52 protein-coding genes (2 of these 52 only partly in view) are annotated in these 56859 nt (G+C 63.1%); 22 read left to right on the forward strand and 30 right to left on the reverse strand.

From position 1 onward, the window contains the following. Positions 1-220 carry the final stretch of a DUF4159 domain-containing protein gene (locus NGR_RS22850; protein WP_012708854.1) on the forward strand. The gene continues 2594 nt to the left of window position 1, outside the view, so 220 of the gene's 2814 nt are visible here — the last part of the coding sequence; its start codon lies beyond the left edge, outside the window; the stop codon is at positions 218-220. Between the two features lie 7 nt (positions 221-227). Continuing rightward, positions 228-2297, forward strand: coding sequence for a membrane protein (locus NGR_RS22855; protein ID WP_012708855.1), 2070 nt, complete (start codon positions 228-230; stop codon positions 2295-2297). Between the two features lie 307 nt (positions 2298-2604). Here the strand turns inward: NGR_RS22855 and NGR_RS22860 are convergent, their stop codons facing one another. Continuing rightward, on the reverse strand, positions 2605-3159 hold the full coding sequence (locus NGR_RS22860) for a GNAT family N-acetyltransferase (RefSeq protein WP_012708856.1): 555 nt from the start codon (positions 3157-3159) through the stop codon (positions 2605-2607). Between the two features lie 254 nt (positions 3160-3413). Between NGR_RS22860 and NGR_RS22865 the strand changes: the two genes are divergently transcribed. Continuing rightward, positions 3414-4391 (forward strand): glutathione S-transferase family protein, encoded by a 978-nt coding sequence (locus NGR_RS22865; RefSeq protein ID WP_012708857.1) that lies wholly within the window; start codon positions 3414-3416, stop codon positions 4389-4391. A 1-nt stretch (position 4392) separates the two neighbouring features. Here NGR_RS22865 and NGR_RS22870 read toward each other — a convergent pair whose 3' ends face one another. Continuing rightward, positions 4393-4881, reverse strand: coding sequence for an NUDIX domain-containing protein (locus tag NGR_RS22870; protein WP_164924423.1), 489 nt, complete (start codon positions 4879-4881; stop codon positions 4393-4395). Positions 4882-4995: 114 nt separating this feature from the next. Between NGR_RS22870 and NGR_RS22875 the strand changes: the two genes are divergently transcribed. From NGR_RS22875 to NGR_RS22890, 4 genes are all read left to right on the forward strand, one after another. Beyond that, a complete protein-coding gene (locus tag NGR_RS22875; protein ID WP_012708859.1) occupies positions 4996-5904 on the forward strand; it encodes a metallophosphoesterase family protein in 909 nt (302 codons plus the stop codon). A 158-nt stretch (positions 5905-6062) separates the two neighbouring features. Further along, positions 6063-6608 (forward strand): tetratricopeptide repeat protein, encoded by a 546-nt coding sequence (locus tag NGR_RS22880; RefSeq protein WP_012708860.1) that lies wholly within the window; start codon positions 6063-6065, stop codon positions 6606-6608. A 177-nt stretch (positions 6609-6785) separates the two neighbouring features. Next, positions 6786-7304, forward strand: a complete 519-nt coding sequence (locus NGR_RS22885) for an RNA polymerase sigma factor (protein ID WP_012708861.1) — start codon at positions 6786-6788, stop codon at positions 7302-7304. Between the two features lie 3 nt (positions 7305-7307). Then, complete coding sequence (locus NGR_RS22890) at positions 7308-8135, forward strand: anti-sigma factor family protein (protein WP_012708862.1); 828 nt, start codon at positions 7308-7310, stop codon at positions 8133-8135. Between the two features lie 232 nt (positions 8136-8367). Here the strand turns inward: NGR_RS22890 and leuA are convergent, their stop codons facing one another. After that, complete coding sequence (gene leuA, locus NGR_RS22895) at positions 8368-10077, reverse strand: 2-isopropylmalate synthase (RefSeq protein WP_012708863.1); 1710 nt, start codon at positions 10075-10077, stop codon at positions 8368-8370. A 502-nt stretch (positions 10078-10579) separates the two neighbouring features. Continuing rightward, complete coding sequence (locus NGR_RS22900) at positions 10580-11167, reverse strand: ATP-dependent Clp protease proteolytic subunit (RefSeq protein ID WP_164924659.1); 588 nt, start codon at positions 11165-11167, stop codon at positions 10580-10582. Between the two features lie 230 nt (positions 11168-11397). Here NGR_RS22900 and NGR_RS22905 point away from each other — a divergent pair, with 230 nt between their 5' ends. Continuing rightward, entirely contained in the window at positions 11398-11976 is a 579-nt protein-coding gene (locus NGR_RS22905; protein ID WP_012708865.1) for a HupE/UreJ family protein, read from the forward strand. 43 nt (positions 11977-12019) lie between these two features. Here NGR_RS22905 and queF read toward each other — a convergent pair whose 3' ends face one another. From queF to NGR_RS22925, 5 genes are all read right to left on the reverse strand, one after another. After that, a complete protein-coding gene (queF, locus tag NGR_RS22910) occupies positions 12020-12484 on the reverse strand; it encodes a preQ(1) synthase (RefSeq protein ID WP_012708866.1) in 465 nt (154 codons plus the stop codon). A gap of 28 nt (positions 12485-12512) precedes the next feature. Then, complete coding sequence (locus NGR_RS22915) at positions 12513-13430, reverse strand: cation diffusion facilitator family transporter (protein ID WP_012708867.1); 918 nt, start codon at positions 13428-13430, stop codon at positions 12513-12515. Positions 13431-13609: 179 nt separating this feature from the next. Next, positions 13610-15799: an anthranilate synthase gene (locus NGR_RS22920; RefSeq protein WP_012708868.1), complete on the reverse strand. Its 2190-nt coding sequence runs from the start codon at positions 15797-15799 to the stop codon at positions 13610-13612. Positions 15800-15913: 114 nt separating this feature from the next. Then, positions 15914-16069 carry a trpE operon leader peptide TrpLE gene (trpLE, locus tag NGR_RS33685; protein ID WP_348774930.1) on the reverse strand — a complete coding sequence of 52 codons (156 nt, stop codon included), beginning with the start codon at positions 16067-16069 and terminating at the stop codon, positions 15914-15916. A gap of 16 nt (positions 16070-16085) precedes the next feature. Further along, on the reverse strand, positions 16086-18191 hold the full coding sequence (locus NGR_RS22925; RefSeq protein WP_164924424.1) for a TonB-dependent receptor domain-containing protein: 2106 nt from the start codon (positions 18189-18191) through the stop codon (positions 16086-16088). 258 nt (positions 18192-18449) lie between these two features. Between NGR_RS22925 and NGR_RS22930 the strand changes: the two genes are divergently transcribed. Further along, positions 18450-19265, forward strand: coding sequence for an extensin-like domain-containing protein (locus tag NGR_RS22930; RefSeq protein ID WP_012708870.1), 816 nt, complete (start codon positions 18450-18452; stop codon positions 19263-19265). Positions 19266-19423: 158 nt separating this feature from the next. Here the strand turns inward: NGR_RS22930 and NGR_RS22935 are convergent, their stop codons facing one another. Then, the gene (locus tag NGR_RS22935; protein WP_164924425.1) at positions 19424-19885 is read right to left on the reverse strand and encodes a YiiD C-terminal domain-containing protein; all 462 of its coding nucleotides are present in this window, start codon (positions 19883-19885) and stop codon (positions 19424-19426) included. 153 nt (positions 19886-20038) lie between these two features. Between NGR_RS22935 and NGR_RS22940 the strand changes: the two genes are divergently transcribed. After that, entirely contained in the window at positions 20039-20548 is a 510-nt protein-coding gene (locus tag NGR_RS22940) for a DUF1993 domain-containing protein (protein ID WP_164924426.1), read from the forward strand. A gap of 21 nt (positions 20549-20569) precedes the next feature. Here the strand turns inward: NGR_RS22940 and NGR_RS22945 are convergent, their stop codons facing one another. The 8 genes from NGR_RS22945 to NGR_RS22980 all read right to left on the reverse strand — a co-directional run bounded on the left by NGR_RS22945 (position 20570) and on the right by NGR_RS22980 (position 30223). After that, the gene (locus NGR_RS22945) at positions 20570-22249 is read right to left on the reverse strand and encodes a formate--tetrahydrofolate ligase (protein ID WP_012708873.1); all 1680 of its coding nucleotides are present in this window, start codon (positions 22247-22249) and stop codon (positions 20570-20572) included. Between the two features lie 86 nt (positions 22250-22335). Beyond that, positions 22336-23556 carry a DUF2333 family protein gene (locus NGR_RS22950; RefSeq protein ID WP_012708874.1) on the reverse strand — a complete coding sequence of 407 codons (1221 nt, stop codon included), beginning with the start codon at positions 23554-23556 and terminating at the stop codon, positions 22336-22338. A gap of 3 nt (positions 23557-23559) precedes the next feature. After that, positions 23560-24849: a DUF6638 family protein gene (locus tag NGR_RS22955; RefSeq protein WP_012708875.1), complete on the reverse strand. Its 1290-nt coding sequence runs from the start codon at positions 24847-24849 to the stop codon at positions 23560-23562. Between the two features lie 19 nt (positions 24850-24868). Next, the gene (locus NGR_RS22960) at positions 24869-26782 is read right to left on the reverse strand and encodes an AAA family ATPase (RefSeq protein WP_012708876.1); all 1914 of its coding nucleotides are present in this window, start codon (positions 26780-26782) and stop codon (positions 24869-24871) included. A gap of 1 nt (position 26783) precedes the next feature. Then, positions 26784-27932, reverse strand: a complete 1149-nt coding sequence (locus NGR_RS22965; RefSeq protein ID WP_012708877.1) for a hypothetical protein — start codon at positions 27930-27932, stop codon at positions 26784-26786. Between the two features lie 61 nt (positions 27933-27993). After that, on the reverse strand, positions 27994-29082 hold the full coding sequence (locus NGR_RS22970; protein WP_012708878.1) for a hypothetical protein: 1089 nt from the start codon (positions 29080-29082) through the stop codon (positions 27994-27996). A 218-nt stretch (positions 29083-29300) separates the two neighbouring features. Continuing rightward, complete coding sequence (locus tag NGR_RS22975) at positions 29301-29603, reverse strand: c-type cytochrome (protein ID WP_012708879.1); 303 nt, start codon at positions 29601-29603, stop codon at positions 29301-29303. A 35-nt stretch (positions 29604-29638) separates the two neighbouring features. Further along, positions 29639-30223: a thymidine kinase gene (locus NGR_RS22980; protein ID WP_012708880.1), complete on the reverse strand. Its 585-nt coding sequence runs from the start codon at positions 30221-30223 to the stop codon at positions 29639-29641. A gap of 283 nt (positions 30224-30506) precedes the next feature. Between NGR_RS22980 and NGR_RS22985 the strand changes: the two genes are divergently transcribed. From NGR_RS22985 to ade, 7 genes are all read left to right on the forward strand, one after another. Continuing rightward, positions 30507-31463 carry a choline ABC transporter substrate-binding protein gene (locus NGR_RS22985; protein WP_012708881.1) on the forward strand — a complete coding sequence of 319 codons (957 nt, stop codon included), beginning with the start codon at positions 30507-30509 and terminating at the stop codon, positions 31461-31463. Between the two features lie 185 nt (positions 31464-31648). Continuing rightward, positions 31649-32494, forward strand: coding sequence for a choline ABC transporter permease subunit (gene choW / locus NGR_RS22990; RefSeq protein WP_012708882.1), 846 nt, complete (start codon positions 31649-31651; stop codon positions 32492-32494). Then, positions 32491-33540, forward strand: a complete 1050-nt coding sequence (gene choV / locus NGR_RS22995) for a choline ABC transporter ATP-binding protein (protein WP_012708883.1) — start codon at positions 32491-32493, stop codon at positions 33538-33540. Before choW ends, choV begins: the two co-directional genes overlap by 4 nt. Positions 33541-33622: 82 nt before the next feature. Continuing rightward, entirely contained in the window at positions 33623-34366 is a 744-nt protein-coding gene (locus tag NGR_RS23000; protein ID WP_012708884.1) for a HugZ family protein, read from the forward strand. A gap of 119 nt (positions 34367-34485) precedes the next feature. Then, positions 34486-34830 carry an ArsR/SmtB family transcription factor gene (locus NGR_RS23005; protein ID WP_012708885.1) on the forward strand — a complete coding sequence of 115 codons (345 nt, stop codon included), beginning with the start codon at positions 34486-34488 and terminating at the stop codon, positions 34828-34830. A 202-nt stretch (positions 34831-35032) separates the two neighbouring features. Then, positions 35033-36361, forward strand: a complete 1329-nt coding sequence (locus NGR_RS23010) for an aspartate aminotransferase family protein (RefSeq protein ID WP_012708886.1) — start codon at positions 35033-35035, stop codon at positions 36359-36361. Positions 36362-36449: 88 nt separating this feature from the next. Further along, on the forward strand, positions 36450-38147 hold the full coding sequence (ade, locus tag NGR_RS23015) for an adenine deaminase (RefSeq protein ID WP_012708887.1): 1698 nt from the start codon (positions 36450-36452) through the stop codon (positions 38145-38147). A 297-nt stretch (positions 38148-38444) separates the two neighbouring features. Here the strand turns inward: ade and NGR_RS23020 are convergent, their stop codons facing one another. Continuing rightward, positions 38445-40091: an alpha-glucosidase family protein gene (locus NGR_RS23020; RefSeq protein WP_012708888.1), complete on the reverse strand. Its 1647-nt coding sequence runs from the start codon at positions 40089-40091 to the stop codon at positions 38445-38447. Between the two features lie 141 nt (positions 40092-40232). On the opposite strand from NGR_RS23020, the gene NGR_RS23025 reads away from it, so the two are divergent. Then, positions 40233-41159: a sugar kinase gene (locus tag NGR_RS23025; RefSeq protein ID WP_012708889.1), complete on the forward strand. Its 927-nt coding sequence runs from the start codon at positions 40233-40235 to the stop codon at positions 41157-41159. 150 nt (positions 41160-41309) lie between these two features. On the opposite strand, the gene der is transcribed toward NGR_RS23025, so the two are convergent. The 3 genes from der to NGR_RS23040 form a co-directional block, all read right to left on the reverse strand. Continuing rightward, a complete protein-coding gene (der, locus tag NGR_RS23030; RefSeq protein ID WP_012708890.1) occupies positions 41310-42740 on the reverse strand; it encodes a ribosome biogenesis GTPase Der in 1431 nt (476 codons plus the stop codon). A 10-nt stretch (positions 42741-42750) separates the two neighbouring features. After that, on the reverse strand, positions 42751-43419 hold the full coding sequence (locus tag NGR_RS23035; RefSeq protein WP_012708891.1) for a tetratricopeptide repeat protein: 669 nt from the start codon (positions 43417-43419) through the stop codon (positions 42751-42753). A 187-nt stretch (positions 43420-43606) separates the two neighbouring features. Next, a complete protein-coding gene (locus NGR_RS23040; RefSeq protein ID WP_164924427.1) occupies positions 43607-44194 on the reverse strand; it encodes an NnrU family protein in 588 nt (195 codons plus the stop codon). 248 nt (positions 44195-44442) lie between these two features. Here NGR_RS23040 and NGR_RS23045 point away from each other — a divergent pair, with 248 nt between their 5' ends. After that, positions 44443-45447 (forward strand): polysaccharide deacetylase family protein, encoded by a 1005-nt coding sequence (locus NGR_RS23045; protein ID WP_012708893.1) that lies wholly within the window; start codon positions 44443-44445, stop codon positions 45445-45447. Positions 45448-45456: 9 nt separating this feature from the next. Here the strand turns inward: NGR_RS23045 and sbmA are convergent, their stop codons facing one another. The 8 genes from sbmA to glpK form a co-directional block, all read right to left on the reverse strand. Beyond that, positions 45457-46719: a peptide antibiotic transporter SbmA gene (gene sbmA / locus NGR_RS23050; RefSeq protein ID WP_164924428.1), complete on the reverse strand. Its 1263-nt coding sequence runs from the start codon at positions 46717-46719 to the stop codon at positions 45457-45459. 166 nt (positions 46720-46885) lie between these two features. After that, positions 46886-48019, reverse strand: coding sequence for an MFS transporter (locus tag NGR_RS23055; RefSeq protein ID WP_432654033.1), 1134 nt, complete (start codon positions 48017-48019; stop codon positions 46886-46888). A gap of 263 nt (positions 48020-48282) precedes the next feature. Further along, positions 48283-49032: a type I methionyl aminopeptidase gene (map, locus tag NGR_RS23060; protein WP_164924430.1), complete on the reverse strand. Its 750-nt coding sequence runs from the start codon at positions 49030-49032 to the stop codon at positions 48283-48285. A 66-nt stretch (positions 49033-49098) separates the two neighbouring features. Beyond that, positions 49099-50139 carry an LLM class flavin-dependent oxidoreductase gene (locus NGR_RS23065; protein ID WP_164924431.1) on the reverse strand — a complete coding sequence of 347 codons (1041 nt, stop codon included), beginning with the start codon at positions 50137-50139 and terminating at the stop codon, positions 49099-49101. Positions 50140-50259: 120 nt separating this feature from the next. Further along, positions 50260-50481, reverse strand: a complete 222-nt coding sequence (locus NGR_RS23070; RefSeq protein WP_012708898.1) for a hypothetical protein — start codon at positions 50479-50481, stop codon at positions 50260-50262. A gap of 44 nt (positions 50482-50525) precedes the next feature. Beyond that, positions 50526-50945: an SRPBCC family protein gene (locus tag NGR_RS23075; RefSeq protein WP_012708899.1), complete on the reverse strand. Its 420-nt coding sequence runs from the start codon at positions 50943-50945 to the stop codon at positions 50526-50528. Next, entirely contained in the window at positions 50942-51265 is a 324-nt protein-coding gene (locus NGR_RS23080) for an ArsR/SmtB family transcription factor (protein WP_012708900.1), read from the reverse strand. The genes NGR_RS23075 and NGR_RS23080 overlap by 4 nt, the downstream gene beginning before the upstream one ends. Before the next feature lie 314 nt (positions 51266-51579). Beyond that, complete coding sequence (glpK, locus tag NGR_RS23085; protein WP_012708901.1) at positions 51580-53073, reverse strand: glycerol kinase GlpK; 1494 nt, start codon at positions 53071-53073, stop codon at positions 51580-51582. 303 nt (positions 53074-53376) lie between these two features. Between glpK and NGR_RS23090 the strand changes: the two genes are divergently transcribed. From NGR_RS23090 to xdhB, 3 genes are all read left to right on the forward strand, one after another. Next, a complete protein-coding gene (locus tag NGR_RS23090; protein ID WP_012708902.1) occupies positions 53377-54153 on the forward strand; it encodes a 3-hydroxybutyrate dehydrogenase in 777 nt (258 codons plus the stop codon). A 21-nt stretch (positions 54154-54174) separates the two neighbouring features. Next, the gene (xdhA, locus tag NGR_RS23095; RefSeq protein WP_012708903.1) at positions 54175-55647 is read left to right on the forward strand and encodes a xanthine dehydrogenase small subunit; all 1473 of its coding nucleotides are present in this window, start codon (positions 54175-54177) and stop codon (positions 55645-55647) included. Between the two features lie 222 nt (positions 55648-55869). Further along, positions 55870-56859 carry the start of a xanthine dehydrogenase molybdopterin binding subunit gene (xdhB, locus tag NGR_RS23100; RefSeq protein WP_012708904.1) on the forward strand. It continues 1347 nt past the right edge of the window, so 990 of the gene's 2337 nt are visible here — the first part of the coding sequence; it begins with the start codon at positions 55870-55872; its stop codon lies beyond the right edge, outside the window.

Consider the following 56859-nt stretch of genomic DNA (forward strand, 5'->3'; position numbering starts at 1 on the left):
CGACGGTGTCACGCCGATCATGATCACCGGCAACGATTTCGCCGGTGCCTGGGCGGTGGACGCCAACGGCGCCGCCCTGCTGCCGACCGTTCCGCCGGACGAGATGCAGCGCGAATTTGCCTTCCGCTCCGGCGTCAACATCATGATGTACATGCTGACCGGCAACTACAAAGCCGACCAGGTACACGTCCCCGCCCTGCTCGAGCGGCTTGGACAATGAGGCAGCGATGACGATCGATTTTGCAACGCTGCTTCCCTGGCCATACCTTGCCGCACTGGCGCTCGTTGCGTTGGTTCTGGCGGCGTTCGGCATCTGGCGGGGCGTTCGCGGCGCCTGGCTGAGGGCCGCGGCGCTGGCGGCATTCTGCCTGGCGCTTGCCAATCCGGTACTTTTCCAGGAGGAGCGCGAGCCCCTTTCGACCATCGTTGCGGTCGTCGTCGACCGCAGCCAGAGCCAGGACCATGCCGGCCGGCGGGAACAGACCGACAAGGCGCTTGCCGACCTCAAGGAGCGGCTCGCCCGTTTCCCCCAGATCGAGACACGCGTCGTCGAGGCAAAGGATGGCGAGGAGACCGAGGCACCCTCGACCAAGCTCTTCGGCGCTCTCGCGACGGCCATAGCCGACGTGCCGCCCGCCCGCGTCGGCGGCGCCATCTTCATCACCGACGGCCAAGTCCATGACGTGCCGGACGTCAACCAGAAGCTCGGTTTCGAGGCGCCGATCCACGGATTGATCACCGGCAAACCGGACGAGGTCGACCGACGCATCGAGATCGTCAATGCACCGCGCTTCGGGATTGTCGGCGAGCAACAGAGGCTGACCTTCCGCGTCGTGGACGACGGGGCCGCCAACGGCGGCAGTGCAGAGGTGACCATTCGCCTCAACGGCAACGAGATCGCGACGGAACATGTTGAACCGGGAACGGATGTGCCGTTCAGCTTCACGGTGCCGCGCGGCGGCAACAACATTCTCGAGTTCGCGGTCAACCCGATCCAGGGCGAAGTGACGGAGGTCAACAATCGCGCCGTTCACGTTCTGGATGGCATCCGCGAGAACCTGCGCGTCCTCCTCGTCTCCGGCGAGCCGCATGCCGGCGAGCGCGCCTGGCGCAATCTTCTGAAATCCGATGCCGCCGTCGATCTCGTGCACTTCACCATTCTGCGTCCGCCGGAAAAGCAGGACGGCACGCCGATCAACGAACTCTCGCTCATCGCCTTTCCGACGCGCGAGCTCTTCGTCGACAAGATCAGCGAGTTCGACCTGATCATCTTCGACCGCTACCAGCACCGCGGCGTGCTGCCCATTCTCTACTACGACAACATCGCCCAGTATGTGCAGAACGGCGGCGCGCTGCTGATCGCAGCAGGACCGGAACATGCCGGCGACGATTCGATTGCGGCAACGCCGCTTTCGACTGTCCTGCCGGCGAACCCCACCGGCGTCATGAACGAGAAGGCCTTCTTTCCGCGGCTGTCGGAGGAAGGGAAGAAACACCCGGTGACCCGCGGCCTCGAAGGCGCCTCGAGCGAGCCGCCTGGCTGGGGGCGCTGGTTCCGCACCGTCGACGTCGACAGGCCGCTCGGTCAGACGGTCATGGAGGCGGCCGACGGCAAGCCGCTCCTGGTCCTCAACCGTGTCGGCAAGGGCCGCGTTGCCATGCTGCTGTCCGACCAGGGCTGGCTCTGGGCGCGCGGCTTTGAGGGCGGCGGGCCCCACATCTCGCTCTACCGGCGCACCGCCCATTGGCTGATGCAGGAGCCGGCGCTCGAGGAAGAGGCCCTGACCGCACGCGCCTTGGGACGGACGCTGGAAATCACCCGGCAGACGATCGAAGGCGACCCGGGCCAGGCGACGCTCACCTACCCCTCCGGCCGAACGCAGGAGATTGGGCTCACCGAACGCGAACCGGGGCTTTACAGGGCGGAAGTGAAGACAGGCGAGATCGGGCTCTTCGAGGTCGCCAATGACGAGCTGACCACGCTCGTCCATGTCGGCAATGTCGATGCGCCGGAGTTCAAGGCGGCGATCTCGACGGAGGAGAAACTGGAGCCCTGGGCGGAAAAGACCAGGGGCATCGTCCGCAGGCTCGCGGATGCGGATGGCCCTGTCGATCTTCCCTCCATCCTGCCGGTCCGGGGCGCGGTGCGCGTCGCCGACGACCAGCGCCTGTCGCTGCGCATGACCGATGAGACGGTGCTGAAGGGCGTCAACTCGCTGTCGCTGTTCGCCGGCCTCTTCGGCCTTGCCGCCCTGCTCATGTTGATCTCGGCAATGTGGTACCGCGAGGGGCGGTAAGACGCGGCATTCACAGTGTCGGATGTGCGCCGTTTCGTAGTCTCCTACGGAATTTTGATCGCGCTGGACCTTCGCTTAGGCAGCCCCACCTGGGGCCGCCAACCTCTACGGCCGTCATCCTCGGGCCTGACCCGAGGATCCATTCGCAGGCGCGACTTGGAGGGACTCAATGCTTGCGCGACACCACCAGAGACCCGGCACTTTCGGGTGACGCGATGCTTGTATTTGGATCCTCGGGTCAAGCCCGAGGATGACGGGCGGGAGAGGCCTGCTGATGCTTGACCGAGCACGGCCGAGCACCCGTGGCTCAGGCGGCGGCGCCCTCAGCGGGTGGCTGCACACCGACAGCCGGCACCGCACTGTCGTCCCGCCAGGCAATCACGCCCTCTAGCCGCGCGTGAATATCGGCCCCGATCGGCACGACAAGCACCCGGGCGGGATCGACCGGACCGGGGAATTCGAGCGCCGCATAGCGGACCTTCTCGAAACCGAGCGGCTGGTAGTAGGGCGGATCGCCGACCAGGATGACCGCTTGGGAACCTTTGCGCCGCGCCGCCTCGACGGCAATCCGTACCAGTTCCCGGCCGATTCCCATGTTCTTGTGCGAGGGCCGAACAGCGAGCGGCCCGAGCAAGTGCCCTTTGACGGAGCCGGCATTCACCGGGGTCATCCGCACCGATGCGATCGTCTCACCGTCATCTGTGCAGATGAAGGACAGCGACCGGTCGTGCGGGCCTTGCTCGCGGATCCGAGCGGCCGCGCGGGCAAACCGGCCGGGGCCGAAGGCTTCCTCATTGATGATTTCGATGGCTGCGTCGTGGGAGGCGTCTTCGGTCAGATAGACGAGATCGTGCTTTTTCATGGATGTCGAGAACCGGCATGCGAACGGACAATAGGGATGGCGCGCCTCGAGGGCGTTTGCAGCATCAGCGTCGTCGCAGGCTTCCCGACAGGATCATGGGTAGGATCGTTTCCAGAGTGAAAAAGCTTCGGATCGCCGATAGCAGAAAATTGCCGCCTGTCAAAGCCCAAAACGCACTGTTCGGAATTTCGCACCTATCGGCGCGGCGATCGCGCGCTATCTATCGTCAGCGAAGAACAGCAAGGAGCGCGCTCATGGGCAGGCTGGTGGACGGCGTCTGGCAGGACGTCTGGTACGATACCGTCGAGACGAACGGGCACTTCAAGCGCAGCGTATCGCAATTTCGCAACTGGGTAACCGCCGACGGTTCGTCCGGCGCCTCGGGCGAAGGCGGCTTCGCGGCCGAAGCGGATCGCTACCATCTCTATGTGTCGCTTGCCTGTCCGTGGGCGCACCGCACACTGATCTTCCGCAAGCTCAAGAAGCTCGAGAATTTGATCCCGCTCTCCGTCGTCGATCCGCTGATGCTGGAAAACGGCTGGGAATTCAAAGGCGAGAACGGCGGCACCGTCGATCACCTCTTCGGCTCCAAGGCGCTTTGGCAGGTTTATGCACGCGCCGATCCCAACTATTCGGGACGCGTCACCGTCCCGGTGCTCTGGGACAAGAAGAAGAACACGATCGTTTCCAACGAATCCGCCGAAATCATTCGCATGTTCAATTCCGCCTTCAACCAGCTCACCGGCTCGACGGCGGATTTCTATCCGGAAGACCTGCGGGAAGACATCGATGCGCTGAATGCCCGCATCTACGACAAGGTCAACAACGGTGTCTACAAGGCCGGGTTCGCGACGCGCCAGGAGGCCTATGCGGAGAGCGTCGCGGCTTTGTTCGCCATGCTGGACGAACTGGAGAGCCGCCTTGCCTCGCAACGCTATCTCTTCGGCGATCGCCTGACCGAGGCGGACTGGCGCCTGTTCACGACATTGCTGCGCTTCGACCCGGTCTATGTCGGCCATTTCAAGTGCAACATCCGCCGCATCGCCGACCATCCGAAGCTAAGCGGTTATCTGCGCGATCTCTATCAGGTGCCGGGCGTCGCGGAGACGGTCAACATGCGCCACATCAAGGAGCATTATTACCGCAGCCACAGGATGATCAATCCGACCGGTATCGTGCCCGTCGGACCGGAACTCGACCTCGAGGCGCCGCACGGCCGCGACGAGCTGTAGGCTACCAAACCGTATCCGGTTTGGCGGTTCCGGCGAGCTCGGCAAGCCTGCGGCGCGTCGCCGGCGTCGCGTCGGCGGGCAGATCGTCGAGCGGGAAGAAGCGGGCCGCAGCGATTTCCAGGTCTGCAACTTTCGGCCGCTCCTGGCGGACCTTGTCACAGCGGAAAAAGACGACATGATCGCGTTTGCTGGTTCCCGGATTGTAATAGACCTGCACGAGCAGCGGCGGTGCCGTCAGCTCCAGATTGCCTTCCTCCCGAAGCTCGCGGACAAGCCCGTCGACGGCGGTCTCGCGCCTGTCGACGCCCCCGCCCGGGAGATGCCATCCGGGCAGGTAGGAGTGCCGGACGAGAAACACCCGGCCCTGGTCATCGAAGCAGGCTGCCCGAACCCCGAGCGTCATGCCGCGCGACACGGCGAAATAGATGTGAGCCAGCCGCGTCAGAGGGTAGAGCCAGTTGCGCGCCTCCCGAGGGCGGTCCTGGTCCATTGGCTTCTCCTCCCCGGCAATCCCTACCGCGCGGCACTGTAGGCGGCTGGCGGCACGTCGGGATAACCCATACAAGTGATTCCCCTGCCGCGGAATATGCGCTAGACCGAGTCGATGTTCAAACTTGCGCATATTTCCGACGTCCATCTCGGCCCGCTGCCCGACCTGTCGTTTCGCGAACTCGCCTCCAAGCGCATCACCGGTTTCGTCAACTGGCACAGGAACAGGGCGCGCCACCTCTTTCCCGGAACGCTCGAATCTCTGATGGACGACATCGAAAAGCGCGATCCGGACCACCTGGCGATCACCGGCGACCTCGTCAATCTTGCCTCCTCCCTGGAGATCCAGGCCGTCACCGAATGGCTCACCGAGGCGGGCGACCCTGAGGACATCTCCGTCGTGCCGGGCAATCACGACGCCTATGTGCCCGGCGCCTACGAGAAGACCGCGCGCGCCTGGTTTCCTTTCATGCGCGGCGACAGCGGCCCCGCCGGATGGATGAAGGATCATCACTGCTTTCCCTATATCCGGGTGCGCGGTTCCGTCGCCCTCATCGGCTGCTCGACGGCGGTCGCCACGCCCCCCTTTGCGGCGAGCGGCTATTTCGGTCCGCGGCAGGCGCGCGCCACGGTCAACCTCTTGCGCGCGGCCGGTGAAGCCGGCCTGTTCCGCGTCGTCATGATCCATCATCCGCCGATCCGCGGCGCGACATCCATGCACAAGCGCATGATCGGCATCCGCCGCTTCGCCGCGACCATCTCGTCGGGAGGTGCCGAATTGGTGATCCACGGCCACACCCATCTCAATACGGTCTATTGGCTGAGGGGGCACGCGGCGCCGGTGCCGGTCGTCGGCATCGCCTCCGCTTCGCAGGGGCCGGGCGGCAGCAAGCCGGTCGCGGCCTACAACCTTTTCTCGATCGACGGCGAACCGGGAGCCTGGAGACTGACGCGAGAGCGCTTCGCCCTCGGCGCGGACGCCAAGACCGTCAGCCTTGCCGAGACAACCCAATTCCATGCTTGACGGAGTGCCTGGAAGGTAGCTTCCGGAATTTTTTCGCCGACCGCCGAATAATCGGCTAGGCTCCGGCGTCTATTTCGCGTTGGAGGTCGAGCGCCGCCGGAGCGACATTTGCGTCGACCGGTCACCGGCCGCCGCATTGTCCACAGGAGAATGGCATCATGAACCGCAAGATCATCCTCTTCACCCTTGGAGCCTTCGCGGCGTCGATGGCGGGCTCCACGGCCTGGGCCGTCGGCGACAACAACAACGAGCCGCCAAAGAAGACGAAGACGACCACCCAGTGCAAGGACGGCAAGATCTGGGATGCCAAGAGGAGCAGATGCGTCGAAGCAAAGCGGAGCGATCTCGGCGACGATATCCTGTTCGACGCGGCACGCGAGCTCGCCTATGCCGGCCAATACGAGAATGCGATCAAGGTTCTGGATGCCATGAAAGAGCAGCGGAGCGCCCGCGTCCTGAACTATCGGGGCTTCGCCAACCGCAAGGCCGGGCGCATGGAACTCGGCATGCAATACTACAGGCGCGCCATTCAGGCGGACGAGAATTACATTCTCGCGCGCTCCTATATGGGCCAAGCCCTTGTCGAGCAAGGACGCGTCGAGGAAGCGAGAGCGCAGCTCGTCGAGATTCGCGACCGCGGCGGCGAAGACAGCTGGGCATACAAGGCCTTGCTCCAGTCGCTCGGCGGCATTCGTCAATACTGACGAGAGTGATCTCCTTTCTGCGCGCTGCCGGCGCCAATCGCCTGCGAAATCCGGAACGGAAAAAACGCTTTGCGCTCCGGCTCTTCCCTTGCAGACTTCGGATCAAGTTTCATATCATGAGCCGTGCGTTCGCACGGCGAATAGACGGATGATCCGGCACGTCTCACTGGAAGAGAAATGCGCCCAGCGGCAGAGATGAAGGACTTCAGACGGGATTTGGTCAGCCTGCTGCCCAAATTGCGCCGCTTCGCGATGACGCTGACGCGCAATGCCAACGATGCCGACGACCTCGTCCAGGAAGTTTGCGAGCGGGCGATCAGCCGCAGCCACCTGTGGAACGGCGAGGGGCGGCTGGAGAGCTGGATCTATACGATGACCCGCAATCTCTGGGTGGACGAAGTCCGCAAGCGCAAGGTTCGCGGCACCGGCAGCATGGTGGACATATTCGATCAGGACGATTTGAATGTCGAAGCCACGGCCGAGAAGGCAGTTTATGCCAACCAGTTGCAGAAGATGATCCTTTCCATGCCGGAAGGACTGGCAAGCGTCTTCCTGTTGGTCAACGTCGAAGGTCACAGCTACCGGGAAACCGCGACGATCCTCGGCATCCCGATCGGCACGGTGATGAGCAGGCTCTCGACAGCGCGCCTGCGGCTCGCGGCGATGTTGTCCGAGGATACGGAAAGGAGGGCCTGACCGTTGCAGCAGACGAAGGGGCTGGCGCTCGAAGTGCGGTTGTCCGCCTATATCGACGGCGAACTTGGCGAGGCGGAAAGGTCCGAACTCGACGCCCTTCTGGCGCGCGATGACGACGCCAGGGCGCTGCTGGATAAGCTGAAGGCAGGCAGCGCATTCGGAAACAGGGCCTTCGAGGATTTCCTTCACGACCCGGTGCCCCTGGCACTGGTGCGCCACATCAAGCAGGGAGGCGGCATCAGCCCGAAGCTGGAGCGGGTGACGACGTCGAACCTTCCGAAACAACGCGCCCGCGTTTTGCCACGCCTGCTGGCCGCATCGGTGGGACTGGTGCTCGCGGGAGGCGTGGCCGGGTTCATTCTCGGCAGCACGGCCAATTTCGTCGAGCCGGCCGGCGAGACTGCCGCAAGTCCGTGGATCAACGAGATTGCCGACTACCATCGCATCTATTCGCGCCAAAAGGCGCATCTCGTCGAGGTGCCGGCCACGCAAGCGGCCCATATCGAAACCTGGCTGACCTCGAGCGTCGGCGTTCCCTTCAAGGTTCCCGATCTCACACCCAAGGGCCTCGCCTTCGAAGGCGCAAGGCTGCTGGTCGCCAACGGCAAGCCGGTGGCGCAACTCGTCTATCGCGACCAGGAGGGCGAGATTTTCGCCATCTGCTTCTTAAGAGGCGGCGATGAGGCGCAGGCTGATGAGTTCAGCGAGACCATCCGCGGTGACCTGGGATTTGTCTCCTGGCAGAAGGAGGGCTCCTCCTTCGTCGTCGTCGGACCGTCATCGGCCGCCGGACTGCAGGACCTCGCCCATACGGTGGCGGCGGTCATCTGATCTCGGGCCGACATCGCGGTTTCAGCCCCTCATCCGGCCTGCCGGCCACCTTCTCCCCGCACGCGGGGCGAAGGAGACGCGCGGCACGATCCCGCTTCCATCGTAAATGGGACCGCAAATGAAATGAGGGAAATGGAGGGCGCGGCATGCCCCTTCTCCCCGCCTGCGGGGAGAAGGTCGCGGCAGCGGGATGAGGGGCAACCACAAACGCGCAAAGTCGCCCCGGTCAGCGCTATTTCCCTATCAGCTCCAACACACGATTGGCGGCCGAAACGATCGCCTCCAGCGAGGCCGCGACGATGTTGGTGTTGATGCCGGCGCCGAACAGCGTGCCGCCCGGATGCTCAACCTCCACATAGGCGATCGCGGCGGCGTTCGAACCGTGCTGCAGCGAGTGCTCCGAATAGTCCGCGACCGAGAGCTCGACGCCGAGATAGATCGACAGCGCATTGATGAAGCCGTCGATCGGACCGGTGCCCTTGCCTTCGATCCGCTTCGTCTCGCCCCGGTCGGTGATCTCGGCCGCTACCACGCGCAGGCTCTTGTGGTCGCTAACCGGATAGGTGTGGTGGTCGACGAACTTGATGCGTGCGCCCGGCTGCTCGACATAGCGCTCGACGAAACGCTGATGGATGCGCTTCGACGGCAATTCCTTGCCTTCCTCGTCGGTGATCCGCTGGATGTCCTCGCGGAACTCGATCTGCAGGTTGCGCGGCAGGTTGATGCCGTAGTCCTCCTGCATGATATAGGCGATGCCGCCCTTGCCCGACTGCGAGTTGATGCGGATGATCGCCTCGTAGCTGCGGCCGACGTCGCGCGGGTCGATCGGCAGATACGGCACCTCCCAAGTGGGCTTGTTGGCTTGCTTCAACGCCTTCATGCCCTTGTTGATCGCGTCCTGATGAGAGCCGGAGAAGGCGGTGTAGACCAGTTCGCCGACATAGGGGTGGCGCTCCGGAATGACCATCTGGTTGGAATATTCGTAGACTTCCTTGATCCGCTCGATGTCCGAGCAATCCAGCTTCGGGTCGACGCCCTGCGTGAACATGTTGAGTGCCAGCGTAACCACGTCGACGTTGCCGGTGCGTTCGCCATTGCCGAACAGTGTGCCTTCGACGCGATCGGCGCCGGCCATCAGTCCCAGTTCCGTGGCGGCGATGCCGGTGCCGCGGTCGTTGTGCGGATGGAGCGAGATGAGCAGGTTCTCGCGGTTGTCGAGGTTGCGGCACATCCACTCGATCTGGTCGGCATAGATGTTGGGCGTCGCCATCTCGACGGTCGACGGCAGGTTGATGATCAGCTTGTTGTCCGGCGTCGGCCTGACGATCTCGGTGACCGCGTTGCAGATCTCCAGCGCCACTTCGAGTTCCGTGCCGGTGAAGCTCTCCGGCGAATATTCGAAACGATAGCCGCCGCCGGCCTTGGCCGCCATGTCGGTGATCATCTTGGCGGCGTCGGTGGCGATCTGCTTGATGCCGGCGACGTCCTTGGCGAAGACGACGCGGCGCTGCAACTCGCTCGTCGAGTTGTAGAAGTGCACGATCGGCTTATGAGCCCCGTCCAGCGCCTCGAAGGTCCGAGTGATCAGCTCCGGGCGGCACTGTACCAGAACCTGCAATGACACGTCGGCCGGGACATCGCCTTCTTCGACGCACCAGCGGGCAAAGTCGAAATCGGTCTGCGACGCCGATGGGAAGCCGATTTCGATTTCCTTGAAGCCCATGTCCACGAGCAGATGAAACATGCGGGCCTTGCGGTCGTGTCCCATCGGATCGACAAGCGACTGATTGCCGTCGCGCAGGTCCACCGAGCACCAGATCGGCGCCTTGTCGATCGACTTGGAAGGCCAGGTGCGATCCGGCAGCGCCACCTGCGGATAGGCCTGATATTTCACCGCCGCCTCTGGCATGCCGGTTTTGATTGGATGCGATCTCACTATCATGTGCAGCTTCTCTTCGTCGCTGGAGCGTGGCTTGCCGGATGCAATAGCCGATCACGGACGATATTGCGAGGCGGATGCCGACGCCATTGTTTCAGTTTTTGGGAGTTCGAGGAGCAATCCGCCGGCAGGGCTTTTCGGCCGCCGGGCGCCCCTCACCGGACCCGGCAACCGCGAGTAAGGCCGAGAAGAAGAAGCGAGGCGAAGGCACGCGACGGGGCACGATCATGATCGTGTCCGGAGAAGATCGCTGCGATCTTATGCGCGTAAGCCTTGTTCATGAAAGTAGCCTATACACGGCTTGGCGAAGCGGAGCAAGGGAGCTGATGCGGTGTGCGGCACGAATGACAACGCACTGAGTTTGCGATTTGCCCCTCACCCTAACCCTCTCCCCGCACGCGGGGAGAGGGGACTGAGGCGGCGCGGCACCCCCTTCTCCCCGCTTGCGGGGAGAAGGTGCCGGCAGGCGGATGAGGGGCGAACCCTCACCGCATGGCCGGCGACATCAAATCTCCGCGACCGAAGTAACGATTCGCGAAACGAGGCCGTAGGACTTCGCCTCGTCGGCGCCGAGCCAGTAGTCGCGGTCGGTGTCCTTGGCGATCTTCTCGACCGGCTGGCCGGTCGCTTCCGAGAAGATCTTGTTCAGCCGCTCGTTCATCTTGATGATTTCGCGTGCCTGGATCTCGATGTCCGAGGCCATGCCGCGCGTGCCGCCGGACGGTTGGTGAAGCAGGAAGCGGGTGTTCGGCAGGCAGAGGCGCTGCTCCTTCGGCGGAGCGACGAAGATGAGCGCGCCGGCCGAGGCGACCCAGCCGGTGCCGATCGTCCGGACCTTCGGCTTCACGAACTTGATCATGTCGTGAATGCTGTCGCCGGATTCGACGTGGCCGCCGGGTGAGTTGACGAAGATGCGAATGTCTTCGTCACTGGCCGAAGCAAGCGCCACAAGCTGCGAGCAGACTTTCTGGGCCAGTTCCTGGGTGATCGTTCCGTAGATGAAAATCGAACGCGACTTGAAAAGGTTCGCCTCGGTTTCCTTGCCCAGCGGCAACTCGGTCTTCTTTTCTTCCTGGTCGTCGTCGTCGTTCATCCGCATCTTCGGACTCCTCGTGAAATGTCTCAAGGTCAGATAATGCGACTCGATGCCGATGACAATGCAAACCGGCTGGCGAAAGAGGGGTCGGGCCACCGGCGCTGCCGCGATGGTAAATGGGAGCACCGTCAAATGCCGTATGGACAGCGGGCGAAAGCCCAATAAGATCAGCGCGTCATCAGACGGGACGGGCCGCCTCCCAAGCCTGTCGACAAGTGGGGATCAGAATGAAGACACGCATGTTCATTGCCACCGCGGCGCTCGGCGCTTCCGCCGCACCCGCCTTCGCGCATCTTGACCCGGCCGAGCACGGCTCACTGGCGGCGGGCCTGTCCCATCCGTTTTTTGGCGCGGATCATGTGCTTGCCATGGTCGCCGTCGGCCTCTGGGCGGCGCAGATCGGCGGCCGTACCCTCTGGGCAGTCCCTGCCGCCTTCGTCTCCATGATGGCTGTCGGCTTCGGGCTCGCGCTTGCCGCCGTCCCCCTGCCCTTCGTCGAGCCGGCAATCCTCGCCTCGGTCGTCGCTCTCGGCCTGATCGTCGCAATGGCCGTGCGTCTTGATGCAGCGCCTGCCGCTGCGATCGTCGGCATCTTCGCGCTCTTCCACGGCCACGCCCATGGCGGTGAGCTGGGGCCGGCCGGCGCCTGGTCTTTCGCCATCGGCTTCATCGCCGCGACCGCATTGCTGCACGCGGCGGGCGTCGGCCTCGGTATCGCGCTCGCGAGGCTTTCGAGCAACGGCACCGTTGCCCGCCTGCTCGGCGGCGTCACCGCGCTGGCCGGAGCCGCGCTGATCTTCGGCTGAGGGGCATTTCTGTTATACAAGGCGGCGGGGAACTCCCGCCGCTTCACCCCCGGCCGCGATAGGTCGGCACGCCCTGATCCGGCAGCCAGACGCCTTCCGGCGGATTGCCGGTCTGCCAGAACACATCGATCGGGATGCCGCCGCGCGGATACCAGTAGGCACCGATCCTCAGCCACTTGGGAGACAGCAGCGACACCAGCCGCTTGGCGATGTCGACCGTGCAGTCCTCGTGGAAGGCGCCGTGGTTGCGGAAGGAATGAAGGAAAAGCTTGAGCGACTTCGATTCGACGAGCCAGCCGTCCGGCACGTAGTCGATGACGATATGGGCAAAGTCCGGCTGTCCGGTCATCGGGCAGAGCGAGGTGAATTCCGGCGCCGTGAAGCGGACGACGAAATCCGTTCCCTCATGGCCGCTCGGCACGCGTTCCAGCACCGCCTCCTCGGGGCTCTGCGGCAGGTCGACCTTTGTTCCGAGTTGTGAAAGTCCTGATACGTCCGTCTTCGGCATTTCCTGATGCTCCACTTTGCGCGTCCGGTCAGAGGCGCGACGCTGTAGTCTTGACGCGCACGCCGTGCGCCTTTTCGCCTTCCGGCTCGACATGAATGGCGATCCTCGCGCCCGGATGAACGGCGCGGATCGCATCCTCGATCCGGTCGCAGATATCATGGGCGTCGCCGACCGGCATCGCCTCCGGCACGACCATGTGGAAATCCACGAAGGTCGCCGGACCCGCCTGCCGTGTCTTCAGGTCATGGACGCCGAGCGATCCGCCGGCAGCGGCGGCGATCGCCTGCTTGATCGCCTCCTCCTCCTCCGCCGGCGCCGCCTTGTCCATCAGCCCGTCGATCGAGCGCGAGATGACCTTCCAGCCCTGGAATAGGATATTGCCGGCCACGACCACCGCAAGCAGGGGATCGAGGATCGCATAGCCGGTGGCAATGGCAAGAACAAGGCCAGCCAGCACCCCCGCCGAGGTGACGACGTCGGAGAGGATGTGGTGCCCGTCGGCGCTCAGCGCCGGCGACCGATGCGCCTTGCCGGCGCGGATCAGGACATAGGCCCAGATCGCGTTGACCCCACCAGCCGCGAAATTGATTGCCAGGCCAAGGGCCGGCGCGTTCAGCGGGGATGGTGCGATCATAGCGGGCACCGCCTCCCAAAGGATCGACAGCGCCGCCACCACGATCAGGACACCCTCGATGACTGCCGAGAAATACTCCGCCTTGTGGTGTCCGAAGGGATGACCGGCGTCGGCGGGTTTCCTCGCGTAGCCGATCATGGCATAGGCGATCACCGCGGCGACGACGTTGACCACGGATTCCAGGCCATCGGACAGCAATGCGACCGACCCGGTCACCCACCAGGCAAGCAGCTTCAGTCCCATGACGCCGAGCGAAAGCGGAATTCCCCAAAAGGCAAGCCTTAGAACCGTTCGGTTGTCGGACGCGGTCATCTTCATTCCTCGTGCAGATGCAAACGAGTTGCAAATGCATGCCCATTGAAACGCAAAACCGCCCGCGCGGGTTTTCGCGCAGGCGGATTTTCATGCATCATATGGGCGATTACGAACCGCTTGTCAAAGGCGCGATCGCAACTTCTCGCTTCTGCTTCCGCCACCCGGCCGCGAAGGCGTCAGGCCGCCTTGATCTTCGCCCTTTTCGCCAGATGCGCCACGACGTTCTCTATCATCCGCATTCCCGCGTCGCCGCCGAGCGTCATGATCGATTCCGGGTGGAACTGCACGGCAGCCACCGGCTCCTTGGCGTGTTCGATGCCCATGATCGTGCCGTCCTCGCTTTCGGCGGTGATCATGAAATCGCGCGGCAGGGACGACGGATCGGCAAAGATCGAGTGATAGCGCCCGACCGTCACTTCCTTGCCAAGACCGGAGAAGACGATGCCCGGTTCCAGCACGCGGATGCGCGACGGCTTGCCGTGCATCGGGATCGCCAGCTGCCTGAGATCGCCGCCATAGGCCTCGGCCAGCGCCTGCAGGCCGAGGCAGACGCCGAAGATCGGCAGGTTGCGCGCCCGCGCCTTCTTGATCGTCGCCTTGCAGTCGAAGTCCTTCGGAGTGCCGGGGCCGGGAGAAAGCACGACGAGGTCTGGTTCGACCCGGTCGAAGATTTCCTCGGCCACCGGCGTGCGCACGGTGGTGACCGTCGCACCCGTCTGGCGGAAATAGTTCGCCAGCGTGTGGACGAAGCTGTCCTCATGGTCGACGAGCAGGATGTTGACGCCGGCGCCGACGGGGGCGACGTCGCGCGCCGCCTTGGCGCTGTTGGCGGATTTCGCGTCGCGGATGGCTGCAATCATGGCGGAGGCCTTCAGTTCGGTTTCGGCTTCTTCCTCTTCCGGGTTGGAATCGTAGAGCAGCGTCGCACCCGCCCGCACCTCGGCAATGCCGTCCTTGATGCGGATCGTGCGCAGCGTCAGACCAGTGTTCATGTCGCCGTTGAAGCCGACCATGCCGATCGCGCCGCCATACCAGGCGCGCGGGCTCTTCTCATGGCTCTCGATGAAGCGCATCGCCCAGAGCTTCGGCGCACCGGTGACGGTGACGGCCCAGGCGTGGCTGAGGAACCCGTCGAAGGCGTCCATGTCGTCGCGCAGCCGGCCCTCGATATGGTCGACCGTGTGGATCAGCCGCGAATACATCTCGATCTGGCGGCGGCCGATCACCTTCACCGAACCCGGCACGCAGACGCGGCTCTTGTCGTTGCGGTCGACGTCCGAGCACATGGTGAGCTCCGACTCGTCCTTCTTGGAATTCAGCAGCTTGAGGATCTGCTCGCTGTCGGCGATCGGATCGTCGCCGCGCTTGATCGTGCCGGAGATCGGGCAGGTCTCGATGCGGCGGCCGGAAACACGCACAAACATCTCCGGCGAGGCGCCGACGAGATATTCCTGGTTGCCGAGATTGATGAAGAAGGAATAGGGCGACGGGTTGATCGCCTTCAGCCGGTTGGAAATCTCCGAGGGGCGGCTTTCGCAGCGCTCGTAGAATTTCTGGCCCGGCACCACTTCGAAGAGATCGCCGCGGCGGAAGCTTTCCTTCGCCTTGACGACGAGCTCGGCATATTCGCCGGGACGATGATCCCCGTGGGGCGGGATGCTGTCGACTGTGCGGAACGGCTCGGAAGCGATATCCGCCGCCTTGCCCTCCGTCGAGATCCCGTCCTTGGCAAAGTCGTAGCGGTCGATCCAGGCCCTTGCCGCGTAGTGGTCGACGACAAGAATTTCGTCCGGCAGGAAGAGGACCATGTCGCGCTGGTCGTCCGGCCGGATGAGCTTCAGGTCGATCGCGTCGAACTGGAAGGCGAGATCGTAGCCGAAGGCGCCGTAGAGGCCGAGGCTCGCGTCCTCCTCCGAATGGAACAGGTTCGTCACGGCGCGAAGCACGGTGAAGACGGTCGGCATCTTCGAGCGCTCTTCCTCGGTGAAGATGCGGTCTGGCTCGTTGATGGTAAGATCGAGGCGGCGGCGGGTCGACGCGCCGAGCGTAATGTCGGCGACGGTTTTCAGGTGATCCGCGATCAGCCCCAGCAGCACCTCTCCGCGCTCGTTATAGGCTTCGATCCAGAGCGAACGACCGAAGGAGGAGATGGCGAGCGGCGGGTCGACGACGGCGGTATCCCAACGGGTATAGCGGCCCGGATACTCGTAGTTCGACGAGAAGACCGCGCCGCGACGCTCGTCGAGCTTGTCGACGTAGGAGGCGATTGCCTCCGCGTAGGAGGCATCGCGCCGCCTGCGCGTCACGACGATGCCCCCGTTTGTCGTGTAACTCTCCGCGCCGTCTTCCAGAATTACCGTTGCCATTCGTCTCGCTCCGTAAAAAGCCCGGTCATTCCGCGCGGCCCGAATACGAAAAAGCCGCCTCGAAATCTCCGGGCGGCTTCATGTCTCAATCACGCATGACTGGTCAAGGCCGCCTCAGCGAGCCCACCACCAGATCGAAATGTTCTGCGTGTTTGCCATGGGCGAAGTGTTAGCGTGGCTTGCGGTCCCACGCAAGCGGGAAAAGCGACATGGATCAGACCGTTTGGCGTCCGAGAGAAAGCGGGGCGGCCCTTGCGAGCCGTCCCGCATCAGTCGTGGGAAACGATCAGAACTTCGCCTTCGCCGTTACGAGGAACGTCCGGCCCCGACCGGTGTCGACCGTGCTGCCGGCGATCGTGCTCGAGGCCGGCGTGTAGGTCTTGTCGAACACGTTCGTGACGCTGCCGGTCAGTTCGAGACCGTTCTCGAACTTGTAGTTGGCGAAGAGGTCTACGAGTCCATAACCGGGGACGGTGGCGGACCCGCTTGCCCCGGCGTTCTCCTCACCGATGAAGGCGTTGGAAACAGCATAGATCCGCGTGCCTACCGTGAGGCGCTGTTCCGCGAGGAACCGCGCCCCGAGGGTTGCACTCACGATGTCGTCCGGAAGGAAGCTCTGTACGCCAAAGCCATTGACCTGTGATGGGAGGTCGCTCTCCGTATGCGTGTAGGCAAGGTCGCCGAAGACGTAGCCCGCATCATATGCTGCCTGCAGTTCAAAGCCCTGAACCGTGGAGATCCCGGGATTGTTGACAAAGAATATTTGCATCCCGCCGCCGGCCAAGGCCGCGGTGATATAGTTGTCCACCCTGTTGTGGAAATAGTTCGCCTTCAGGCGGAAGCTGTCTCCCGTAGCAATGAGGTCGTCGAGATTGATGTTCGCGCCGATTTCCCAGCCCTTGGATATTTCCGGCTGAAGGAACGGGTTGGGGAAGAACATCTGGAATCCACCCGGATGCGAACCGCCCACGAAGATCTCGTTGACCGTCGGAGCGCGCGAGGTCTCGGCATAGGTCACGTAGGGCTGCAGCCATTCGGTGGCGTTGACGGCGATCGTGACGCTCGGGTTGAGGCGGCCGTCCGATTCGTCGACGCTATAGGCCCCCGCCGGCATGCCGAGCGGATTGCCGGCGCTGACCGAACCGGTGCCGTCGATCGTGAAGCGATCATAGCGCAGGCCGGTGGTCAAATCGACGATGCCATAGGTGAAGGTCGTCGAATTGAAAATTCCGGTCGTCGCGTTCTTGCCGCTGCCGTTGACGCCGCCGGTCGGCTGCGCCGCGCTGTTGATGACATCGTAGTCATCCTGGAAATATTCGACTCCGTAATTGGAGCGGACGGCAACCTCGCCCAGGTCGAATGTCGAGGTGTTCGAAATGTCGAATCCGGTGCCGGTATCGGTGATCCGCCGCCCGGCCGCCGTGCCGGCGCCCAGAAGATTGGTACCGTACTTCATCCGCAGCCTGTTCCAGTAGGCGTTGGCGCGCAGATCGATCAGTTCGTTGTCGGGCGTATAGGCATAGTTCGCGCTGACAGTCTGGTTCGTCACGTTCTGGAAATAGGAGTTCGCGAAGAAATCATTGTCATAGGACATCGCGCTGAACTTGAAGGAATGGTCCTTGTCCGGCGTGATCTCGGCCTTGATGAGCCCGGAGAGCAGATCCTCCTCGGTGAACGGCACTTCCATACCGTCGCCATTGTCGTAATTGCCCGGATCGCTCTTGCTGATACCGCCGAGCACCGAGAAGACGTCGTTGAAGCGATAGGCGCCGAGCAGTGATTCCGACCAGCCGGCACCATTGCTGCCATAGGTGGCGACGGCCTGGCCGCCATAGTTCTTGCCGTCCTGTATCAGGTCCTCGATGTTATAGGTCTTGAAATTGACCGAACCGGCCAGCGCGCCGCCGCCAACGCCGGTGACGGCGCCGCGGGTCAGGTCGATCTCGGAAAGGAAGGCGGGATCGACATAGGCGAAGCCCTGGGCCTCGTGGCCGGTGAAGCGGAAGTTCTGACGCACGCCGTCGATCATCATGTTGACGCGGCCGGACCCTTCGAAACCGCGAATATTGACGGCGACACCGGGATTTTGCGGGTTGTTGGCCGTCGAGGTGCCGGGCACGCTGCGCAGGAGATCGTCGGTCTCCTGGCCGGCATGAAGTTCGATTTCGTCGGTGCTGACGACGCTCGAGGGACCGGGCTTCGCATAGGGATCAGCCTCGCGTCCGCCCTTGGCGACGATCGGCGAGAGGTAGGTCTCGCCCTTCTTTTCTGCCTCTTCGGCCTCCGTCTGCGGGGACGCCGACGCGCTTTGTGCGAAGCTGTCGGAGGCGACGGACAACGCGAGTGTCGCCGTGCATGCGAGAAGAGCCAGGCGATGATGCCGGTTGAGCATGGACCAGTCCTTTGAAAATGTTGGCCGGGCTTGCTGTTGAGCGGCACTCAAGGGCTGGCTGGGCAGGTGTCGGAATCGGGCGAGCGGAGATCCCGTCGCCTTATTTAGGCCACATAAAAACATGAGTAAAAAAATCAATATAATTTTAGGGGCTGCATTAGCAAACGCTGTACCATGCCGCCCCTCCTCAGTTTCAGCACAATTTGAAACAGGAATGTCCCCTCGTGCGTTTGGCCATGACAGACGGGAAGGACCTGCATGCGCGCTGTCGGAGCAATCCTGATATCTGCCTTGGTGCTTTCCGGGGCGACTCTTCCGAAGAGAGGCCCACTGCCGGTGCCGAGGCCCGAAGCGGTCCAAGGCGAGCAGCCAACACCGACACCGAAGCCTGCCCCTGAGGGTGGGCGTCAAGCGGGCGATCGCGGAAAGGTGGAGCCCGGGCGAGGCTTGCCGCCCGGCTGGAAAGACGATGTTGTGCGCCCCGAGGAGGCTGTCGTCAAGATCGAAACCGAGGAGCCGAAGGCCTATGCATCCTGTCTCGCGGCGCTCAAGGAGATCGGCGCTACCTTTGCGGAGACCTCTCGGATCGATGACGGGAAAGGCTGCGGGATCGACAAGCCGATCAAGGTCGAATCGGTATTGCCGGGCGTCGCCCTCAAGCCCGAGGGGGTGATGCGCTGCGAGACCGCCTTGGCGCTCGCCCGTTGGACCAAGGAAACCGCCACGCCCGCCGCCCAGACCGCGTTCGGAACCAAGACGAGCGTGACGGCCCTCAACCAGGCCTCCACCTATGTCTGTCGCCTGAGGAACAATGCGGCCACCGGCAAGATTTCCGAGCACGCCCGCGGCAACGCGGTCGACATCGCTTCCTTCAGCCTGTCGGACGGCAAGACCATCGAGATCCAGCCGCGCGACGAGGACGGCACACTGACCGGCGCATTCCAGCGAACCGTCACCGCCTCCGCCTGCCTGTATTTCAAGACCGTGCTCGATCCGGGCAGCGATGCGGCCCATGAGAATCACCTGCATCTCGACGTCATCGAGCGGAAGAACGACTATCGCTATTGTCGCTGATGGGAGATTGCCCCTCATCCGCCTGCCGGCACCTTCTCCCCGCAAGCGGGGCGAAGGGCGATGCCGCGCCATCCCAGTCCCCTCTCCCCGCGGGCGGGGAGAGGGTTAGTCCTCGGGTTAAACCCGAGGAGAGGGGCAAATCGCCGGCCGCTTCGCTGCTATTGGTCCTTCGCCAGCTCATACCCAAGCGCCACAAATTCGCCGGAGAAGAGACCGGCGACCTCACCTTCCGCCATGAGCTCGGCTGTCACGGTGAGGCGTGCCCTGCCGCGCCGTTCGAGCAGGCGCATGAAGCCTGGCCACTGATCGGCGTGTTCGAGGCTCGAGCGGGCCGAAAAGGAACCGTCGATCGGCAACAGATACTCCATGCGGTTGCTCTGGATCACGAGGCGGCTGGCGACCCCGCTCAAGCGGAGCCGGACATGCAGCAGCGACCAGGCAGCGAGTATCGACAGTGCCGAAGCGCTCCCCCCGAAAACCGTTTCGCGATGATTGATATTCGGCGCCAGCGGTGCGCGAAGGAGGACATGTTCCCACTCGACCGCCGCCACTTCCACCTGCATGGCAGCGGAGAGAGGAATATGCGCATGAAGGTAAGCCTGAAGTTCCGACGGTGTCATTGTGTTTCCAAGGTAGCGCGCCACCGGGCGCAAATTGAGCGAGCACGAATTCTCTTTCGGATCGGCAAAGATTTCCGCGGCTGGTTGAACCCAACGCCGCTCGATACGATCTATCAGCGGCACCGTCCGCAAAGCCTTAAGCGAGGAAATCCCATGCCTTTGACAATGTACACGCTCTCCATTCCCGTCTTCACGCGCGGCTTTTCTGCGCTCGGCGGGCTCCTCGACAAGGCCGAGGCTTTTGCCGTCGAATCGGGCATGCCGCTCGACGAACTCTTCAACGCGCGGCTCGCGCCGGACATGCTGCCGCTGTCGGGCCAGATCCAGCGAGCGAGCGACACGAGCAAGAACGCCATCGCCCGGCTGACGACCCTCGAGGTGCCGCGTTTCCCGGACGACGAGCAGAGCTTCGCCGATCTGCGCGCGCGGATCGCCAAGACGGTGGCGTTCTTCGAGACCGTGACGCCCGAAAACCTCGATGGCAGCGAGCAGCGCGAAGTGATACTCAACTTTCCGAATTTGAAGGTGAACTTCAGCGGCAGCGACTATCTCCTGAAATTCGCGCTGCCGAACTTCTATTTCCATGTGACCACCGCCTACGACATCCTGCGCCACAAGGGCGTGCCGATCGGCAAGGCAGACTTTATCGGCGGCCTCGACTGAGACCGGAGAGAAGCGCCTCCGTCAGAACAAGCCCTCGATATAGCCCGCTTCATTGAGGCGGATCTTCTCCGAAGACGGTACCTTCGGCAGGCCCGGCATCGTCATGATCTCGCCCGTGATGACGACGACGAAGCCGGCGCCGGCCGCAAGGCGGACTTCGCGGATCGGCACCGCATGGCCGCTCGGGGCGCCGCGCAGGTTGGGGTCGGTGGAGAAGGAATATTGGGTCTTCGCCATGCAGATCGGCAGGTGCCCGTAGCCTTGGTCTTCCCAGGTCCTGAGCTGGTCGCGCACCAGCTTGTCGGCTATGACCTCGCTGGCGTGATAGATGTCCTTGGCGATCGTCTCGATCTTGTGGAAGAGCGGCATGTCGTCCGGATAGAGCGGCGAGAACTGCGAGTGTCCGGCATTGGCGAGATCGACAACCTTGTGCGCCAATTCCTCGATGCCGGCCGACCCCTCGGCCCAGTGCCGGCATAGCACCGCCTCGGAACCGAGCGTCCGGACATAATCCTTGATCGCCTGGATCTCGGCCTCCGTATCGGAAGTGAAGTGGTTGATAGCGACGAGCACCGGCACGCCGAATTTCTTGACGTTCTGCACATGACGCCCGAGATTGGCGCATCCCTTCCTGAGCGCTTCGAGATTTTCCTTGCCGAGGTCGTCCTTCTTCACGCCGCCATTCATCTTGATTGCCCTGACGGTGGCAACGACGACGGCCGCATCCGGCTTCAGGCCGGCCTTGCGGCATTTGATGTCGAAGAATTTTTCCGCGCCGAGATCCGCGCCGAAACCCGCTTCTGTCACGACGTAGTCGGCAAGTTTCAGCGCCGTCGTCGTCGCTACGACTGAATTGCAGCCATGCGCGATGTTGGCGAAGGGCCCGCCGTGGACGAAGGCCGGATTGTTTTCGAGGGTCTGCACCAGGTTCGGCTGCATCGCATCCTTGAGCAGCACGGCCATCGCCCCGTCCGCCTTGATGTCCCGCGCGTAGACCGGGCTCTTGTCGCGCCGGTAGCCGATGATGATGTTGCCGAGACGCTTTTCCAGGTCCCTGATATCGGCGGCCAGGCAGAGGATCGCCATGACCTCGGAGGCGACGGTGATGTCGAAGCCGGTCTCGCGCGGATAGCCGTTTGCGACGCCGCCGAGCGAGCCGATGATCTGGCGCAGTGCCCGGTCGTTCATGTCCATCACCCGCCGCCAGGCGATGCGGCGGATGTCGATCGCCTGTTCGTTGCCCCAGTAGATATGGTTGTCGATCAGCGCGGCGAGCAGGTTGTGCGCCGAGGTGATGGCGTGAAAATCGCCGGTGAAATGGAGGTTGATGTCCTCCATCGGCACCACCTGGGCGTAGCCGCCGCCAGCCGCACCGCCCTTGATTCCGAAGCACGGGCCGAGCGAGGCTTCGCGGATGCAGACGATCGTCTTCTTGCCGATACGGTTGAGGCCGTCGCCAAGGCCGACGGTCGTCGTCGTCTTGCCCTCGCCGGCCGGCGTCGGGTTGATCGCCGTCACCAGGATCAGCCGGCCATTTCCGTTGGTCTTCTGGGCCGCTATGAATTCGGCGCTCACCTTCGCCTTGTCATGTCCGTAGGGCAGCAGGTGCTCCGGCGGGATGCCGAGTTTCGCGCCGATCTCCATGATCGGTTGCTTGCGCGCAGCACGCGCGATCTCGATATCGGACTTGACCTCCGGCATGGCTTCCCCCTCATTGATGCGCGCAGCCCGCCTCCTCTGCGAGATGCACGCTTCGTTTCTTTGCGCTTACGCTGACACGCCGGCCGTCAACGGGCAAGGATATCGCGCATCTCCACGAGATTGGACCTGACGCGCAGAATGTAGAAGCCCATCGTTGCCAGGTGCGTCGGCATGATCCAGCCGTCCTCGCGGCCGTTCGAGATGATCAGCGGCTGGATGCGCAGCGCCGAGCGAAGCTGCTTCATCGTTTCCGTGTAGATCGGCGTCAGCCCGCGCTGCGCAACGACATTCTCGAAATCGGCGCCGGCCGCCGAAAGGATGCCGTAATAGCCGTAGAGTTGGCCGAAGGCGAACCAGAAGCGGTCGTCGGCACGCGTATCGAACCAGCCGCCATTGTGGAATTCCGAGCGCTCGCGGATGATCGCCGACGTGTTGCCGAGATCATTGGCAATGCGGTCAAGGAACTCGACCATATTGTCGGAGCGGCCGTCGAAGATCGCCTCGCACTTGCCGAGTGAAACATTGAATTTCCTGAGATCGCGCATCGCGGCACGATAAAAGCTCGGCGTCGGCGTCTTCGGACCGAACGGGTTGAGGCCGAAATACCAGGTTTCCTCGTCGAACTGGATGTTGCCGCGGGCGCTCTGCAGGTCGTTGTTGACGCCGGACGTGCCACGCACCCGGCCGAGCGAGTCGACCAGTTCGACGGTTGTGCGCCGGACAGCCTGGTTGATGCCGCGCTGGAACGATGCCTTGTTGTCGAGCCAGGGCGTGTCGTCCCAGTCGAGCCCGAACAGCCCGAGCTTGTAGGCCAGCATCGAGGATATCCAGGCGTTCTGGTTGACGTTGAGATCGATGAGATCGGCCGCCACGTCGACCACCGCCGAGGTCTGGCAGACCGTGCCGGCCGGCAACTGCGCCATATCGAGCGCCTCCGTCGTCGACGCGTCCGAGGGAGCCACCGCCGCGGCCTGGCTGGCAGCCGCCGCGCTACCGGATTGCCCCGTCGCAGCGCCCGGGCCGCTGACCGGCGAGCCCGCCGGCACCTTGCGCTGGGACAGCTTGTAGCGATCGACATAGTCCGGATCGAAATTGGTCCAGGACTGTGTCTGCCAGACAAAGTAGCCGTAGAAGAAGATCAGACCGAGCAGGATGAGGCCGATCGGCCCCTTTATGATCCAACTCCGCCCCCGATACCAGTTTGCGAGCGCCATGAAGGGCCAGAGGAGCCAGGAGACGGCCAGTCCTATGCCGCGGCCGATCGCCGTGAACACGCGCTGAAAAAACACAACGATCGGATCGAGCATGTCCTATTCCTCTTTGAGACCGTAAAGCTTGTGGCGGAAGGCGGCCTTGTCTTTCAGATATGTGCCCGTCAACGTTGCCACAACATATTCGCGGAACTTTTCGCCGTAGTGCTCGTAGGCACCATAAAAGCCCTGCTTGTCGAACACGAAGCGCGACACGAAATCGCGCGGCACGAGCTGCGCGATGAGCTGATTGACCAGCCATTTGTCCGGATGATCAGGCGCGGCCCGCACCAGCAGGAAACGGTTTTCCGGCGCGATCTCCTGCATTTTGATCGTGCCCGTCGCGGCGATCGCCCGCGTGATTTCCTGCAGGAACGGATAGGTGCCGTCGCGCGCCACCAGCGCGGCGTTGCGATGGATCCAGGTCTGCAGCCAGATCCGATCGACGTTGAGGAGATCGGCGTCCGGATCGGCTTCGTTGATCAGCCCGCGGACCGCCATGTCGGCCCGGTGCTGGAACAGGCCCGATTCCTGCACCCAGGAGGCCTGCGGCAACTGCAGCCGATTGGTCGACGCCAGGAAATCGTAGATGCGCGCGTGATCGCTGATGGCGATGTAGCTCACCTGCCAGGGCCGCGAGCGCCGGAAGCCTGGCACGGAAGGATCGCAGATCACCGTCGTCGTCTTCTGGTCGAGGAACACGTAGACGCCGCCGAAATGATTGGCCCAGAAGGCCTCGTGACGGAAGACCAGCTCCTCGGGGACGAGTGCATTCTGACGGATGTCGCCGGTCAGCTTGGCAAGTTCCACCATCCGGTTCAGCATCGCGTCGTCGGACCAGGCGGTCGGGACCTTCTTCAGCCGGTCGACAAGCTCCCGTAGCTCCGCCGCCTTGCCCAGCATGTCCTCGGCGGAGAGCACGCGGAAGCGGACCTCGTTGATCGACAGGAGATCGTCGATGTCCTCGACCACCGACACCGAATCCTCGATCTCGCCGTAGAGCGCGTCCTTGATCGTGACCGCGTTGATCGCGCGCATGTTGGCGTTGAAGAACTCGTGCATCAGCGCCGCGGTGTTGGAAAAGCTCGTATGGACGACCGGCAGTTCCGCCTGGGCGGGCGTCAGGACGATGAAGCGCCGGTTGACCCGGTTCGGATCGAGATAGTCGCGGTCTCCCAGCTCCTCAGCGATCTCCGGCGAGAAGCCGGTCATATCGATGCTGAACCGCTCGAGCGCCGTCGGCTTCAGCCCGAGGCCTTCGAGCGCCTTGTTGTAGCGCTGAACGAGGTGCGGCTCCGAAATATCGAGCAGCCGCCCGTAGATCAGTTCGGCTTCGAGAAGGCGCTTCATGCGGGCATGCTCTCTTCACTCATCCCTGCCACCGCCCCTCGCGCTTCATTGTCTCGATCTCGCGGATCGCCTTCTCGCGCTGGCGCTCGCGGCGAATGATCTCGGCGATGGCGGCGTCGTCCGACTTGTCGGTGTAGCGGAATTCGCTGTCGGCGTAGCGGTTGATTTCCTGCAGCACCATGTCGATGGTGATCGGGCCGCGCAGCTCCTCGATCATCGCCTTCTTCTCGTCGTAGGATTTGTGCATGAAGGAGGTCGCATCCTTGAACCAGTCGTCCGGCAGCTCGACGTCCATCGCCCGCATCTTGATCGCGTCGGTGATGTTGCGGATCGCCCGGCCGGTGAAGCGCGGCTCCGCCTCCTTGATCATGTGCAGATAGGCGCCGACGTCGGCGAGCGAGGCGATCTTGCCCTTCTCTTTTTCGTAGCGCTCCCAGACGGCGGCGAGCCCCCCCTCCTGTGGCCGCGCATGCGCCGCGTAGGATTGCGACACGGCGCGCTTGATTTCCTGGCCGGCAAAGAGGTCGTGCTGACCGAGCGGGATCTTGTGGTTCTTGCCGACCAGCAGCGCGAAAATGTCGATATAGTCGCCTTCCGTCTGTGGCCCGTCGACGAGCCAGCGCGCGCCGGCCCGTTGGCGGAGCGCATCGTCGACATTCTCCGGATAGTTGGAGAACATGCCGAAGGTGCAATTGCCGCGCACCACCGTCGAGGCGCCCGCGAAACTCTCCATCAGCACCGCCGTCACCTCGTGCTGGCCGGCCGAGGCGCGGTCGTCGGAACGCTTCGCCGCCACCTGGTCGACGTCGTCGATCGTGCCGAAGCCGATCGCCCGCGGGTTGATGACGTTGTTGACGAACTCCTTGCAGTTCTGGCCCGACTTGCCCTGGTAGGAGGAGATCTGGTCGACGCCGAAATTCTCGTAGTGGAAGGCATAGCCGGCGACGCCGCAATAGTCGTGCAGCATGCCGGCGAGCATCTGGATCAAGATCGTCTTGCCGGTGCCCGGCATGCCGTCGCCGATGAAGGTGAAGAGGAAACCGCCGAGTTCGACGAAGGGATTCATCTGCCGGTCGAAATCATAGGCCATCAGCATCTTGGCAAGCTTCAGCGCCTGATACTTGGCGATGTGATTGCCGATGATCTCATCCGGCTTCTTGAAGGTCATCACCAGGGGTTTACGCTTCTGCCCGGGTGCGACATCGAAGCCGTTGAGCGTGAAATCGTCCTGGTCCAGCCGGATATGGACGTTCTCAAAATTCTGCAGCCCGGTGAATCGCGCCTTGCGGGCAAGCAATCCTTCGATCGCGACGCGGCAGAAGGCGCGAGAACGCGCCGTCAGGGCAAGATCGTCCGGGGCGCCGGCAATGCTGCGATCGAGGGCGGCGACCATGCTTTTCAGCGCGTCCTGCGGCGTGTCGAAGAGAAAATCCGGCTCGGCGGCATCGTCGACCGGCTCCCCCTCGCCCTGCAGCGTCGCACCGAGATAGGCGGCAAGCGTGAAGGCTGCGATATAGGCGGCGGCCGAAAGCAGTGCCTTGAAATGGCTTGCGTCTTCGCCGGAAAGCGGGGTGGCCGCATTGCGCGCCTGCAATTGTTCGAGGTTCGTCTGCCGCGCGAACACGTCCGCCACTGCCAGCGCCACCTGGATGCCGCGCCGCGTGCGGTAGAGAACGGCGTGCTGGGCCGGCGAAAAGAGCGGATCGGCGCCGCGTACCGACTGAATGGTGCGGGTGAGTTCGACCTCGCGGGTGCGCCGCTGGCCGCCGCTCGAGACGGTCGAGACGAAACGGCGGCCGGTGCCCGCAAGCGGCGTACCCGAAGGCTCATCCCGCTCGAGGAGGACAAGCTTGGTCACCAGGCTCTGCGCCACCGCCTGATGCTTGGCGATGTCGTCCTCGTGCAGCGTCGTCAGGCCCGTATTCAGCGTCATCTCAAACCTCGCTCACCACCTGGTTGCCGGAGATCACATGCACCTTGTAGTCGCCGAAGACCTGGGCCGCCTCGCCGGCCGCGTAGAGCGCCTGATAGGCGTCGTGCGGCACCAGCGCATGTTTTTCATAGGCGCTGACGCCCATGCGCGCCGCCTCGAGATTGTCGGTGTCGATGTGAAATTCCTCCTGCGCCGGCGTCGAGGACCAGAAGCCACGCTCGGCGGGCCGCTCGGCCTTGGAGAAGACCTCCTGCACCGTCCAGGTCAAAAGCCAGGCATTCTCCGTCTTGCGGACTTTCGAGAGGATGTCGTTGATCCGCGCATTGTTCTCGGTGATACCGGCCGAATAAAACGGCCCGAGGACGATGCGCCGAAGCTGCTTCGGATGCAGTTCCGGGAAATCCTTGTCGAGATTGGTGGCGATCGTCACCGGGGTGAGCGAATAGGCGCTGTTCTTCGAGGCGAAATCGTCGAAACGGCTGGCAAGCTCCGGATTGAGCAGTCCGCCGACCGGCAGCGGGATGTCGACGTCCGCATTGAGCTTGCCGTCCTCGGTCACCAGCATCTCGACGATATTGTCGGAGGAATCCTCGATCGTCGCCATGTAGATCATCGGAAGCGTCTGCGTGCCGTCGAAGGCGCCCCAGGCGACGACGTAGTAGGGCCGCATCGTCTTCGGATTGACGGCGACACGGATCGTCTCCGGCAGGATCAAGGGCGAGAAGATATCCCCCTTGCCGATCTGCTCGAGATAGAGCCGCTCCGCCATGCGGGCCTGCAACGCTTCCGGAAAGGCCTTCTGCCGCAGAATGAAATCGACCATTTCCTCGCGCAGCGCATCCGCCGTTGGGATGCTTGCCAGCCGCTTCTCGGCGCTCTGCCGGTCGTTCTCGAGCTCCAGCACATTCTGGAACACCGGAAAGCCGCTCTCGGCGCGCGAGATCCGGAAGTTCTCGACGAAGCCGATGCGGTTTTCCCAGCAGGCGACCGATGCCTTCAGCCGGGCGAGATAGGGAACGATGACTTCACCGACGACCGTGTTGCGATAAAGCGGCGAATTGCGGTCACCGAGAAAAAGCTCGAGCCCCGCCAGCGCGGCCCGGATTGAGGTGAAATATTGCCTGACGGCGGGGGAAACCGCGGTATTCATCACACTCCCTCCGGCGATTGCCGAAAGGCGGTCGGAAAGCTGGTCATTGCCGCGTTGCCGATCACTGCTTCACGTAGTTTGCGGCATTGTGCTTGTCCATCACCGTCTGGAAGCGACGGGCAAAGGCGTCGTCGGCCAACTTCTTGCGCCGCTGGATATCCTGTGTCGCAAGCATGTTCTTTTCATGCATTTCGAGCAGGTCGCCGATATGGCGCTGGGCGGCGGCGCCAATTCCCGCCATCGTTTCCTCGGCGGCGGTGTCGACCTGGCTGCCGAGCGTGTTGATCTTGTGCGCCACATCCTGCTGTGCCGCCGTCTTCAACGAGTCTTCGAGTGACTTGTAGAGCACGATGCGCTGCTCGGTATCGATCGTCAGCTTGTTGATCAGCGTGTTCTGCGCGGCGATCTGGTTGTTGAGCGAATCGACGAAGGTCTGGAACATCGCGGTGTAGCGCTCGAGCGTCTGGCTCTCGGCGAGCAGTTCCTGTTCCTTGGCCTGCTTCTCGTTGTATTCGGTGGCGAGACGCGACCGTTCCGACTCGAGGTCGGTACGGGTCGTCTGATCCGTGGAAGCCGCGATCCGGTTCTCGATGTCGAGCAGCAGCGGATTGAGCTCTTCGATGCGCTTCTGGGTTTCTACGAGCGCGGCCATCGTCCCCTTGCGGCGCTCGATCACCTGGATGAGGCTCTGCTCGGACGTCTTGTAGCGCTGGTCGAGGATCGCCTTCTGCTCCTTGAGAATGCCGACGATAGTGTCGGACTTGACGAGCAGTTCCTGGAGATTGCCGGCGAGCGACATATTGCGCACCCGGTCGGTGCGCATGCGCTGCATCGACTGCTTGGAGAAGAACCCGACGAACTTCTCGTAGCCGGTGTAGCTCTTCATGCTCTCGAACTCGGCACCGAAAACGTTCGTCGCGTCTTCGAGGCCGATGATCAGATCGGCGATATTGGCTTCCATCGCCTTCTGCTGCTTGAGGACGTCCTGGATTCGGGCGTTCTCGATGTCGAAATTGACGTCGCCGAGCTTGGTGTCCGCCTTGGCGAACTGATCGAGGACGACGCCCGACTGCTCAAGCTTGCCGCGCATCTCGTCGACGACGCTCCGCGTCTTGGCGATCTCGGCGTCAAAATTCTGAAGAGTAGCCATTTCCTATCCCCTTCGCCCGTCCGGGCCTCGTGCCCGTGAACCAAACTGCTCAGCCCTTGATTGCACTTATATAAAGGGTGTTTAGCAGGTCAGGACAAGAGACGCCGACGGGCTTTTTTCAACCGGCCGGGACGACTCCGTTCACTCGCCGGCAGCGGGGTTTTTGAGGTAGGCGATGACATCGGTGATATCCGCCGGCTTCTTCAATCCCGAGAAGCTCATCTTGTCCCGCTCACCATCCCCCGGGGGCTCAGGAGATATTCCGAGAGCGTCGCCTCGTCCCACACTTTGCCTTCAGCGCCGAATGCCTTCATCGCATCGGAATAGCTATACCCGTCGAACGACGCGGCGGGACGGCCGACGACGCCCATCAGGCTCGGGCCAACCCGGTTCGCCGGCTCCGTGGCCGTATGGCAGGCACTGCATTTCCTGAAGACCGCCGCACCCGCCTTGGCGTCCCCGTCCGCCAGGCTTGGCGCCGCGACGAGGGCAAGACAGGCGGCGAGGATGATGGATCGCAACGTTGCAACTCCTGTCGAGGTTCGGCAAACTGTCGTCAGCCGCGCATCTGGTCTTCCCAATGCCGCCGGCAGTAGGACACGTATTTCTCATTGCCGCCGACATCGACCTGCGCGCCCTCGCGCACGACATGGCCGGCGCCGTCGAGGCGCACCACCATCGTCGCCTTGCGTCCGCAATGGCAGATCGTCCTGACCTCGCGCATTTCGTCGGCAATCGCAAGCAGGGCCATGGAGCCGGGAAAGAGTTTTCCCTGAAAGTCGGTCCTGAGGCCATAGGCCATGACCGGAATGCCGAGCCGGTCGGCGACGCGCGCAAGCTGCCACACCTGGTTCTCGCCGAGGAATTGCGCCTCGTCGACGAAAACGCAGGCGATCTCGCCGGAGCCGTCGCCGTTCAGGCGCTCGACAAGGCCGTAAAGATCGTCGCCGCCATGGAACGGTATCCCGTCCGATTTAAGCCCGATGCGCGACGCGATTCGTCCCGTGCCGGCCCGATCGTCGAAGGCGGCGATCAGCATCACGACGCGCATGCCGCGCTCCTGATAGTTGTAGGCGGCCTGGAGGAGCAGCGTGCTCTTGCCGGCATTCATCGTCGCATAGCTGAAATAGAGCTTGGCCATGGTCACGGTTCCCAGACGTGGTGTCCCCGCTAAATGACGAGGCTTGCGCTCGATGACCAGAGCGCGGCGACGCCACCCACAGATTTTCAGCCGTACGGTCTTCGCTCCACGGCTGCACGATGGGTCCTGACGATCGTCATTTCGTGGCCATTGCGACATTCGGCGTCGCTCTGTGCATCCCCTCGGCGGATTGACGCAATACACTTCGCTTGCGCCAAGGCCTTGAATTCGGGGCGCATTGGTGTTTGGCTAAAAAAAGAACACAGGCAGGGGAACGATAACGATGACAAGGACATTCTCACTCAAATTCATGCTGGCGGGGGCCATCTGCATGGCGGCCTTGACCGCCGGCAACGCGGCCGCGGCCGAGGCGGAAAGCTGCGGCACCGTCCGCTTCTCCGACGTCGGCTGGACGGACATCACCGCGACGACGGCGACGGCAACCACAATCCTCAAGGCGCTCGGCTACGAGACGGACGTCAAGGTGCTTTCGGTCCCCGTTACCTACACGTCCCTGAAGAACAAGGATATCGACGTCTTCCTCGGCAACTGGATGCCGACGATGGAAGCCGACATCGCGCCCTATCGCGACGACAAGTCGGTCGAGACCGTCCGCCAAAACCTCGAAGGCGCCAAATACACGCTGGCGACCAATGCCAAGGGCGCTGAACTCGGCATCAAGGACTTCAAGGACATCGCCGCCCAAAAGGATGCGCTCGAAGGCAAGATCTACGGGATCGAGCCCGGCAATGACGGCAACCGGCTGATCATCGACATGGTCGAGAAGGGCACGTTCGACCTCAAGGGCTTCGAAGTCGTCGAATCCTCCGAGCAGGGCATGCTGGCGCAGGTGGCGCGCGCCGAGAAGGACGACAAGCCGATCGTCTTCCTCGGTTGGGAGCCGCATCCGATGAACGCCAACTTCAAGCTCACCTATCTTTCCGGCGGCGATGACATCTTCGGCCCGAACTTCGGCGGCGCCACCGTGCACACCAATGTGCGTGCCGGCTACACGACCGAATGCCCGAATGTCGGCGCCCTGCTCAAGAACCTGAACTTCTCGCTCCAGATGGAGAACGAGATCATGGGCAAGATCCTGAACGACGGCGAAGATCCGGAAAAGGCGGCTGCCGCCTGGCTCAAGGACAACCCCTCCGCCATCGAGCCCTGGCTTGCCGGCGTGACCACCAAGGATGGTGGTGAGGGACTGGCCGCCGTGAAGACCGAACTTGGTCTCTGATTGCCGTAGCGCCGTGCGTCCATTCAGACGCGCAAAAGGTCGCTGCAGCACTCCGAATTGCTGCATGCCTCTATCCTGAATCGGTCTGATTGAAGGAAACATGCAGTCGGGCGGGGAACCTCCCCCGCCCTTTTCCACCGCTTCATGCGATCCAGTGTTTGACCCTGACAAGAGGGATCCAGTTCGTGGAATTTCTGACAGAAAATCGCATCCCGATCGGCGGCTGGGCCAAGGCGTTCGTCGACTGGCTGACAACCAATTTCGAGCTGTTCTTCGACCAGCTTGCAAATCTGCTCTCGGGCATCATCTCCGTCCTGCTCTACATCCTCCAGACGCCCCACCCGCTTATCGTCATCGCTATCGTGACCGCTCTTGCCTGGTGGTTCCGCCGTTCCATCGGCATCGCCGCCTTTACCTGTCTTGGCCTGCTCCTGATCGTCAATCAGGGCTACTGGCAGGAAACAACGGAGACGCTGGCGCTGGTGCTCGCCGCGAGCTTCGTCAGCATGGCCGTCGGGGTGCCGCTCGGCATCGTGGCAGCGCGCCGTGCCTGGGTCTACTCGATCATGCGCCCGATCCTCGACCTGATGCAGACGATCCCGACCTTCGTCTATCTCATTCCGGCGCTGATCCTTTTCGGCCTCGGCATGGTGCCGGGGCTGATCGCCACCGTCATCTTCGCCATCCCCGCGCCGATCCGCCTGACGCGTCTCGGCATCATCTCGACGCCGCCGTCGCTGGTCGAAGCGGCCGAATCCTTCGGCGCCACGCCATGGCAGGTGCTGCGCAAGGTCGAGATTCCCTTCGCCATGCCGCAGATCATGGCCGGGCTGACGCAGACGATCATGCTGTCGCTGTCGATGGTGGTCATCGCCGCACTCGTCGGTGCCGACGGCCTCGGCGTGCCCGTCCTTCGGGCGCTGAACACGGTCAATATCGCCAGGGGGTTCGAGTCCGGACTCTGTATCGTTATTCTTGCGATCGTTCTTGATCGTCTTTTCCGCACGTCCGACGAAGGAGAAGGCGCATGACCGAAGCCGTCGTTTTCAAGAATGTCGACATCATCTTCGGCAAGAACCCGCAGCCTGCCCTGCAGATGGTCGATCAGGGCAAGACCCGCGACGAGATCGGCGCCGCTACAGGCCACGTGCTCGGCGTTGCCGGCGCCTCGCTGGCGATCCACGAAGGCGAGATCCTCGTGCTGATGGGCTTGTCCGGCTCCGGCAAATCGACGCTGCTGAGGGCCGTCAACGGCCTTGCCCCGGTGGTGCGCGGCGAGGTCGAGGTCAAGACCTCGAGCGGATCGCTGAACCCGTATCGCTGCAACGCCAAGGCCTTGCGGGATTTCCGCATGCACACCGTGTCGATGGTGTTCCAGCAGTTCGCCCTGCTTCCCTGGCGTACCGTGGCCGACAATGTCGGTTTCGGCCTCGAACTGGCCGGCGTTGGCGACGCGGAGCGAAAGAAGCGCGTCGGCGAACAGCTGGAACTCGTCAACCTCACCAAGTGGGCGGACCGCAAGGTGAACGAGCTTTCGGGCGGCATGCAACAGCGGGTCGGTCTTGCGCGGGCTTTCGCCACCGGCGCCCCGATCCTGCTGATGGACGAGCCGTTCTCGGCCCTCGACCCCTTGATCCGGACGCGCCTGCAGGACGAGCTGCTCGAATTCCAGCGGCGGCTGAAGAAGACGATCATCTTCGTCAGCCACGACCTCGACGAGGCCTTCCGCATCGGCAATCGCATCGCCATCATGGAGGGCGGGCGGATCATCCAATGCGGAACGCCGCAGGAGATCGTCAAGAATCCGGCCAACCAATACGTGGCCGACTTCGTCCAGCACATGAACCCGATCACCATGCTGACGGCGAAGGACGTCATGCAGACCGGCGTCGGGCGGACCGCTGCCGGTGCCGGCGTGACGGCAACCGCCAAGCCGACGACGCCGCTCGTCGACATCCTCGACGCCATGTCCCGCCAGCCGGGCAGCATCGGCGTCGTCGACAACGGCGCGGTGGTCGGCACCATCGACGCGCAAAATATCGTCGAAGGCCTGACGCGACACCGCAGCAAAGATTGACGCGCAAAACCGCGGGGTTCAAAACAAGCCTGGAGCACCGCTCCAGGCTTTTTCATTCGGACCCGAGGCGAGGAAGCACGTCATGAGCGACAAACCGAACGTCTTGCGTGAGACCGATGACGAGGCGCGCCAGCTGGCCCGGATGTTGCTCCGTTCGGCGCGCAGCGGCGCGCTCGCTGTGCTCGAACCTGAAGGGAATGGCTTCCCCTTCGTCAGCCGGGCGCTGATCGGCATCGACATTGACGGAGTGCCGGTCATACTCGTCTCGCGGCTTTCGACCCATACCCAGGCGCTGCTTGCCGATCGGCGCGCATCCCTCCTGACGGGCGAACCGGGCAAGGGCGATCCCCTTGCCCATCCGCGCCTCACCGTGCAGTGCGAGGCCGAGGAGGTTCCGCGCGACAGCGCCGCGCATGGCCGCATCCGCGAACGGTTTCTTCGCCGCCACCCCAAGGCCGGGCTCTATGTCGATTTTCCGGATTTCGGCTTTTTCCGCCTTGTGCCGCTGCGCGCCAGCCTCAATGGCGGCTTCGGCCGCGCCTATGTGCTGACCGACAAGGACCTTGTCATTGCATCGCCCGCCCTGGCCGCGCTCGCCGAAATGGAGGAGAGCGCCATCGAGCACATGAATACCGACCACCGGGACGCCGTGAAGCACTATGCGACCGCCGTGTGCCGCGCGGGGGACGGCGAATGGAAGATCGTCGGAATCGATGCGGCCGGTCTCGACCTTTTCGACGGAGAGAGGTTGCGACGTCTCGACTTTGATACTGTCATCGAGGACACGGAGCAGTTGCGACCGATTTTGAAAAAACTTTACGATTAATCGGCACTTAGCTACCCCCAATTCTTGCAGTGGGTGGTTGCCCTTTTATGCATCACGTCTAATTATCGTGCTTCGTGAAACATAACGACGTGTGATGTAATTCGCGCATGGAGCACGCAATGCAGCCTCTTTCGCCTGAAAAACATGAGGAAGCCGAAATAGCAGCCGGTTTCCTCTCGGCCATGGCAAATCCAAAACGCCTGCTCATTCTCGACTCTCTGGTCAAGGAAGAAATGGCGGTAGGCGCATTGGCCAACAAGGTCGGGCTGAGCCAGTCGGCTCTCTCCCAGCACCTCTCGAAGTTGCGTGCCCAGAATCTGGTCAGCACCCGGCGTGACGCTCAGACGATCTACTATTCGAGCTCGTCCGACTCCGTCATGAAGATTTTGGGCGCACTTTCGGAGATTTACGGCGCAGCCACGAGCGTCGTCATAGAAAAAGCCCTTGTGCGCAAGTCGGCCTGACTCCCAAGACGCCGACAAGAGCCGCAAGTCAAAAGCCCCGTCGAGCAATCGCGGGGTTTTTTGCTGAGAAGCGACAAGCCCCACGCCGTCGGCGGGCTTGACGCTCACAGGGGCACTGATAATTTGACCAACGAGTAAAAGAATCCGGATCCGATCGGCCGCTCGCGTTGCCGGTTACAGGCTCCGCCGAGGAGAACAGGACATGTCGAACCGACTGAACACCACCCCAAACGATCTCAGCGCCTTCTGGATGCCGTTCACCGCCAATCGGCAGTTCAAGAAGGAGCCGCGCCTGTTCGTCGGCGCCAAGGACATGTACTACACCACGCATGACGGCCGCACTGTACTTGATGGAACGGCCGGGCTCTGGTGCGTCAATGCCGGTCACTGTCGGCCGAAGATCACCGAGGCGATCCGCGAACAGGCGGGCGAACTCGACTATGCGCCGGCCTTTCAGCTTGGCCATCCGAAGGCGTTCGAACTTGCCAATCGGCTCGTCGATATCGCGCCCGAAGGGCTGAACCATGTCCTCTACACCAATTCCGGTTCGGAATCGGTCGACACGGCGCTCAAGGTGGCGCTTGCCTATCACCGCGCCAAGGGGAATGGCTCGCGCTTCCGCCTCATCGGCCGCGAGCGCGGCTATCACGGCGTCAATTTCGGCGGCATTTCGGTCGGCGGCATCGTCGCCAACCGCAAGATGTTCGGCACGCTGCTGACCGGCGTCGACCACCTGCCGCACACCCACCTGCCCGCCAGGAACGCATTTACCCGGGGCGAGCCCGAGCATGGCGCCGACCTCGCAACCGAGCTGGAGCGGATCGTCACGCTCCACGACGCCTCGACGATCGCCGCCGTCATCGTCGAGCCGGTCGCCGGCTCGACCGGCGTGCTCATCCCGCCGAAGGGCTATCTGCAGAAGCTGCGCGAAATCTGCACCAAGCACGGTATCCTGTTGATCTTCGACGAGGTGATCACTGGCTTTGGCCGCCTCGGCACACCCTTCGCCGCGCAGTATTTCGACGTCAAGCCGGACATCATCACCACCGCCAAGGGCATCACCAACGGCGTCATCCCGATGGGTGCGGTGTTCGTCACCTCGGAAATCCACGATGCCTTCATGAGCGGGCCCGAACACCTCATCGAGTTCTTCCACGGCTATACCTATTCCGGCAACCCGATCGCCTCCGCCGCAGCACTCGGAACGCTCGACACCTACAAAGAGGAAGGGCTGTTGACGCGCGCCGCCGAGCTCGCCTCCTACTGGGAAGAGGGACTGCATTCGTTGAAGGATTGCCCGCAGGTGATCGACATCCGCAATATCGGCCTGATCGGCGCGGTCGAGCTCGAACCGATCGCCGGAGAGCCGACGAAACGCGCCTTCTCCGCCTTCCTGAAAGCCTACGAGAAAGGGCTGCTGATCCGCACGACCGGCGATATCATCGCGCTGTCGCCGCCGCTGATCATCGAGAAAAGCCAGATCGACGAGCTCTTCGACAAGCTGCGCGACGTTCTGAAGAACAATATCTGATAACTCGACCTCAAACTTCCCGAACCCTTTCCCCGCCCGCGGGGAGAGGGTTATTCTCATTGGCAAAGCAGAAGGGGCGAGGTGCAGGATGTCCGAGGCGCTGGAACGGTTTATCGATCAGGGCATCGGCCGCAAGCCGGCCGACATCGTGCTCAAGGGCGGGCGGTTCTTCGATCTCGTCACCGGCGAACTTGTCGCTTCCGACATTGCCATTTCGGGCGACCGGATCGTCGGCACCTGCGGCGACTACGAGGGTCGCGAGGAGATCGACGTTTCCGGCCGCATCGTCGTTCCCGGTTTCATCGACACGCATCTGCACATCGAGTCCTCGCTCGTCACGCCGCACGAGTTCGACCGCTGCGTCCTGCCGCTCGGCATCACCACGGCAATCTGCGACCCGCATGAGATCGCCAATGTGCTCGGCACCGAAGGCATCCAGTTCTTCCTGGATTCGGCGATGGAAACGATCATGGACATTCGCGTCCAGCTTTCCTCCTGCGTGCCGGCAACGCATCTGGAGACCGCCGGTGCCGACCTGCCGATCGAAAGGCTGACGCCCTTTCGCCATCATCCAAAGGTGATCGGTCTTGCCGAGTTCATGAATTTCCCTGGCGTCATCCACAAGGATCCAATCTGCCTCGCCAAGCTCGACGCCTTTCAGGGCGGCCACATCGACGGCCATGCGCCGCTTCTGCGCGGCAAGGAACTGAACGGTTACTTGGCAACCGGCATCCGTACCGACCACGAATGCACCAGTGCCGAGGAAGCGCTTGAGAAGATCCGCAAGGGCATGCACATTCTGGTGCGCGAAGGCTCCGTGTCGAAGGACTTGCAAGCCCTGATGCCGATCATCACCGAGCGGCTGTCGCCCCATCTGGCGCTCTGCACGGACGATCGCAACCCCCTCGACATCGCCGAACAGGGCCATCTCGACCACATGATCCGCACGGCGATCGCCGCGGGCGTCGAACCGCTGGCGATCTATCGCGCCGCCTCGATCTCGGCGGCGCGTGCCTTCGGCCTCAGCGACCGCGGCCTGGTGGCACCGGGTTGGCGGGCCGATCTCGTCGTCCTCGACAGTCTGGAGAACTGCAAGGCGGAGATGGTCTTTTCCGGCGGTAGGCGCGTCACCGACGCGCTGTTTGCGCGGCGCAAGCCGGTCGAGCCGGTGGGACTCGACAGCGTCAAGGCGCGCGAGGTCAAGGCCGCCGATTTCGGCGTGCCCTACAGCGAGGTTGAGACCTCGGTGATCGGCGTGCTGCCCGGCAAGATCATCACCGAGCATCGTCGCTATCGGCTGCCGGCCGTGGGAAACCAGACCGGCCCCGATCTGGGCCGCGATATCATCAAGGTCGCCGTCATCGAACGCCACGGCGTCAACGGCAACCATGCCAACGGCTTCGTCCAGGGCTTCGGCCTGAAGAAGGGCGCAATCGCCTCCACTGTCGGCCATGACAGTCACAATATCTGCGTCGTCGGTGTGAGCGAGGAGGATATGGCGCTTGCCGCCAATCGGCTCGGCGCGATCAAGGGCGGCTTCGTCGTCGTCGAGGATGGGCGGGTGACCGGCGAGATCGCCTTGCCGATCGCCGGCCTGATGAGCCTCGAGCCTTACGAGCGGGTGCGCGACATCCTCCACCACCTGCGCCAGGCCGCCTTTGCGCTGGGCGCGACGCTGGAAGAACCCTTCCTGCAGCTCGCCTTCCTGCCGCTGCCGGTGATCCCGCACCTGAAGATTTCCGACCGCGGTCTGGTGGATGTCGACAAGTTCGCGTTGATCGGGTGAGGTAGCGCGGACCTATCGCTCTGACGGACTTGCGGAATCTTGTGCGCAGCGCTTCTTGCAGAGCGGCGCTTGCGCTTGGATCCTCGGGTCAAGCCCGAGGATGACGAATGGAGTGGCGTCACATTTGTCCAATGGCCGTCGGTATAAGTTTCGACTGAGGTGTACGAAGATGCGTTTCCCTTCTCTCCGTCATCCTCGGGCTTGACCCGAGGATCCACTCACAAGCTACAAGGTCAGGTAAGGAGTGCCAGCAACCGCCTCACTCGCAGTCGACGACGGAGGGAAAGGTCCCTTTCCTCACCCCAACCTTCCGCAGAAGACGTCGTAGCCAGCGAGCGCGAGCGCATTGTCCGCGAAGGCCGGCGCAAAGCCCGGCATCGGCAGCACTTCGGCGACAACCATGTCGCCGGCAAGCTGAACCGCCTGCGGCTCGCCTGTCAGGTTGAAGACGAAAAGCAGCGTCTCGCTGCCCTTCTTTCGGGTGAAGGCCAGCACGTCCTGATTGGTCGCAAGGAACGCCATGTCACCATCGAGGAGGGCCGCATGACCGCGACGGAAAGCGAGTGTCCCGCGATAGTGTTCGAGCACCGACCCCGCCACGCCCTCCTGCACATCGACCGCCAGGATCCGATGGTCGTCGCGCACCGGCAGCCAGGGAGGACCGGAGGAAAAGCCGGCATTTGCCTCGTCCCGTTCCCAGACCATCGGCGTCCGGCATCCGTCACGGCCCTTGAAGGCCGGCCAGAAACGGATGCCATAGGGATCGCGCAACTCCTCATAGGTGAGTTCCGCCTCCGGCAGGCCCAATTCCTCGCCCTGGTAGAGGCAGATCGAGCCGCGCAGGCTGGCAAGCAGCGAGACTGCGAGTTTCGCCACCCGTTCCCGGTCGGCCTCGTTGAGCGCAAAACGGCTGACATGGCGCATGACATCGTGGTTGGAGAAGGCCCAGCAGACCCAGCCATCCGTGACGATCGCCTGGAAGTTCTCGACGCAGCGGCGGATATGGCGTGCCGAGAATTCCGGGCCGAGCAGGTCGAAGGTGTAGCACATATGCAGCTTGTCGCCGCCGCTCGTATAGGCGGCCACGGTCTTCAGCGAACGGGCGCCGTCGCCGACCTCGCCGACCGTTGCGCGGCCGCCATATTCGTCGAGCAGGCCCCGCAGGCGCTGCAAGAACGCGACGTTCTCCGGCTGGGTCTTGTCGTAGTGGTGATCCTGCATCCCATAGGGATTGGCCTCCGGTGCATCATGGCTGGTCGCATCCGGATCCGGGATCAGCGGCGGATTGTCCCGCAAGTGCCGATCGTTGAAATAATAGTTCACCGTATCGAGCCGGAAGCCGTCGACACCGCGGTCCAGCCAGAAGCGCACCGTCGCAAGCAGTGCCTCCTGCACCTCGGGTTCATGAAAATTGAGGTCGGGCTGCGAGCTCAGGAAATTGTGCATGTAGTATTGCTTGCGCACGCCGTCCCATTCCCAGGCGGGGCCGCCGAAGATCGACAGCCAGTTGTTCGGCGCGGTGCCGTCCGGCTTCGGATCGGCCCAAACAAACCAGTCCGCCTTGGCATTGGTCCGGCTCGAGCGACTCTCGACGAACCAGGGGTGTCGGTCGGAGGTGTGCGAAATCACCTGGTCGATGATCACCTTCAGCCCCAGCCGATGCGCTTCCGCCATCATCGCGTCGAAATCGGCAAGCGTGCCGAACATCGGGTCGACATCGCAATAATCCGAGACATCGTAACCCATGTCGGCCTGCGGCGACTTGAAGAAGGGCGACAGCCAGATGGCGTCGACGCCGAGCGAGGCGATATGCGACAGACGCCGGGTGACGCCGCGGAGGTCGCCTATGCCGTCGCCATCGGTATCCTGGAAGGAGCGCGGATAGACCTGGTAGACCACCGCGCCGCGCCACCAATCGTCGCCAGACCCAGATTCAATCGCCATCCGCAAACCCCGCCGTTCCAACTGCTCGATGAGAGATGTATCGCCGCGAATTCACCGAGTAAACGGCGCGCGCAACATTCGCTTGCTGCGAAGCCGACAGATCGCTAACCCATGAACGACGCAAATGGAGGAGAAGCACGAATGGCCGGCAGCATGCTTTCAATCGGCGAATGCATGGTCGAACTGATGCAGGCGGAAGGAGGCATGCTGCGCAAGGGCTATGCGGGCGACACCTTCAACACCGCCTATTACGCCCGTCTGTTCGCACCGGCCGGATGGACCGTGGAGTATCTGACCGCCGTCGGAACCGACGTCGTGTCCGACGAGCTGTTGTCATTCATCGACAGCACCGGGGTCGGCACGGCGCATATCGCCAGGATCGAGGGCCGCATGCCGGGGCTCTACATGATCCACCTGAAGGACGGCGAGCGCAGCTTCTCCTATTGGCGCTCGACCTCGGCCGCCAAGCTGCTCGCCGACGATCCCGAGCGCTTGCGGGCGGCGATCGAAAAGGTCGACGTCGTCTTCTTCTCCGGAATCACGCTCGCAATCCTTGCGCCCGATGCAGTCGAAACATTGCTGGCGGAACTGCGGCGGGCAAAGGCGAGCGGCACGCGCGTCGTCTTCGATCCGAATATCCGCCCTCGCCTTTGGGACGACGCGGCTCGGATGCGGGCGACGCTCGAAGCCGGCGCGCGCTCAGCAACGATGGTGTTGCCGAGCTATGACGACGAGGCAACCCATTTCGGCGATGCGTCCATCGGCGCGACGATCGAACGCTACCGCGGCCTCGGCGTCGCAGACATTGCCGTCAAGGACGGCGCCAACGGCGTCACGCTGCAGTTCGGCGAAGCCGAGCGCCAGCATATTCCGGCCGCGTCTGTTTCTCATGTCGTCGACACCACCAGCGCCGGCGACTGCTTCAACGGTTCCTTCCTGGCGCGCCTCGCCGCCGGCGACAGCCCGGCCGACGCCGCCGCCTTCGCCGCCCGCGTCGCAGCAGCGGTGATCGGCCATCATGGGGCGCTGGTGGAACGCGAGAAGTTGCCGGATCAGTGCGAGAAATAGCCCCTCTCCTCGGGTTTAACCCGAGGACTAACCCTCTCCCCGCAAGCGGGGAGAGGGGATTTCGGCGGTGCGGCATCGTCCTTCGCCCCGCACGCGGGGAGAAGGTGGCCGGCAGGCCGGATGAGGGGCATTCTCGACCTTCGAAATCGACTACCGCCTCTTGCGCGCCTTCGACTCGAAAGGATTGTCCGCAGCGCGGAAATGGACGCGGATCGGCACCCCTGGCATGTCGAAATCGTTGCGCAGGCCGTTGATCAGGTAGCGGACATAGGATTCCGGCACCGCCTCGGGGCGCGTGCAGGAGATCATGAAGCCCGGCGGACGAGCCTTCACCTGTGTCATGTATTTGAGCTTCAGGCGGCGGCCGGAGACGGCCGGCGGCGGGTGCTGCACCTGCTGGGATTCCAGCCAGCGATTGAGCCGCGCCGTCGAGATGCGCCGGTTCCAGACCTTGTCGGTTTCGATGATCGCCTGCATCAGCCGGTCGAGCCCGTAGCCCGTATGGCCGGAAATCGGCACGGCGCGGATGCCGCGGGCCTGCGGCAGCAGCCGTTCGGTCTTTTCGCGGAGATCCGCGAGCACCGCCTGCCAGTCCTCGACCAGATCCCATTTGTTGAAGGCGAGCACCGCCGCGCGCCCTTCGCGCAAGACCAGATCGACGATCTGCAGATCCTGCTTCTCGAAGGGGATCGTCGCGTCGAAGATGATGACCACCGTTTCGGCAAAGCGAATCGCCCGCAGTGCGTCGGCAACCGAAAGCTTTTCCAGTTTCTCCTGCACCTTGGCCTTGCGGCGCATGCCGGCCGTATCGAACATCTTGATCGTGCGGCCGCGCCATTCCCATTCGACCGAGATGGAATCGCGGGTGATGCCGGCTTCGGGGCCGGTCAGCAGCCGGTCTTCGCCGAGAAAGCGGTTGATCAGCGTCGACTTGCCGGCATTCGGCCGGCCGACGATCGCGACGCGCAGCGGCTTGGTCTTGTCATAGGCTGGTTCGGATTCTTCGTCCTCCCCCCCGCCTGCACCGGCCGGGCGGATATCGACATCGGTCTCGGCGACGTCTTCCCTGGGCGGGAAGGCTCTCTCTTCGCCGAGTGCCGCGACGATCGCATCGCGGAGATCGAGCATGCCCTGGCCATGTTCGGCCGAGATCGGGCACGGCTCGCCGAGGCCGAGCGTGAAGGCATCATAGAAGCCACCGTCCGAGCCGCGCGCCTCGGACTTGTTGGCGACGACGATGACCGGCTTGCCGCGCCGACGCAGCATCTCGGCCAGCGTTTCGTCGGCCGGCGTCAGGCCCGCCTTGGCGTCGATGACGAACAGCGACAGGTCCGCCTCGTCGATCGCCTGTTCGGTCTGCGCCCACATCCGCCCCTGCAGGCTGTCAGGCGCCGATTGCTCGAGACCGGCGGTGTCGATGATCCGGAACTTCAGGTCGACGAGCTTCGCGTCGCCGGGGCGGCGGTCGCGCGTCACCCCCGGCGTGTCATCGACTAGCGCCAGCTTCTTGCCAACCAGGCGGTTGAACAAGGTCGACTTGCCGACATTGGGACGCCCGACGATGGCGACGGTGAAACTCATATCAAACGCCTCAAGCCTTGCCGCTCGCCGCAATCACGTCGAGCAGCATCTGTGCCCGGTTGGCGACGCCGCGCGGGCTTTCGGTATCGTCGGCGATCTGCTGGAACCAGCCCTTCGCCTTGGCGTAGTCGCCCGCCTTGAAGGCGGCGAGACCGAGCGCCTCGCGCGCCGAATGGCGCATGGCATTCTGCGGCACCGCCAGTTGTTCGACCTCGGCCGAAACCTGATCGTAGGTGCCGGTATCGATGAGCAGGTAAGCGGCGCGCAGCCTCGCCGCATCGCGAAGTGCCGCGGGAATGCGATTGTCCTTGCCGATCTCGGAGAACGCCGCGAAAGCCGCTTCGGTTTCGCCCTTCTGGGCCTTAAGCGTCGCCGCCCGCAGCCGCGCCAGGACCGGATAGGAGCCGTAACCCTCCTGCTCCAGCTTCGTCAGTGCGCCGAGAGCCTCCTCCGATCTGTTCTCCTTGGCGAGATCGAGCGCTACGAGAAAGGCATCGCCCGACTGCGACGAGGAACTCTCCTGCCAGTAGTCATAGCCGACCTTGCCGACCGTACCGAGGACGATGAGTGCCGCAACCCCGATGATGACACCGCCGAACCGCGTCCAGATCGCCTTCATCTGGTCCGAGCGGAGTTCTTCATTGACCTCGCGGATAAAACTGTCGTCCTGGTTTGCCATCTTTCGCCCCGGCCTTGCCTGCACGCTGGCACGTAGCCCCCGACAATCGTCACCGATGTCCGGAAAGGATACGCGCAATCTCAAATGTTCGAGCACCCGTTGCGCGTCCGGACGGACACGCGTCGCTCTTTGTGGATTTTGCGCCTTCTACCCGATTTTGCGCCGCTTGTAAGGGGGCCGGCGACATTTAGCCCATCACGATGGGCGCAACGCCGATCAGCCAATCATGCAGCTTCCAGATGAAGAGCACATAGGCGACGAGACCGATCACGATCGCCAGAATGTCGTTCTGCGCCGATTTGAACACCGGCAGCACGGTTTCGCCGGCGCGTTCGCGTCGTTTCAGCGAGATGCGCAAGATCACCGCCCAGGCGAGAAAGGACCCGAAAAGCAGCACCGATGACGTCTCGCCATTCGCAAGCAGATGTGCCAGCGCCCAGATCTTGATCGACAGGATCTGCGGATGCTTGACCGCGACGGCGATGCGCCCCGACGGCAGGAAACCCGCGGCAAGAAAGACAAAGGCAAACAACATCAGCAGCAGGGCAATGTGGCGCAGGAACACCGGCGGATCGTAGAGCATCCCCGTTTCGCCGCGCGCCTGGCCGAATCCGTAGATGATAAGACAGAGGCCGACGAGGCTGACGAGCGCATAGAGCCCCATCCAGGCGCCCTTGCCGCGGCTCTTGATGAAGCCGGCGCGAATATCGGGCGCAACCACACGGACGAGGTGCATGCCGAGGAAGATTACGATACCGAGGACCAAAAAAGCCATTACTCACCCGCCGCTAGATTTGCCGCTTCCGGACACCCGGATTTCGAACGCCATCGATCAACAAATCTTGGCGCGATGCAAGCGCTTCCCCGCTTCGAGCCTTGCTGATCCCGCATTATCCCTTTGTTTACCATCGCATAACGATATCCCCTGCAAATTCCAGCGGGATCAAAGGATTGCCGCATTGTTGAAGAAGGGACGGCGAGAACCACTCGTCGCATCCGCTGATTCTCCCAGAAGCCGTCCCTATGCCACGCAAGATCCTCGCGCTCTCCCTTTGTCTTTTTCCCACGGCGACGCTCGCCGATCCGCCGGCGGCACGCCTGCCCGCCAAGGAAAAGCAGCTCGTCATCGTCTCCTTCGATGGCGCGCACGACAACGCTCTGTGGGAAAAGAGCCTTTCCATGGCGAAGCGCACCGGCGCGCATTTCACCTATTTTCTTTCCTGCACCTTCCTGATGACCAAGTCGGACGCAAGGCAGAGCTACAAGGCGCCGGGCCAGAAGGCCGGCCGCTCGAATGTCGGCTTCGCCCAGAGCCGCGGGGAGATCGCCATTCGTGCCGGCCATATCTGGCAGGCGCATCTCGAGGGCCACGACATCGGCAGCCATGCCTGCGGCCATTTCGACGGTAAGGGCTGGAGCGAGGCGGACTGGGAGAACGAATTCGCTTCCTTCCGCACCTCCCTCGTTGACGCCTGGGAAAAGGCTGACAAGCCGGAGGCCGAACCGCAAGGTTGGGCAGACTTCGCCCGCAACGGCATCAAGGGATTCCGCGCGCCCTACCTTTCCTTGAGCGACGGGCTGATGCCGGCACTCGAAGCCTTCAAGTTCACCTATGATGCGAGCCTCGTCACCAAGGGACCGGGCTGGCCGACGACTGCGGACGGAATGCCGCGCTTCGGCCTGCCGCTCATCCCCGAGGGTCCCTCGCACCGCCGGGTGATTGGCATGGACTACAACCTGTTCATCCGCCACTCGATGGGCGTCGAAAACCGGAAGGACAGCGCCCGCTTCGAGGAACGCACGCTCGCCGCCTACCGTGAGGCATTCCGCAAGGAATATGACGGCGCGCGCATTCCGCTGCAGCTCGGCTTTCACTTCGTCGAGATGAATGGCGGCGCCTATTGGCGGGCGCTCGACCGCTTCCTGACGGAAACCTGCGGCAAGCCGGACGTCGCCTGCGTCAGCTATGCGGACGCCTTGCCGCTGATCGAAGACGCAAGAAAGAAGGCGGATCGCTCCGCCTTCTGACTGTTGCTGTTATAGCGCCAGTTCTTCCTGGCCGCCGGCCTTGATGAACTGCTGGTCGATTTCCGGCAGCGGCTGTTCATAGAGAATGGATTCGAAGGCGCGCAGGCGCTTATGGATGGACAGCAATTCAATGATCGTTGTCCACGAGTTGACGAGGTACTGGAATGAACTACTGACCTGCCCGAACGCAGTCAGGATCTGCTGCAAAATACCCATCGTGATCGTTCCGGCAACGAACGTCGGCACCAAGAAGAAGTACACAAAGACGCTGTCAGCCTGGTTATAGATCGATCTAACCATATTGAAATAGAGATAATGGAAGTACATGCGGAAGTAATTCCGACGTACATTGTCGAATAGCTCCGCCACAGTGGGAGGCGTCGCGCGCGACTCGTCATCTTCGCCGTATACCAATTCCTTGCGATACGCAGCCTCTACGCGCTGATTCCTGAAAGCGATACCCGGAAGCTTGACGCCGACGACCGCCAGCAGGACGGTACCGAACATGGACCACACCAGGGCCAGCCAGAACAGCGAATACGGGACTGCACCCAGGATGGGCAGCTCGGGAACATGCTTCGACAGCGAAAGCAGAAGCGGCAAGAACGCAACCAGGGTCATCACCGCATCAATGAGATTGACCCCCAGTCCTTCCGAGATATCGGCAAAGCGCATAGTGTCTTCCTGAACACGCTGCGACGCGCCTTCGATATGCCGAAGCCTGGCCCACTGCGACATGTAAAATTCGTTCATCGCGGTCCGCCAACGGAACACGTAGTGACTGATCAGGAAGCGTGTAACGACAAAAACGAAGACCGCGACCGCTCCGATTTCCGAGAACTTTATCAGGAGAGTGTAAAAGTCACCGGCGGTAACCCCGGGCTTGTGCTCCAGCGCCGCCTGCAAAAGATCGAAGAACGGACGGCGCCAATTGTTGACGGCCAGCGAGACCAAAACGCCGAAGTATGTGGAAAATATTATAAAAATACTTCCCCAAACGGACCAATTGAACCAGCGATGCTCGCGGTCGTAAAATCTCCAGGCTCCGCCAAATATACCGCCGCACAAAAGAAAATAGAGATAGAAATACAACTTGTCCGGCGTCACGAAGTAGGTCGCGCCGATCGGTTCGGTCCCTTCCGCCATTGGCCCGGCACCAAAGGAGACGCCCAAATTGGCTCCGACGGTGTACCAGAATGCGATTGTGACGATCGTCCAGATTATCGCGGACGTAAAGAAGGGCTTAGGTTGCGGGAAGAAGGATTGGAACAAGGGACGGCACTCGCTTTTCTTCGGAGGTCAACGACTTGCCTCCTGATGCGGCCGAAACTAGGGCAAATTGCGCGCGGCAACAATTACGCAATCCCAATGTTACTGTTATTTCATGAAGCTCCGGGCCGGAGAACGCAGTTCGCAGCCCCCGCAAATCGTCAGAATTTCAGCGTGCCAAAGCAGCCCCGATCCTGCGCACTTCCAGCACCGCCACCATACCACAGCAGAACAGCACGGCGGCAGCCACCAAGGTCGGCAGCGCAAAACTTCCGGTCCGCTCCGCCAGCCACCCCGCCACCACCGGCCCGATAATTTGGCCGATGCCGAAAGCGGCGGTCATGAAGGCAAGCGCCCGGCGCGGGCTTTCCGGTGCAAGCTGCCGGCCGATCTGCAGGCCATAGGCGGTGACCATCATGAAGGTGGCGCCGAGCATCAGCCCGCCGACAAGCGGCGCCACGGACACCGGCAGGGAAACGGTCAGAACGAGGCCGACAGCCTCGACCAGCAGCCCCGCGGCATAGACGCCGGCAAGCCCGAGGCGCTGCACGGCGAAACGCCACAGATAGATCGACAGCGCAGCGCTGACGCCGGTGATCAGCCAGGCGAGAAATTCGACGCTGTGACCGCCGCTTGTGTCGCGCGCCATCGCAACGAGGAAGGTCGCGGTGATCACGTAGCCGAAGCCGAAGAAGCCATAGGTGAGCGTCACGACGGTCAGCGGCCGCGTCCAGGTGAGCGGCGCCTCGCGCCCGCCGCCGTTGCCCAGGTGATCGCTGCCCGGCAGCAGGGCGGCAACGAGAACGGTGCCGGCGAGCGCCACACCCGCGCCGGTGAACCAATCTCCCTGCGAGGCGGAGAAACCGGCGGCCCCGGCGAGCGGCGCCGCCCAGACACAGATCGACGAAAGTGCAATGCCGAAGCCGACACCGCCGAAATGCACCGACGGCACATGTTCGGATTTTGCGCGTAGCCCCTGCCCCAGCACGATCCCGGAGACGAAGATCATCGCAAAGGCGCTCGCCAGGCCGGCGAGGAAACGGATGATCGAATAGACGAGCACCGACGAGCTAAGCCCCATTGCCGCGAGCAGCAGTGTCGTGGCGGCGAGTGCCGCAAGACCGATCCGCCGCTCGTGCCCGTGCGCCCAGCCATAGGCGGCAAGCACCGCGCCTGCGAGATAGCCGACGAAATTGGCCGAGGCGATCAGCCCGGCATCGGCCGGAGACAGGCCGGCATCCGCCATCATCGCCGGCAGGATGGGCGTGTAGGAGAAGCGGCCGAAGCCCATCGCGACCGCCATGGCGATGGCGCCGGCGATCGCCGTCGCGGCGAGGCTGCCAGCAGAAATCCCGTGAGCAGCAGGCGGCGGCTCCGCAGCCTGCTCCGTTCGACGCGGACCCGGGCCGTGCATCGGGCCGACGTCCCCTTTATCGCGATCCGGCAATCTATGGAGCGTGCTCATACGTCCTTATTGCATCGCAGCAACAAGGCGACAAATCATTATGATTGAACCTTCGATTAATGGAATCGAACGATCGCAGCCTTGGCGGCACGCCGGTCTGCTCAGCCCGGCAGCGTCACCACCAGCGGCCCGGCGCGCGTCACGACGACCGTGTGCTCGTACTGCACCGTAGGGGCCCGTGGTTCGCTGTAGAGCGTCCAGTCGTCGTCGCCGCCCTCGGCCCAGTGCGCACCCATCGACAGAAACGGTTCAATGGTGAAGACCATGCCTTCCTTCATCCGGCGCCTTTCGGAGGGGTCCGGCCAGGTGGCGATCTCGGCCGGCTCCTCATGCAACGACCGGCCGATGCCGTGGCTCGCCAGGTTGGTGACGAGCGAATAGCGGTTCTTGCGGGCGAATTCGCCAATGGCGCTGCCGATCGCCGCCAGCGACTGGTCCGGCCGAACTTGCTTCAGCCCCACCCACATGGCCCGCTTGCCGTCGCGGCAGAGCCGGTCGATCGCGGTCGTGACTGGCGGCACGGGAAAGGAGGCACCGGTATCGGCAAAGAGACCGTCCTTCTCGGCGGACACATCGATGTTGACGAGATCGCCGGCGCGGATCACCCGGCTTCCCGGAATACCGTGGGCGATTTCCTCGTTGACGCTGATGCAGGTCGCACCCGGAAACTTGTAGCAGAGCTCCGGCGCCGAGCGCGCCCCCGCCTCCTCGAGCACCTTGCGGCCGATCGCGTCGAGTTCCGCCGTGGTGATGCCCGGCTCGAGCGCCTCGCCCATCGCCTGGAGCGCATTGGCGCAGATGCGGCCGATTTCCTTCAGCCGCTCAAGATCTTCGTCGTTGTTGAGGGTCATTGTGTCTCGCTTTCGCGGCCACATGTAGCGTCCCGGCGCGGCAGATACCAGTGCCGGCTGGTACCGCTACTTGCTCGCTTCCGCCAGCATCTCGCGGACCCGTGGCGCCACCTTGGTGCCGTAAAGCTCGATGCCGCGCATGATCTCACCGTGCGGCATCGGGCCGATCGCCATCTGCAGCAGGAAGCGATCGTTGCGGAAGAGCCTTTGGTGCGCGACGATCTTTTGCGCCACCGTCTCCGGGTCACCGAGGAACAGATTGCCGGTCGGGCTGCGTGCCTGGTCGAAATGAGCGCGGCTCGTCGGCCCCCATCCGCGCTCACGGCCGATGCGGTTCATCACCTCCGCCTGCGGCCCATAAAACTGATCGGCCGCCACATCCGTCGTGTCGGCGATGAAGCCGTGAACATTGATGCTTGTCTTCAGCTTCGATACGTCCTGTCCGGCGCGCCGCGCCGCCTCGCGGTAGAGATCGAAGAGCGGCGCGAACCGCCGCGGCTCTCCACCGATGATCGCCAGCGCCATCGGCAGGCCGAGCGCGCCGGCGCGCGCCACCGACTGCGGCGTGCCGCCGACCGCGATCCACAGCGGCAGCGGGTCCTGCAACGGTCGCGGATAGACGCCGCGACCGTCGATCGGCGGCCGCATTTCGCCGGACCAGGTGACCTTCTCGCTGTCGCGGATCGCCAGCAGGAGGTCCAGCTTCTCGGCAAAAAGCTGATCGTAATCGTCCAGCGACTGGCCGAAGAGCGGAAAGGATTCGACGAAGGAGCCGCGCCCGGCCATGATCTCGGCGCGACCGTTGGAGACAAGATCGAGCGTCGCGAACTGCTGGAAGACGCGGACCGGATCGTCGGAGCTCAGCACCGTCACGGCGCTCGTCAGCCGAATGCGCTTTGTGCGCGCCGCCGCCGCTGCGAGGATCACCGCCGGAGCAGAGGCGGCATAATCAGGCCGGTGATGCTCGCCGAGCCCGAAGACATCAAGGCCGACCTGATCGGCAAGTTCGATCTCTTCTATGAGGTTCCTAAGGCGCCGTTGTCCTTCCCCGCCCTTGTTTTCGGCGTTCGGATCGATATCCGCGAATGTGTAAAGCCCGAGTTCCATACTGCCCGTCCTGTTTCCGTTTTGACAACAGATAGTTGGCGCACGCACGGGCAGCAAATGCTCATCCGGGAAACACATCGTTTCCCGGACAAGTCGATCGATGTCGGCGGACCGTTGTGTTCACCTCCCGTGAGCGGCGGACCGACCACTCCGCCATCTCGCGGCATAAGGGAGCGCGAACATATAGAGGCCACTGAACAACAGCAGGAACAGAGGAAGCAGCGGCGAATAGACGATCCAGGCGGGCGGCTCACCCAGCGCCATGGCGACGAAATTGGCAGCCACGGTCGCCGTGAAAATGATCGACAGCCAGCGGTGAATTTGCCGAATCCAAGCACTCATTAAAACCTCCCAGGAAATTCGATGACATACGGTTCTCGCCGGCTTCAATCGAGCCGTGCCAGAACCTGCTCCAGATTTGCAAGGAACTGCGGCCACCCGGTCTTGGCGCCACCAAAGGCCTGGCGCTGCTCCGGCCGGAAGCCCGACTGCTCCATCCGTAGCTGGGTCCCTGTGGTCGTTGGCGTGAGGGTGAACGTCACCACGCTCTTGAGGTCGAAGGCCGCATCCTCGTGCGCGAAATTCCAGGTGTATGTCAGCCTTCTGTTCGGCTCCACGGCAAGCACCTCGCAGTCCAGCACACCACCCCATTCTCCGCGCAGATTGAAACGATGACCGACGACGGCCTGAAAGTCGTTCTTCATCAGCCATTCCTCGATGAGGTGCGGTTGGGTGAGCGCGTGCCAGATCTTTTCGGGCGGATGCGGTATGTCGCGTTCGACCACGACGGTGTGGATTTCATTCATTGGTCCATCCTTTTCAGCAAATCTTCGAGGTTGTCGAAACGGTTCTGCCAGAATTCAGCCATTTCGCTTGTCCAGTCGACCAAGGGGGCGAGCGCCCCGAGTTGGGCGCTGTAATAGGTGTGGCGACCTTGATGGCGATCACGAACCAGGCCGGCCTGCTTCAGCAGGCCGAGATGCTTGGAGACGACTGGCTGCGAGACACCGGCCCGCTCCGTCAGCGCTCCGACCGTTCTTTCCCCTTCGCGGCAGAGTCGTTCAAAAAGGGCCCGCCGCGTTGGATCGGCGAGCGTCCTGAAAAGAACATCCTGAGCCTCTGACATGTCGAATCTATACCTGGTTGGCTATGAATTTCATATAGCCAACCAGGTATACGTGCGTCAAGCCTGCACCTGGATCGGATGAAACCTCCCAGGAAACGTGCGGACAAAGCTGTCGGCCGCACCGCGTGGAACGGCGCAACATAGGTTTGCGGATCAATTGGCAACGATGCTTTTCAGGCATCGTGCGCATGGCGGGGATGTCAGCGGCAAGGCGCCCCCAATATACCCCATTGACTATGCAATTCGCGACGAATGCTGGAGCCCACGCCCTGGGGAGAAAGCGCGACCAGCGACGGGAAAAGCAGACCGCCCGGCTACGCCGCCATCAGCGTCCGCTTCACGGCGCTGCGCCAGCCCTTGAGCTTGCCCTTGCGGGTTGTCCCGTCCATCTTCGGTTCGAAGCGCCGGTCGCGCGCCCAGGACTTGGCGAACTCCTCCTGTTTGGGCCAGACCCCGGCGCGGCTGCCGGCGAGCCAGGCAACGCCGAGCGCCGTCGTCTCGAGAATGACCGGGCGGTCGACCGGGGCGTCGAGGAGGTCGGAGAGCCTTTGCATCGTCCAGTCGGAGGCAACCATGCCGCCGTCGACGCGCAGCACCGTGTCCTTGCCGTTGCTGCGCCAATCCCGATGCATGGCGTCGAGGAGGTCGCGTGTCTGATAGCAAACGGACTCGAGAGCGGCACGGGCGAATTCGGCCGGGCCGGTGTTGCGGGTCATGCCGTAAATCGCGCCGCGGGCATCCGGATCCCAGTGCGGCGCGCCGAGCCCGGTGAAGGCCGGCACGAGATAGACGTCCTGCGTCGGGTCCGCGCTTTCGGCCAGCGTGCCGGTATCGGGCGCGGCCTTGATGACCTTGAGCCCGTCGCGCAGCCATTGGACGGCAGCGCCCGCGACAAAGATCGAGCCTTCGAGCGCATAGGTCGTCTCGCCATTGAGGCGGTAGGCGATGGTGGTGAGCAGCCGGTTCTTGGAACGGACGATGTCCTTGCCGGTATTGAGCAGCGCGAAGCAGCCGGTCCCGTAGGTCGATTTCAGCATGCCGGGTTTGAAGCAGGCCTGGCCGATCGTTGCCGCCTGCTGGTCGCCGGCGACGCCGAGGATCGGGATCGCCGCGCCGAACAGGGAAGCATCGGTGACGCCGAAGTCGGCGGCGCAGTCCTTCACCTCGGGCAGCATTACCCGCGGGATGCGCAGGATGTCGGTGAGTTCGTCATCCCAGCTATTGTCGACGATGTTGTAGATCAGCGTGCGCGACGCATTGGTGGCGTCGGTGACGAAGGACTTGCCGCCGGTAAGTCGCCAGATGAGGAAGGTGTCGACGGTGCCGAAGCAGAGCTCGCCCTTGGCGGCGCGCGCCGGCGCTCCCTTCACATTGGTGAGCAGCCAGTTGAGCTTCGTACCGGAGAAATAAGGATCGAGCAGCAGCCCGGTTTTCTTGCTGAAGGTCTTTTCGAGGCCCTGCTTCTTCAGCTTATCGCAGAAGGACGCGGTGCGGCGATCCTGCCAGACGATCGCATTGTGGATCGGCTTGCCCGTCGCGCGATCCCACACCACCACCGTCTCGCGCTGGTTGGTGATGCCGATCGCGGCGATATCGGTCGCGGAAATTCCAGCCTTCTCGATCGCCTGTCGAGCGGTAAAGAGAACCGTCTCCCAGATCTCCTCCGGGTCGTGTTCCACCCAGCCGGATTTCGGAAAATACTGTTTGAATTCCTTCTGGCCGACGCCCGCGACCTGCTGCTTGCCGTCGAAAACGATCGCCCGCGTGGACGTCGTACCCTGATCGATCGCGAGAATATATCCGCCCATATGCCCCTCCTCGGCACGCACAGACGCCGCCCTTCCTCGAGGAGCAGCCTTCGAAAGACTTCAATACGATGGGAAAACGAATGTCAAACGAAAACAAAACGCAACTATCTTCCTCGTCGAGAACGGCACCAAACTCTGCGTCGCGCGCCTGAAAAACACAATTGTCACCGCTGCTCTTTTGCGCGTAGGCTGAGGGCTGTTGCGTCGCAAAACGAGCGCGCGGAACGGGTAAGATGCGGCACGGTCTTGCCCCTGTCCCAACTGACGATGGGACGGTCTGCGGCGCCGAGGGAGAGATCGAGAATGACGAAAACAGCGGTCATAACGGGTTCGACGAGCGGCATCGGCCTGGCAATCGCCAAGGCATTTGCGAAGACCGGGGCCAATATCGTGCTGAATGGTTTCGGTTCGGCCGACGAGATCAGGACGGTGACGGACGAGGTGGCGGGTCTCGGCGCCGGCACGGTGCTGCACCATCCGGCCGACATGACGAAGCCGGCCGAGATCGCCGACCTGATGGCGACCGCCGTCGCGCGCTTCGGCGGTGCCGATATCCTCGTCAACAATGCCGGCGTACAGTTCGTCGAAAAGATCGAGGATTTTCCGGTCGAGCAATGGGACCGGATCATCGCCATCAACCTCTCCTCCTCCTTCCACACGATCCGGGCGGCGATTCCCGCCATGAAACAGAAGGGCTGGGGCCGCATCGTCAACATCGCCTCGGCGCATGGCCTCGTCGCCTCACCCTTCAAATCCGCCTATGTGGCGGCCAAGCATGGTATCATGGGCCTCACGAAGACCGTGGCGCTCGAGGTGGCGGAAAACGGCATCACCGTGAACTCGATCTGCCCCGGCTATGTGCTGACGCCGCTTGTCGAAAAGCAGATACCGGACCAGGCGAGGACGCGCGGCATCACCGAGGAACAGGTGATCAACGAGGTGATGCTCAAGGGTCAGCCGACCAAGAAATTCATAACCGTCGAGCAGGTCGCCTCGCTGGCGCTCTATCTCGCCAGCGACGAGGCGGCGCAAATCACCGGCACGCATGTCTCGATGGACGGCGGCTGGACGGCGCAATAGGGCGGGATCGAAAAGGACGTGATGACCCAGGCACCCGACAGCATCCGCTTCATCCTGAACGATACGGAAGTCTCGCTTTCGGACGTTGAACCGGCCGCCACCCTCCTCGACTTTCTGAGGCTCGAGCGGCGCCTGACCGGTACCAAGGAAGGCTGTGCCGAGGGCGACTGCGGCGCCTGCACCGTGCTGGTTGGTCGGCATGCCGGCGAAAGCCTCGTCTACGAGACCGTCAATGCCTGCATCCGCTTTGTCGGCTCGCTCAACGCCACGCATGTCGTGACCGTCGAGCATCTGGCCGCGAGCGACGGAACACTGCATCCGGTGCAGCAGGCAATGGTGGATTTTCACGGCTCGCAATGCGGCTTCTGCACGCCCGGCATCGTCATGTCGCTTTACGCGCTGTGGCTGACGGACGACAATCCGAGCCGCGCGGCGATCGAGAAGGCGCTGCAAGGCAATCTCTGTCGCTGCACCGGCTATGAACCGATCATCCGCGCGGCCGAAGCGGCGGCAAAGGAGCGGCCGGCGGCGGTTTTCGATCCGATTACCCGGACGCGCGAAACGGTCGCGACTCGGCTCAAGGCGCTGCAGGCGACGGAAACGATCGTCATCGGCAGGGGCGAGGACTGTCTTATCGTTCCGGCGGATGCGGCCGGGCTTGCGGCGGTGCTGGCCGAACATCCCACCGCCACGATCGTCGCTGGTGCGACCGATGTCGGCCTCTGGGTGACGAAGCAGATGCGCCCGATCAATCCGGCAGTGTTCATCAACGGCATCGCCGAACTGCAGAAGATCGAAAGCTCTGAAGCCGGCCTGACGATCGGCGCCGGCGTCAGCTATACGGCCGCCTTCGCAGTTCTTTCCTCCGCCTATCCCAGCTTCGGCCGGCTTCTCGACCGGATCGGCGGCGAGCAGGTGCGCAACATGGGCACGATCGGCGGCAACATCGCCAACGGCTCGCCCATCGGCGACAGCCCGCCGCCGCTGATCGCCCTCGGCGCCACGGTCACGCTGCGGTCGAAAGACGGCGCGCGCTCGCTGCCGCTCGAGGAATTCTTCATCGCCTATGGCAAGCAGGACCGGCGACCCGACGAATTCGTCGAGACCATCTTCGTTCCGGCGCTGCCGGCAGGCGACCGCTTCGCTGCCTACAAGGTGACGAAGCGCCGCGACGAGGACATCTCCGCCTTGCTCGGCGCCTTTCGCATCACGCTCGACGGCGACCGGGTGAAAACCGCCCGCATCGCCTTTGGCGGCATGGCCGCCACCCCGAAGCGGGCAAAGGCCGTCGAGATCGCGCTGATCGGCCAGCCCTGGACGGAAGAGACGATCCACGCCGCGCAGGCCGCCTTCGACACGGATTTTCAGCCGATCAGCGACTGGCGCGCCACCGGCGCCTATCGAATGCTGGCGGCGAAGAACCTGCTGATGCGCTTCTTCCTGGAAAGCATTGGCGAAAGGGCCCAGCTTCAGCGCTTCGAGGAGGTGGCATGAACAGTGGCTTCGAAGTGTTTGATTGGCCCCTCTCCTCGGGTTTAACCCGAGGACTAACCCTCTCCCCGCAGGCGGGGAGAGGGGACGAGAGGGGCGCCGCCGCTTGCCCAAGTTCAGAGAAGGACGAAGGCGCTGCGGCATATCCCTTCTCCCCGCCTGCGGGGAGAAGGTGCCGGCAGGCGGATGAGGGGCAGCAGTTCCTTCGTAGGGAGGCGCCAACCAATGGATAAGTCCACCTTCGAAGACCGCCAAAGCATCGCCGGCCCCATGCACAGTGAGCTCCGCCATGACAGCGCCCACAAGCACGTCGCCGGGACCGCCGATTATATCGACGACATTCCGGAGCCCGCCGGAATCTTGCACGGCGCGCTTGGCCTCACGGACCGGGCACACGCCGAAATCATGGACATGGACCTCTCGGCTGTGGCCGCCCTTCCCGGCGTCGTCTCAGTACTGACCGCAAAGGACATGCCGCATTCGAACGACATCAGCCCCACCCACCTGCACGACGAACCGGTGCTTGCCGACGGTCGCGTGCAGTTCCACGGGCAGCCGGCCTTTGCGGTCATCGCCGAGACGCGCGACATAGCCCGCCGTGCCGCGCGGCTTGCGAAGATCACCTATCGCGACCTGCCCCACATGATCGATGTCGCCGACGCGATGGCCGGGGGCGGCGAGCTCGTCACGCCGCCCCTGACGCTGCAGCGCGGCGACGCGGAAGGCGAACTGGAGCGCGCACCACGCCGGCTCAAGGGCCGGATGCGGATCGGCGGCCAGGAGCACTTCTATCTGGAAGGACACATCGCGCTCGCGGTTCCCGGCGAGGACGACGAGATGGCCGTCTGGGTGTCGACGCAGCATCCGAGCGAGGTCCAGCACATGGTCGCGCAGGTGCTCGGCGTTCCATCGAATGCCGTGACGGTGAATGTCCGCCGCATGGGCGGCGGCTTCGGCGGCAAGGAAACGCAGGGCAACCAGTTCGCCGCACTCGCCGCCGTCGCCGCGCGCAAGCTGCGCCGCGCCGTGAAATTCCGCCCCGACCGCGACGACGACATGGTGGCCACCGGCAAGCGCCACGATTTCCTCGTCGATTACGATGTCGGCTTCGATGAGGACGGGCAGATCCTGGCGGTCCACGCCACCTATGCGGCGCGCTGCGGTTTTTCCGCCGATCTATCCGGACCGGTCACCGACCGGGCGCTCTTCCACGCC

Source organism: Sinorhizobium fredii NGR234 (assembly GCF_000018545.1).
GTDB classification, from domain to species: Bacteria; Pseudomonadota; Alphaproteobacteria; order Rhizobiales; family Rhizobiaceae; genus Sinorhizobium; species Sinorhizobium fredii_A.

What these genes read in the sequence shown, in the direction of transcription:
- NGR_RS22855 (WP_012708855.1), top strand. Translation starts at nt 228, where the DNA reads ATGACGATCGATTTTGCAACGCTGCTTCCCTGGCCATACCTTGCCGCA.
- NGR_RS22935 (WP_164924425.1), bottom strand. Translation starts at nt 19,885, where the DNA reads ATGACACCGTCGGAACTTCAGGCTTACCTTCATGCGCATATTCCTCTC.
- NGR_RS22950 (WP_012708874.1), bottom strand. Translation starts at nt 23,556, where the DNA reads ATGCTCGATCCGATCGTTGTGTTTTTTCAGCGCGTGTTCACGGCGATC.
- NGR_RS23035 (WP_012708891.1), bottom strand. Translation starts at nt 43,419, where the DNA reads ATGGCAAACCAGGACGACAGTTTTATCCGCGAGGTCAATGAAGAACTC.
- NGR_RS22980 (WP_012708880.1), bottom strand. Translation starts at nt 30,223, where the DNA reads ATGGCCAAGCTCTATTTCAGCTATGCGACGATGAATGCCGGCAAGAGC.
- NGR_RS22915 (WP_012708867.1), bottom strand. Translation starts at nt 13,430, where the DNA reads ATGACCGCGTCCGACAACCGAACGGTTCTAAGGCTTGCCTTTTGGGGA.
- NGR_RS23010 (WP_012708886.1), top strand. Translation starts at nt 35,033, where the DNA reads ATGTCGAACCGACTGAACACCACCCCAAACGATCTCAGCGCCTTCTGG.
- NGR_RS23065 (WP_164924431.1), bottom strand. Translation starts at nt 50,139, where the DNA reads ATGGAACTCGGGCTTTACACATTCGCGGATATCGATCCGAACGCCGAA.
- NGR_RS22965 (WP_012708877.1), bottom strand. Translation starts at nt 27,932, where the DNA reads ATGAATACCGCGGTTTCCCCCGCCGTCAGGCAATATTTCACCTCAATC.
- choV (WP_012708883.1), top strand. Translation starts at nt 32,491, where the DNA reads ATGACCGAAGCCGTCGTTTTCAAGAATGTCGACATCATCTTCGGCAAG.
- NGR_RS22860 (WP_012708856.1), bottom strand. Translation starts at nt 3,159, where the DNA reads ATGAAAAAGCACGATCTCGTCTATCTGACCGAAGACGCCTCCCACGAC.
- NGR_RS22880 (WP_012708860.1), top strand. Translation starts at nt 6,063, where the DNA reads ATGAACCGCAAGATCATCCTCTTCACCCTTGGAGCCTTCGCGGCGTCG.
- NGR_RS23080 (WP_012708900.1), bottom strand. Translation starts at nt 51,265, where the DNA reads ATGTCAGAGGCTCAGGATGTTCTTTTCAGGACGCTCGCCGATCCAACG.
- NGR_RS22970 (WP_012708878.1), bottom strand. Translation starts at nt 29,082, where the DNA reads ATGGCTACTCTTCAGAATTTTGACGCCGAGATCGCCAAGACGCGGAGC.
- NGR_RS23045 (WP_012708893.1), top strand. Translation starts at nt 44,443, where the DNA reads ATGCCACGCAAGATCCTCGCGCTCTCCCTTTGTCTTTTTCCCACGGCG.
- NGR_RS22865 (WP_012708857.1), top strand. Translation starts at nt 3,414, where the DNA reads ATGGGCAGGCTGGTGGACGGCGTCTGGCAGGACGTCTGGTACGATACC.
- NGR_RS23020 (WP_012708888.1), bottom strand. Translation starts at nt 40,091, where the DNA reads ATGGCGATTGAATCTGGGTCTGGCGACGATTGGTGGCGCGGCGCGGTG.
- NGR_RS22945 (WP_012708873.1), bottom strand. Translation starts at nt 22,249, where the DNA reads ATGCCGGAGGTCAAGTCCGATATCGAGATCGCGCGTGCTGCGCGCAAG.
- ade (WP_012708887.1), top strand. Translation starts at nt 36,450, where the DNA reads ATGTCCGAGGCGCTGGAACGGTTTATCGATCAGGGCATCGGCCGCAAG.
- map (WP_164924430.1), bottom strand. Translation starts at nt 49,032, where the DNA reads ATGACCCTCAACAACGACGAAGATCTTGAGCGGCTGAAGGAAATCGGC.
- NGR_RS22900 (WP_164924659.1), bottom strand. Translation starts at nt 11,167, where the DNA reads ATGAACGACGACGACGACCAGGAAGAAAAGAAGACCGAGTTGCCGCTG.
- NGR_RS22875 (WP_012708859.1), top strand. Translation starts at nt 4,996, where the DNA reads ATGTTCAAACTTGCGCATATTTCCGACGTCCATCTCGGCCCGCTGCCC.
- NGR_RS22870 (WP_164924423.1), bottom strand. Translation starts at nt 4,881, where the DNA reads ATGGACCAGGACCGCCCTCGGGAGGCGCGCAACTGGCTCTACCCTCTG.
- NGR_RS22920 (WP_012708868.1), bottom strand. Translation starts at nt 15,799, where the DNA reads ATGGCAACGGTAATTCTGGAAGACGGCGCGGAGAGTTACACGACAAAC.
- NGR_RS23040 (WP_164924427.1), bottom strand. Translation starts at nt 44,194, where the DNA reads ATGGCTTTTTTGGTCCTCGGTATCGTAATCTTCCTCGGCATGCACCTC.
- NGR_RS22985 (WP_012708881.1), top strand. Translation starts at nt 30,507, where the DNA reads ATGACAAGGACATTCTCACTCAAATTCATGCTGGCGGGGGCCATCTGC.
- NGR_RS23000 (WP_012708884.1), top strand. Translation starts at nt 33,623, where the DNA reads ATGAGCGACAAACCGAACGTCTTGCGTGAGACCGATGACGAGGCGCGC.
- NGR_RS23025 (WP_012708889.1), top strand. Translation starts at nt 40,233, where the DNA reads ATGGCCGGCAGCATGCTTTCAATCGGCGAATGCATGGTCGAACTGATG.
- NGR_RS22955 (WP_012708875.1), bottom strand. Translation starts at nt 24,849, where the DNA reads ATGAAGCGCCTTCTCGAAGCCGAACTGATCTACGGGCGGCTGCTCGAT.
- NGR_RS23075 (WP_012708899.1), bottom strand. Translation starts at nt 50,945, where the DNA reads ATGAATGAAATCCACACCGTCGTGGTCGAACGCGACATACCGCATCCG.
- leuA (WP_012708863.1), bottom strand. Translation starts at nt 10,077, where the DNA reads ATGATAGTGAGATCGCATCCAATCAAAACCGGCATGCCAGAGGCGGCG.
- NGR_RS23070 (WP_012708898.1), bottom strand. Translation starts at nt 50,481, where the DNA reads ATGAGTGCTTGGATTCGGCAAATTCACCGCTGGCTGTCGATCATTTTC.
- NGR_RS23090 (WP_012708902.1), top strand. Translation starts at nt 53,377, where the DNA reads ATGACGAAAACAGCGGTCATAACGGGTTCGACGAGCGGCATCGGCCTG.
- xdhA (WP_012708903.1), top strand. Translation starts at nt 54,175, where the DNA reads ATGACCCAGGCACCCGACAGCATCCGCTTCATCCTGAACGATACGGAA.
- NGR_RS22960 (WP_012708876.1), bottom strand. Translation starts at nt 26,782, where the DNA reads ATGACGCTGAATACGGGCCTGACGACGCTGCACGAGGACGACATCGCC.
- NGR_RS23005 (WP_012708885.1), top strand. Translation starts at nt 34,486, where the DNA reads ATGCAGCCTCTTTCGCCTGAAAAACATGAGGAAGCCGAAATAGCAGCC.
- NGR_RS22940 (WP_164924426.1), top strand. Translation starts at nt 20,039, where the DNA reads ATGCCTTTGACAATGTACACGCTCTCCATTCCCGTCTTCACGCGCGGC.
- NGR_RS22925 (WP_164924424.1), bottom strand. Translation starts at nt 18,191, where the DNA reads ATGCTCAACCGGCATCATCGCCTGGCTCTTCTCGCATGCACGGCGACA.
- NGR_RS22930 (WP_012708870.1), top strand. Translation starts at nt 18,450, where the DNA reads ATGCGCGCTGTCGGAGCAATCCTGATATCTGCCTTGGTGCTTTCCGGG.
- queF (WP_012708866.1), bottom strand. Translation starts at nt 12,484, where the DNA reads ATGCCGAAGACGGACGTATCAGGACTTTCACAACTCGGAACAAAGGTC.
- NGR_RS23055 (WP_432654033.1), bottom strand. Translation starts at nt 48,019, where the DNA reads ATGGCGGTCGCGATGGGCTTCGGCCGCTTCTCCTACACGCCCATCCTG.
- NGR_RS22905 (WP_012708865.1), top strand. Translation starts at nt 11,398, where the DNA reads ATGAAGACACGCATGTTCATTGCCACCGCGGCGCTCGGCGCTTCCGCC.
- glpK (WP_012708901.1), bottom strand. Translation starts at nt 53,073, where the DNA reads ATGGGCGGATATATTCTCGCGATCGATCAGGGTACGACGTCCACGCGG.
- trpLE (WP_348774930.1), bottom strand. Translation starts at nt 16,069, where the DNA reads ATGCGGGACGGCTCGCAAGGGCCGCCCCGCTTTCTCTCGGACGCCAAA.
- NGR_RS22885 (WP_012708861.1), top strand. Translation starts at nt 6,786, where the DNA reads ATGCGCCCAGCGGCAGAGATGAAGGACTTCAGACGGGATTTGGTCAGC.
- der (WP_012708890.1), bottom strand. Translation starts at nt 42,740, where the DNA reads ATGAGTTTCACCGTCGCCATCGTCGGGCGTCCCAATGTCGGCAAGTCG.